Source organism: Escherichia sp. E2562, from assembly GCF_005781075.1.
In the GTDB taxonomy this organism is placed as follows: Bacteria; Pseudomonadota; Gammaproteobacteria; order Enterobacterales; family Enterobacteriaceae; genus Escherichia.
In genome coordinates, this window is record NZ_VATM01000004.1 from 1 (window position 1) to 57,671 (window position 57,671).

At 51.0% G+C, this 57,671-nt stretch carries 46 protein-coding genes and 1 pseudogene (1 of these 47 running past the window's edge); 15 read left to right on the forward strand and 32 right to left on the reverse strand.

What is annotated here, in order from left to right; all coding sequences use genetic code 11:
• Nucleotides 1–20 precede the first annotated feature (20 nt).
• Nucleotides 21–488: pseudogene (locus FEK43_RS06870) on the reverse strand (TfoX/Sxy family protein); the annotation flags it as partial.
• Nucleotides 489–705: 217 nt separating this feature from the next.
• Here FEK43_RS06870 and sulA point away from each other — a divergent pair.
• Nucleotides 706–1,215: an SOS-induced cell division inhibitor SulA gene (sulA, locus tag FEK43_RS06875; RefSeq protein ID WP_064528402.1), complete on the forward strand. Its 510-nt coding sequence runs from the start codon at nt 706–708 to the stop codon at nt 1,213–1,215.
• 356 nt (nt 1,216–1,571) lie between these two features.
• A complete protein-coding gene (gene ompA / locus FEK43_RS06880) occupies nt 1,572–2,624 on the forward strand; it encodes a porin OmpA (protein ID WP_064528817.1) in 1,053 nt (350 codons plus the stop codon).
• Nucleotides 2,625–2,698: 74 nt separating this feature from the next.
• On the opposite strand, the gene matP is transcribed toward ompA, so the two are convergent.
• Nucleotides 2,699–3,151, reverse strand: a complete 453-nt coding sequence (gene matP, locus FEK43_RS06885; protein ID WP_064528401.1) for a macrodomain Ter protein MatP — start codon at nt 3,149–3,151, stop codon at nt 2,699–2,701.
• A gap of 185 nt (nt 3,152–3,336) precedes the next feature.
• Between matP and FEK43_RS06890 the strand changes: the two genes are divergently transcribed.
• Nucleotides 3,337–5,097, forward strand: coding sequence for a Lon protease family protein (locus tag FEK43_RS06890; protein WP_135406332.1), 1,761 nt, complete (start codon nt 3,337–3,339; stop codon nt 5,095–5,097).
• Between the two features lie 68 nt (nt 5,098–5,165).
• The gene (gene fabA / locus FEK43_RS06895) at nt 5,166–5,684 is read left to right on the forward strand and encodes a bifunctional 3-hydroxydecanoyl-ACP dehydratase/trans-2-decenoyl-ACP isomerase (RefSeq protein WP_000227926.1); all 519 of its coding nucleotides are present in this window, start codon (nt 5,166–5,168) and stop codon (nt 5,682–5,684) included.
• Nucleotides 5,685–5,753: 69 nt separating this feature from the next.
• Here fabA and rmf read toward each other — a convergent pair whose 3' ends face one another.
• The 6 genes from rmf to rlmKL all read right to left on the reverse strand — a co-directional run bounded on the left by rmf (nt 5,754) and on the right by rlmKL (nt 13,867).
• Nucleotides 5,754–5,921 (reverse strand): ribosome modulation factor, encoded by a 168-nt coding sequence (gene rmf, locus FEK43_RS06900; RefSeq protein ID WP_000828648.1) that lies wholly within the window; start codon nt 5,919–5,921, stop codon nt 5,754–5,756.
• Between the two features lie 255 nt (nt 5,922–6,176).
• Complete coding sequence (gene pqiC, locus FEK43_RS06905; protein WP_064528397.1) at nt 6,177–6,740, reverse strand: membrane integrity-associated transporter subunit PqiC; 564 nt, start codon at nt 6,738–6,740, stop codon at nt 6,177–6,179.
• A complete protein-coding gene (gene pqiB / locus FEK43_RS06910; protein ID WP_130205377.1) occupies nt 6,737–8,377 on the reverse strand; it encodes an intermembrane transport protein PqiB in 1,641 nt (546 codons plus the stop codon). Before pqiB ends, pqiC begins: the two co-directional genes overlap by 4 nt.
• Nucleotides 8,378–8,381: 4 nt before the next feature.
• The gene (pqiA, locus tag FEK43_RS06915; RefSeq protein WP_135406331.1) at nt 8,382–9,635 is read right to left on the reverse strand and encodes a membrane integrity-associated transporter subunit PqiA; all 1,254 of its coding nucleotides are present in this window, start codon (nt 9,633–9,635) and stop codon (nt 8,382–8,384) included.
• A gap of 204 nt (nt 9,636–9,839) precedes the next feature.
• Entirely contained in the window at nt 9,840–11,747 is a 1,908-nt protein-coding gene (locus tag FEK43_RS06920; protein ID WP_130222102.1) for an ABC transporter ATP-binding protein, read from the reverse strand.
• Between the two features lie 11 nt (nt 11,748–11,758).
• Nucleotides 11,759–13,867 (reverse strand): bifunctional 23S rRNA (guanine(2069)-N(7))-methyltransferase RlmK/23S rRNA (guanine(2445)-N(2))-methyltransferase RlmL, encoded by a 2,109-nt coding sequence (rlmKL, locus tag FEK43_RS06925; RefSeq protein ID WP_064528388.1) that lies wholly within the window; start codon nt 13,865–13,867, stop codon nt 11,759–11,761.
• A 242-nt stretch (nt 13,868–14,109) separates the two neighbouring features.
• On the opposite strand from rlmKL, the gene ycbX reads away from it, so the two are divergent.
• Entirely contained in the window at nt 14,110–15,219 is a 1,110-nt protein-coding gene (gene ycbX / locus FEK43_RS06930) for a 6-N-hydroxylaminopurine resistance protein YcbX (RefSeq protein ID WP_135406330.1), read from the forward strand.
• On the opposite strand, the gene zapC is transcribed toward ycbX, so the two are convergent.
• Both zapC and pyrD read right to left on the reverse strand, forming a co-directional pair.
• Entirely contained in the window at nt 15,216–15,758 is a 543-nt protein-coding gene (gene zapC / locus FEK43_RS06935) for a cell division protein ZapC (RefSeq protein ID WP_064528385.1), read from the reverse strand. The two genes, ycbX and zapC, sit on opposite strands and share 4 nt — an antisense overlap.
• 173 nt (nt 15,759–15,931) lie before the next feature.
• Complete coding sequence (pyrD, locus tag FEK43_RS06940) at nt 15,932–16,942, reverse strand: quinone-dependent dihydroorotate dehydrogenase (RefSeq protein WP_130205367.1); 1,011 nt, start codon at nt 16,940–16,942, stop codon at nt 15,932–15,934.
• A gap of 236 nt (nt 16,943–17,178) precedes the next feature.
• Between pyrD and ssuE the strand changes: the two genes are divergently transcribed.
• The 5 genes from ssuE to ssuB are packed head-to-tail and all read left to right on the forward strand — an operon-like array spanning nt 17,179 to nt 21,415.
• Entirely contained in the window at nt 17,179–17,754 is a 576-nt protein-coding gene (gene ssuE / locus FEK43_RS06950) for an NADPH-dependent FMN reductase (protein WP_135404486.1), read from the forward strand.
• On the forward strand, nt 17,747–18,706 hold the full coding sequence (ssuA, locus tag FEK43_RS06955) for an aliphatic sulfonate ABC transporter substrate-binding protein SsuA (protein WP_135406329.1): 960 nt from the start codon (nt 17,747–17,749) through the stop codon (nt 18,704–18,706). The genes ssuE and ssuA overlap by 8 nt, the downstream gene beginning before the upstream one ends.
• Nucleotides 18,703–19,848, forward strand: a complete 1,146-nt coding sequence (gene ssuD, locus FEK43_RS06960) for an FMNH2-dependent alkanesulfonate monooxygenase (protein ID WP_130205363.1) — start codon at nt 18,703–18,705, stop codon at nt 19,846–19,848. The genes ssuA and ssuD overlap by 4 nt, the downstream gene beginning before the upstream one ends.
• A gap of 11 nt (nt 19,849–19,859) precedes the next feature.
• A complete protein-coding gene (gene ssuC, locus FEK43_RS06965; RefSeq protein ID WP_135406334.1) occupies nt 19,860–20,651 on the forward strand; it encodes an aliphatic sulfonate ABC transporter permease SsuC in 792 nt (263 codons plus the stop codon).
• Complete coding sequence (gene ssuB, locus FEK43_RS06970; protein WP_130205361.1) at nt 20,648–21,415, forward strand: aliphatic sulfonates ABC transporter ATP-binding protein; 768 nt, start codon at nt 20,648–20,650, stop codon at nt 21,413–21,415. The genes ssuC and ssuB overlap by 4 nt, the downstream gene beginning before the upstream one ends.
• A 197-nt stretch (nt 21,416–21,612) precedes the next feature.
• Here ssuB and pepN read toward each other — a convergent pair whose 3' ends face one another.
• On the reverse strand, nt 21,613–24,225 hold the full coding sequence (gene pepN / locus FEK43_RS06975) for an aminopeptidase N (RefSeq protein WP_135406328.1): 2,613 nt from the start codon (nt 24,223–24,225) through the stop codon (nt 21,613–21,615).
• Nucleotides 24,226–24,490: 265 nt separating this feature from the next.
• Between pepN and pncB the strand changes: the two genes are divergently transcribed.
• From pncB to aspC, 4 genes are all read left to right on the forward strand, one after another.
• Nucleotides 24,491–25,693: a nicotinate phosphoribosyltransferase gene (gene pncB, locus FEK43_RS06980; RefSeq protein ID WP_130205357.1), complete on the forward strand. Its 1,203-nt coding sequence runs from the start codon at nt 24,491–24,493 to the stop codon at nt 25,691–25,693.
• A 167-nt stretch (nt 25,694–25,860) separates the two neighbouring features.
• Complete coding sequence (asnS, locus tag FEK43_RS06985) at nt 25,861–27,261, forward strand: asparagine--tRNA ligase (RefSeq protein ID WP_130205355.1); 1,401 nt, start codon at nt 25,861–25,863, stop codon at nt 27,259–27,261.
• Nucleotides 27,262–27,863: 602 nt separating this feature from the next.
• A complete protein-coding gene (gene ompF / locus FEK43_RS06990; protein WP_135406327.1) occupies nt 27,864–28,934 on the forward strand; it encodes a porin OmpF in 1,071 nt (356 codons plus the stop codon).
• 183 nt (nt 28,935–29,117) lie between these two features.
• Nucleotides 29,118–30,308, forward strand: coding sequence for an aspartate transaminase (aspC, locus tag FEK43_RS06995; protein ID WP_135406326.1), 1,191 nt, complete (start codon nt 29,118–29,120; stop codon nt 30,306–30,308).
• Between the two features lie 221 nt (nt 30,309–30,529).
• Here the strand turns inward: aspC and gloC are convergent, their stop codons facing one another.
• The 7 genes from gloC to cmoM form a co-directional block, all read right to left on the reverse strand.
• Nucleotides 30,530–31,177 (reverse strand): hydroxyacylglutathione hydrolase GloC, encoded by a 648-nt coding sequence (gene gloC, locus FEK43_RS07000; protein WP_130205349.1) that lies wholly within the window; start codon nt 31,175–31,177, stop codon nt 30,530–30,532.
• A 26-nt stretch (nt 31,178–31,203) separates the two neighbouring features.
• Nucleotides 31,204–31,752, reverse strand: coding sequence for a YcbK family protein (locus FEK43_RS07005; protein ID WP_130205347.1), 549 nt, complete (start codon nt 31,750–31,752; stop codon nt 31,204–31,206).
• A gap of 180 nt (nt 31,753–31,932) precedes the next feature.
• Complete coding sequence (ldtD, locus tag FEK43_RS07010) at nt 31,933–33,780, reverse strand: L,D-transpeptidase (protein ID WP_135406325.1); 1,848 nt, start codon at nt 33,778–33,780, stop codon at nt 31,933–31,935.
• 257 nt (nt 33,781–34,037) lie between these two features.
• Complete coding sequence (gene mukB, locus FEK43_RS07015; protein ID WP_135406324.1) at nt 34,038–38,498, reverse strand: chromosome partition protein MukB; 4,461 nt, start codon at nt 38,496–38,498, stop codon at nt 34,038–34,040.
• Nucleotides 38,498–39,202, reverse strand: coding sequence for a chromosome partition protein MukE (gene mukE / locus FEK43_RS07020; RefSeq protein ID WP_010344468.1), 705 nt, complete (start codon nt 39,200–39,202; stop codon nt 38,498–38,500). The genes mukB and mukE overlap by 1 nt, the downstream gene beginning before the upstream one ends.
• Nucleotides 39,183–40,505 (reverse strand): chromosome partition protein MukF, encoded by a 1,323-nt coding sequence (mukF, locus tag FEK43_RS07025; RefSeq protein ID WP_130205341.1) that lies wholly within the window; start codon nt 40,503–40,505, stop codon nt 39,183–39,185. The genes mukE and mukF overlap by 20 nt, the downstream gene beginning before the upstream one ends.
• Nucleotides 40,502–41,287 carry a tRNA uridine 5-oxyacetic acid(34) methyltransferase CmoM gene (gene cmoM / locus FEK43_RS07030; RefSeq protein ID WP_130260779.1) on the reverse strand — a complete coding sequence of 262 codons (786 nt, stop codon included), beginning with the start codon at nt 41,285–41,287 and terminating at the stop codon, nt 40,502–40,504. Before cmoM ends, mukF begins: the two co-directional genes overlap by 4 nt.
• Nucleotides 41,288–41,422: 135 nt before the next feature.
• On the opposite strand from cmoM, the gene elyC reads away from it, so the two are divergent.
• A complete protein-coding gene (gene elyC, locus FEK43_RS07035) occupies nt 41,423–42,202 on the forward strand; it encodes an envelope biogenesis factor ElyC (RefSeq protein ID WP_135406323.1) in 780 nt (259 codons plus the stop codon).
• On the opposite strand, the gene FEK43_RS07040 is transcribed toward elyC, so the two are convergent.
• From FEK43_RS07040 to FEK43_RS07110, 14 genes are all read right to left on the reverse strand, one after another.
• The gene (locus tag FEK43_RS07040) at nt 42,179–43,072 is read right to left on the reverse strand and encodes a YcbJ family phosphotransferase (protein WP_130205335.1); all 894 of its coding nucleotides are present in this window, start codon (nt 43,070–43,072) and stop codon (nt 42,179–42,181) included. The two genes, elyC and FEK43_RS07040, sit on opposite strands and share 24 nt — an antisense overlap.
• A gap of 154 nt (nt 43,073–43,226) precedes the next feature.
• Nucleotides 43,227–43,973, reverse strand: coding sequence for a 3-deoxy-manno-octulosonate cytidylyltransferase (kdsB, locus tag FEK43_RS07045; RefSeq protein ID WP_064528339.1), 747 nt, complete (start codon nt 43,971–43,973; stop codon nt 43,227–43,229).
• Nucleotides 43,970–44,152: a protein YcaR gene (gene ycaR / locus FEK43_RS07050; RefSeq protein WP_000350058.1), complete on the reverse strand. Its 183-nt coding sequence runs from the start codon at nt 44,150–44,152 to the stop codon at nt 43,970–43,972. Before ycaR ends, kdsB begins: the two co-directional genes overlap by 4 nt.
• A gap of 51 nt (nt 44,153–44,203) precedes the next feature.
• Nucleotides 44,204–45,436 (reverse strand): crosslink repair DNA glycosylase YcaQ, encoded by a 1,233-nt coding sequence (gene ycaQ, locus FEK43_RS07055; RefSeq protein ID WP_135406322.1) that lies wholly within the window; start codon nt 45,434–45,436, stop codon nt 44,204–44,206.
• A gap of 36 nt (nt 45,437–45,472) precedes the next feature.
• A complete protein-coding gene (gene lpxK / locus FEK43_RS07060) occupies nt 45,473–46,459 on the reverse strand; it encodes a tetraacyldisaccharide 4'-kinase (RefSeq protein WP_135406321.1) in 987 nt (328 codons plus the stop codon).
• Nucleotides 46,456–48,204, reverse strand: coding sequence for a lipid A ABC transporter ATP-binding protein/permease MsbA (msbA, locus tag FEK43_RS07065; protein WP_130205329.1), 1,749 nt, complete (start codon nt 48,202–48,204; stop codon nt 46,456–46,458). The genes lpxK and msbA overlap by 4 nt, the downstream gene beginning before the upstream one ends.
• A gap of 36 nt (nt 48,205–48,240) precedes the next feature.
• Nucleotides 48,241–50,505 (reverse strand): ComEC family protein, encoded by a 2,265-nt coding sequence (locus FEK43_RS07070; protein WP_135406320.1) that lies wholly within the window; start codon nt 50,503–50,505, stop codon nt 48,241–48,243.
• Nucleotides 50,506–50,710: 205 nt separating this feature from the next.
• Nucleotides 50,711–50,995 carry an integration host factor subunit beta gene (gene ihfB / locus FEK43_RS07075; protein WP_000167336.1) on the reverse strand — a complete coding sequence of 95 codons (285 nt, stop codon included), beginning with the start codon at nt 50,993–50,995 and terminating at the stop codon, nt 50,711–50,713.
• 159 nt (nt 50,996–51,154) lie between these two features.
• The gene (gene rpsA / locus FEK43_RS07080) at nt 51,155–52,828 is read right to left on the reverse strand and encodes a 30S ribosomal protein S1 (protein ID WP_000140327.1); all 1,674 of its coding nucleotides are present in this window, start codon (nt 52,826–52,828) and stop codon (nt 51,155–51,157) included.
• A gap of 110 nt (nt 52,829–52,938) precedes the next feature.
• Nucleotides 52,939–53,622: a (d)CMP kinase gene (gene cmk, locus FEK43_RS07085; RefSeq protein WP_000125014.1), complete on the reverse strand. Its 684-nt coding sequence runs from the start codon at nt 53,620–53,622 to the stop codon at nt 52,939–52,941.
• 172 nt (nt 53,623–53,794) lie between these two features.
• Nucleotides 53,795–54,559, reverse strand: a complete 765-nt coding sequence (ycaL, locus tag FEK43_RS07090; RefSeq protein ID WP_130205325.1) for a metallopeptidase YcaL — start codon at nt 54,557–54,559, stop codon at nt 53,795–53,797.
• 164 nt (nt 54,560–54,723) lie between these two features.
• Nucleotides 54,724–56,007, reverse strand: coding sequence for a 3-phosphoshikimate 1-carboxyvinyltransferase (aroA, locus tag FEK43_RS07100; RefSeq protein ID WP_130258238.1), 1,284 nt, complete (start codon nt 56,005–56,007; stop codon nt 54,724–54,726).
• Between the two features lie 70 nt (nt 56,008–56,077).
• On the reverse strand, nt 56,078–57,166 hold the full coding sequence (gene serC, locus FEK43_RS07105) for a 3-phosphoserine/phosphohydroxythreonine transaminase (RefSeq protein WP_022645462.1): 1,089 nt from the start codon (nt 57,164–57,166) through the stop codon (nt 56,078–56,080).
• 198 nt (nt 57,167–57,364) lie between these two features.
• A protein-coding gene (locus tag FEK43_RS07110) for a DUF421 domain-containing protein (RefSeq protein WP_130205321.1) crosses the window boundary here: on the reverse strand, nt 57,365–57,671 show its end. The gene runs 386 nt beyond the window's last position; only the last 307 of its 693 coding nucleotides appear in the window; the start codon falls outside the window, past its right edge; it ends in the stop codon at nt 57,365–57,367.

Consider the following 57,671-nt stretch of genomic DNA (forward strand, 5'->3'; position numbering starts at 1 on the left):
AATTTACTATGCCACTACAGTAGTCGCAACCAGCACATTTTCGCCCCAAGTATACGTAGCGCCCGAACATCCTTAATCCCCACTTCCCCGAGAATCGCTTCCAGGTGATAAGACATATTGGGCAAATCTTTCAGCCGTTGCTGGGTGTCGCGCGTACTTTTCTCTTTAAGCGCAGCGTCCAGCGAATATTTCGACAACCGCACCAACTTCTGTTGATTCCGCCATAAGCTTTCATCAACCCGGTAGTAATTGAGAGTAACGGGACGGCCACACTTTTTGTATGTCAGCCAGACTGGTGGATGTTTTACACAGTACTGTGCGCTTTGCTCACAAGCCCGAAGATACAACTCACCATCAGAAACCATCGCAAACACTGTATCGTCAACGGTCAGACTGTAACTGCCAAACAACGATCGATATTCAATAGTGCCTAACGTCGACAGGTATTCTTGTGACTTATAGATCCGCTTGTAGGAGAGGCTTTTCATAAAATTCCTTTTAAAATCATAATATAAAAGAATGATTCACATTAACGGATCCGTTAAATACGAAAATAGGCAACTTATTCTCAAGGGGCAAGATTAATTTAAGTTTTCAGGTCACCAACGACAAAAATTGCGAGGCTCTTTCCGAAATTTGTGTTGATCTTTGTTGTCACTGGATGTACTGTATATCCATACAGTAACTCACAGGGCTGGATTGATTATGTACACTTCAGGCTACGCAAATCGTTCTTCGATGTTCTCCTCCACTGCAAGCAAAATTGCGCGTGTCTCTACGGAAAACACTACAGCCGGGCTAATTAGTGAAGTTGTCTATCGCGAAGATCAGCCCATGATGACGCAACTCCTGCTTTTGCCATTATTACAGCAACTCGGCCAACAATCGCGTTGGCAACTTTGGTTAACGCCGCAACAAAAACTAAGTCGTGAATGGGTTCAGGCAGCGGGACTACCCTTAACTAAGGTGATGCAGATAAGCCAGCTTTCCCCTTGTCACACCGTGGAATCAATGGTTCGTGCTTTGCGTACGGGAAATTACAGCGTAGTGATCGGTTGGTTGGCAGACGATCTGACAGAAGAAGAGCATGCTGATCTTGTTGATGCCGCCAATGAAGGTAACGCAATGGGGTTTATTATGCGTCCAGTAAGCACACACTCTCACGCCACGAGACAACTTTCTGGGCTAAAAATTCACTCAAATTTGTATCATTAAGTAAATTTAGGATTAATCCTGGAACTTTTTTTGTTAACCCGTAGACGCTTTCACTTGTCACTAATTTTACTTGTGGAGGCTTGTCTGAAGCGGTTTCCGCGATTTTATCCTGTAAAGTATCGTTAACAAAAAAGGTTAAACGCACCTTATACAAGTCTTTTTTTTCATATGCCTGACGGAGTTCACACTTGTAAGTTTTCAACTACGTTGTAGACTTTACATCGCCAGGGGTGCTCGGCATAAGCCGAATTTATCGGCAGAGTTACAATTGAGCAGATCCCCCGGTGAAGGATTTAACCGTGTTATCTCGTTGGAGATATTCATGGCGTATTTTGGATGATAACGAGGCGCAAAAAATGAAAAAGACAGCTATCGCGATTGCAGTGGCACTGGCTGGTTTCGCTACCGTAGCGCAGGCCGCTCCGAAAGATAACACCTGGTACACCGGTGCTAAACTGGGCTGGTCCCAGTACCATGACACTGGTTTCATTCCTAACAATGGTCCGACCCACGAAAACCAACTGGGTGCAGGTGCTTTTGGTGGTTACCAGGTTAACCCGTATGTTGGCTTTGAAATGGGTTACGACTGGTTAGGTCGTATGCCGTACAAAGGCGACAACATCAACGGCGCATACAAAGCTCAGGGCGTTCAGCTGACCGCTAAACTGGGTTACCCAATCACTGACGATCTGGACATCTACACTCGTCTGGGTGGTATGGTATGGCGCGCAGACACCAAGGCTAACGTACCTGGTGGCCCATCCTTTAAAGACCACGACACCGGCGTTTCTCCGGTATTCGCAGGCGGTGTTGAATACGCGATCACTCCAGAAATCGCTACCCGTCTGGAATATCAGTGGACCAACAACATCGGTGACGCTAACACCATCGGTACTCGTCCGGACAACGGTCTGCTGAGCCTGGGTGTTTCCTACCGTTTCGGTCAGGGCGAAGCAGCTCCAGTAGTTGCTCCGGCTCCAGCTCCGGCACCGGAAGTACAGACCAAGCACTTCACTCTGAAGTCTGACGTTCTGTTCAACTTCAACAAAGCAACCCTGAAACCGGAAGGTCAGGCTGCTCTGGATCAGCTGTACAGCCAGCTGAGCAACCTGGATCCGAAAGACGGTTCCGTAGTTGTTCTGGGTTACACTGACCGCATCGGTTCTGACGCTTACAACCAGGGTCTGTCCGAGCGTCGTGCTCAGTCCGTCGTTGATTACCTGATCTCCAAAGGTATCCCGTCTGACAAGATCTCCGCACGTGGTATGGGCGAATCCAACCCGGTTACTGGCAACACCTGTGACAACGTGAAACAGCGTGCTGCTCTGATCGACTGCCTGGCTCCGGATCGTCGCGTAGAGATCGAAGTTAAAGGCATCAAAGACGTTGTAACTCAGCCGCAGGCTTAAGTTCTCGTCTAATAAAAAACCCCGCTACTGCGGGGTTTTTTTTCATCTGTAGTAAAGTAAATGACCTTCGCCAGTTATTCCTTACCAAGTAATGCCTGCAAATCCTGCTTCAAAGAAGACATTTTATTCGCATACTTCTCTTTATTTTCCGCATCTTCAATCAGCTGGACAATCGTTTCGGATAGCGTTTTACCGCGACGTTGCGCAAGCCCTGCTAACCTTTGCCAGACAATAAATTCCAGATCGATAGATTTCTTGCGCGTATGCTGATGCTCCGCATTAAAGTGCCGTTTTCGTCTGGCCCGAATCGTCTGTTTCATGCGATTAAGCAGCTCTGGATTCATATGTTTTTCAATCCAGCCATTTACGAGTACAGGTTCGTTCTCCAGCGATAGCAACACATCGACGGCTTCCTGGGCGGCACTGGCCTCTATGTAACGGGTGATCAACTCACCTTCACGGTGCTTCTTCACCAGATATTTCCATTTCCAACCACTTTCAAGATTTTCAAGTTGTTGATATTTCATAGCGATCTCAATGTTACCGTGTAACTCTTTACAGAATATCAGCTTTTTACCTGCGTGATGAAAAGAATCTCTGTCCTGTGAGCTTTAACGCGCATGCTGGGACTTTTGTCGGTGCTTTCTACGTGTGCTGCAGTGCCGGTTACGGTATAATCGCGCCTTTGACAACAGACTAAAAAACATCGACTTTGACCATTACGAAACTTGCATGGCGTGACCTGATTCCTGATACCGAAAGCTATCAGGAAGTATTCGCACAGCCACATTTGATTGACGAAAACGATCCTTTATTCAGTGACACTCAACCGCGACTGCAATTTGCGCTTGAGCAGTTGCTGCACGCGCGGGCATCATCCTCTTTTATACTGGCAAAAGCGCCGGAAGAATCCGATTATCTGAATCTTATAGCCGATGCTGCACGCACGCTACAAAGCGATGCAGGCCAACTGATGGGCGCTCACTATGAGATTTCCGGCCACACCATACGCTTACGGAACGCAGTTAGCACTGACGATAATTTTGCGACCTTAACCCAAGTTGTTACTGCTGACTGGGCTGAAGCCGAACAGCTTTTTGGCTGTTTGCGCCAGTTTAATGGCGACATTACCTTGCAGCCAGGACTGGTACATCAGGCCAATGGCGGCATTTTGATTATCTCCTTGCGTACACTGCTGGCCCAGCCATTGCTGTGGATGCGTCTGAAGAACATCGTCAACCGCGAACGCTTCGATTGGATAGCATTTGATGAGTCGCGCCCTCTCCCCGTCTCTGTACCTTCGATGCCATTGAAGCTGAAAGTCATTCTGGTAGGCGAACGCGATTCATTGGCCGATTTCCAGGAGATGGAGCCAGAACTGTCTGAACAAGCGATCTATAGCGAATTTGAAGATACTCTGCAGATAGTCGATGCCGAATCCGTACGCCAGTGGTGTCGCTGGGTGACTTTTATTGCCAGACTTAACCACTTGCCAGCGCCAGATGCCGACGCCTGGCCGGTGCTTATCCGCGAAGCAGTACGCTATACCGGTGAGCAAGAAACGCTGCCCCTTAGTCCGCAGTGGATCCTCCGCCAGTGTAAAGAAGTCGCTTCATTGTGCGAAGGTGATAACTTCTCCGGCGAGCAGCTAAACTTAATGCTACAGCAGCGGGAATGGCGCGAAGGTTTCCTCGCCGAGCGCATGCAGGATGAAATCCTTCAAGAGCAGATCCTGATTGAAACCGAAGGTGAACGCATCGGGCAAATTAACGCCCTTTCGGTCATTGAATTTCCAGGCCATCCACGCGCATTTGGCGAACCTTCTCGCATTAGCTGCGTTGTGCATATTGGCGATGGTGAATTCACCGACATCGAACGAAAAGCGGAGCTTGGCGGCAACATTCACGCTAAAGGGATGATGATCATGCAGGCGTTTTTGATGTCGGAACTTCAGCTTGAGCAACAGATCCCTTTCTCGGCGTCACTGACCTTTGAGCAATCTTACAGTGAAGTGGATGGTGACAGCGCATCAATGGCCGAGCTCTGCGCTCTGATCAGCGCCCTTGCTGATGTCCCGGTGAATCAGAGTATCGCTATTACAGGTTCAGTGGATCAGTTTGGTCGCGCCCAGCCTGTGGGCGGTCTGAATGAGAAAATCGAAGGCTTCTTTGCTATCTGCCAGCAGCGTGGGTTAAGTGGGAAGCAAGGTGTGATTATCCCCAGCGCTAACGTTCGCCATTTAAGTCTCCACAGTGAACTGGTGAAGGCGGTAGAGGAAGGCAAATTCACCATCTGGGCAGTGGACGATGTGACTGATGCACTGCCGTTATTATTAAATCTGGTGTGGGATGGCGAAGGCCAGACGACGCTGATGCAAACTATCCAGGAACGTATCGCGCAAGCATCGCAACAGGAAGGGCGTCACCGTTTTCCGTGGCCACTACGTTGGCTGAACTGGTTTATTCCGAACTGATCGGACTTGTTCAGCGTACACGTGTTAGCTATCCTGCGTGCTTCAATAAAATAAGGCTTACAGAGAACATGGTAGATAAACGCGAATCCTATACAAAAGAAGACCTTCTTGCCTCTGGTCGCGGTGAACTGTTTGGTGCTAAAGGCCCACAATTGCCAGCACCGAACATGCTGATGATGGACCGTGTGGTCAAAATGACTGAAACGGGCGGTAACTTCGACAAAGGGTATGTAGAAGCAGAGCTGGATATTAATCCGGACCTGTGGTTCTTCGGTTGCCACTTCATCGGCGATCCGGTAATGCCGGGCTGCCTGGGCCTGGACGCGATGTGGCAGCTGGTAGGGTTCTACCTCGGCTGGCTGGGCGGCGAAGGTAAAGGCCGCGCCCTGGGCGTTGGCGAAGTGAAATTCACAGGCCAGGTACTGCCGACGGCGAAAAAAGTGACCTATCGTATTCACTTTAAACGCATTGTTAACCGTCGTCTCATTATGGGCCTGGCGGATGGCGAAGTGCTGGTTGATGGTCGTTTGATCTATACCGCCAACGACCTGAAAGTAGGTCTGTTCCAGGATACGTCTGCATTCTGATTTTAATCAGACAGAGTATATGAAGGCGAAACCTCCGCAATGCGGAGGTTTCTTTTTAAAGAGACAGAATCAGGCCATTACTACCCTGTCCGCCATGGCTTCTCGCCAGCCTCCCAGCCATTGTGACCTTTGATTCAGCGTCTGATAGGGACACATTTCTTTTGAGCGTCCGGCGATGCCGGCCTGATAACCACGTTGATGTGCCCGTTCCAGGCGATCTCGTTTTTGTCTCTTCATGCCTCGTTTCCCTCATACTGGTTTCTGGTGGAAAAGAAAACAGTGATTACTAAATGTGCAATCACAGTTAAGCAATACCGCGAATCATAACTGCCGTCAATGCGCAAAATTCACGCCTCTGCCATATTTGTGAGCTACACGGGCATGTCGGTTGTACAAAAAATGTGAAGCGGAACAAGTTTTCCCATGGCTTATAAACAAAAAAACCGCCTCAGGCTACATGCCGGAGACGGTTATATTTACAAATCTTTATAATTAAGGTAGACGCTTTATCTCTTGCGCAATAGTAGCGGCTTCCTGACTCCAGACACTGGCCAGCACTTTGACCATTTCATCGTAGCCATCCTGATTCTGCACCCCTTCCACACGGAACGGACGTTTTATCAGTTGTCCCTGATGGTTTAGTAGCCACTCGCCACTCACTATCACCTTACCATCGTAACGGCCGTTAAACTCTGTCACAGTCACATTAAGCGTGTCCTGGGTACTTCCCAAAGGCTGGGAGGCTACGACCCAACCGGGCAGTTGCGCACTCAGGTTAGCGACCAAAGTATTGCGCAACTGTTGATCCAGCGGGCTGGCCCACAGGTTGTTATTGGCAATCACATACTTCACATCACTGGTCTGGTATACCACGCCATTCCCTGCCAGATAATCAGGTACGGAAACCTGCTCGACCCATAGCAGGCGGTTACCCTGGCTGGCGGTACTTTGCGTACCGCTCTGCACCACAGGCAATTGGTAATAGTTTTTGTTAATTTCACCGGAGCTGCATCCGGCCAGCCACAGTGCCGCTATCGTCACTAGCCACTTTTTCATTGTTTCGCCCTCTTCGGCTCTGGATCTTTTTTATCCTTCGCTTCAAATACCAGCGCGTTGCTCTTCTCGTTGAGCGTTTTCAGAACCGGTTGCAGTTCACGCAATACCTGATCAAGACGCTGCATATCCGCCACCATCTTGTTATAAGCTGCGGAACCCGGCTGGAAGCCCTGCATGCTACGATTCAATTCGCGCAGTGTCGACTGCATATCCGTCGGCAACTGTTGCATCGACTGACTGGCAAGGATCTTGTTCATACTATCCAGCGTAGTCTGCAGGTTTTTCATCGTGCGCTGACTTTCCGACAGCGTACTGGTCGCCTGTTCAATCATCGGGTTCAACGGCAGTTTGTTAATCTTATCCAACGCTTCCATCAGACGTTGCTGGATTTGCGCCAGACCACCGCTAACGGTCGGGATTATTTGATAGCCATTAAACTCACGCACACCGGTAATTGCCGGAGCATTTGGATAGAAGTCCAGATCGACGTACAGCGCTCCCGTGACCAGATTCCCGGTTTTCAGTGAACCGCGTAAACCGCGCTTCAGCAATTCGGCCAGGTGTTCTACCACATCAGCATTTTCACCTAGCTGCATTTTCAGTCGTTCTGGTTCAATACGCACCATGACTGGAATGCGATAATCATCGTTAAAGACCTGACGCATATTCGGCGCAAAGAATGGCACTTTGCTTACCGTACCGAGACGAATACCGCGGAATTCCACTGGCGCGCCAGGTTGCAGACCGCGTACCGAATCTTTAAAGAACATCAGATAATCAATGTGATCTGTGTACAGTGAATCCTGGATACTCTTCTGATCATCATACAAAACGAATGACGTTTTTGGCGCAACCGGCTGTCCCAAGTCCAGTCCTTCAGGCACGTCAAAGCTGACACCACCACTTAGCAACGTCGTCAATGACCCCATCTCTACGCGCATCCCCGCCGAGGTTAGATCCACCGCTATGCCGCTATCTTTCCAGAAGCGAACGTTGCTCGTTACCAGGCGGTCATAAGGCGCATTGATGAACAGTTGATAGCTGATATTACGCTTCTGAGTATCGAAGGTGCTGGTTTCAACCGACCCTACGCGATAACCACGAAACAGCACGGGATCTCCCGCCGTGAGCTGCCCAGCTTTGTTGCTGTCAAGAATGACACGGATCCCTTTGGCATCTGGTGGGGCCAACGGTGGAGAATCAAGCAAATCATATTTTGTTTGCTTGCTGCCTGCAGCCCCCGGTTGCAACTCGATATACACCCCGGAAAGCAACGTACCAAGGCCACTAATGCCTTCACGACCAATTTGTGGTTTCACTACCCAAAAGACCGTATCTTTGTGCAGCAGTTTTTCCATACCGGCGTTGAGACGCGCTTTGATTTCAACATGCGTTAAATCATCAGCCAGCGTGGCGCTTTCGACCACACCGACGTCCACGCTACGACTTTTAATGGTAGTCTTGCCGCCTTCTATTCCTTCCGCATTAGCAGTGATCAGGGTAACTTCCGGCCCTTGATGACTGTAATGATAAAAAAGTACCCAGGCCCCGATGAGTGCCGTAACGATGGGAAATATCCACACAGGGGACCAGTTCTTCACTTTCTGGATTTTGGCTTCCCCACTATTAGATTCCATACTGTCAGGACTCCTCATGCTCTGGTTCAGGTTGACGATCCCACGACAAACGTGGATCAAACGTCATCGCAGAAAACATTGTCATAATGACGACTAAAGCAAACATTAATGCACCCATTGCCGGATAAATACTCATTAAGCCTCCCATACGCACCAGCGCCGAGAGCACCGCTATCACGAAAACGTCAATCATTGACCAGCGGCCTACAAACTCAACAACTTCGTAAATCAAATGCATTCTTTCACTATCACGCTTGCCGTGCCCTTTCGCATCCCAGCACAGCCAGGCTATAGCGATCATCTTTAAAGTTGGCACCATGATACTGGCTAAAAAGATGACGGCGGCAACCGGATAAGAGCCTTCGCTCCATAATAAGATGACCCCGGCGAGAATGGTCGACGGCATCTTAGAGCCTAAAAAATCGGTCACCATAATGGGTAAGATGTTCGCCGGGAGATATAACATGATCGACGTAAAAAGCAGTGCCAATGTCCATTGCAGGCTGTTTTTGCGTCGAACATATCCTTTGGTGCCACAGCGCGGACACACGGGATTATCGGCAGGAAGAATTGCCGTACAGCATGAGCAAGAACGCAGCCCCTGGCGTATTCCCGTTATGCCGGGTTTCAGCGTCTGGTGAAGCTCTGGCATCGGGGCAATATCATCCCATAACCAGCGGCGATCAACGCACTGAAAGACGCGTAATTGCAGCACACAAAATAAACACCAGGGAATGAAACTACTGCCCACGCCAATGCTGCCGTAAGCCATCAGTTTGACAAAACTGACCAACACACCGGCAAGGAAAATCTCCGCCATTCCCCAGGTTTTAAGCTGAAAAAGTACCCGCCCCAGTTGTTCTTTTAAACGAACAGGTATTTCCGCGCGATTAACCAACAGTAAAATAGTAATCAGGCAAAACGCGGGGACCAGTTGCACAAACAACAGGAAAAAAGTACCGAGGCTGGCATAGTCCTCGGAAAACAGTACGCCCGGGATTTCCAGCAACGTAATCTCACTGGTTACCCCCGCAACGTTCATATTGACAAAAGGGAACAGGTTGGACAGCAGCAGCATGAACAGTGCAGCCAACGCATAAGCGGTAGGACGCTGTCGAGGGGCATCCCACGCAACGGTTAACGTTGTGCCACACCGAGGACATGCCGCCTTCTGACCATGCTCAAGGTGGGGTAAAACCACCAGCATGTCACACTGCGAGCACAGGATGTGCTTCGCGGCATGATGATGTTCGCACATTGGTACTCCTTAATGATGCGCTATTCTACAGAATGCTGACATAGCACTCGCTTTTAATGCCGGATGCTGAACTACCGCATTATCCGCTCAGGGAGCTCGTGGAAACGCAATAAATTGACGTTTCCACCCAGGCCAGATAAGCGTAGCGCATCAGGCAATTTGGCCGTTATCAGCAGTCTCTCTTTTCACTTAACTGATTAGCGATCAGCCACCATTTTTTAACGCTTCAAGATACTCCCAACGTTCAAATGCCTGCTCCAGTTCCTGTTCGGCGGCAGTCAGATCAGCGAGCACTTTTTGCGTATGCTCATGTGGCTGGCTGAAGAAAGAGGCATCTGCCACCTGCGCCTGTAAGGCTTCCAGTTTTGCTTCTAAATCTTCAAGCAGTTGCGGTAACTGTTCTAATTCGCGCTGCAATTTATAGCTTAGTTTGCTACTGCTGCGTTTTACAGTTTCTGCTTTCGGCGCAGCTACTTCTTCGTTTTTTTTCACCGCAGGCTGTTTTAACGCCACATACTGTTCTTGCTGTCCGCGCGCGTCGTGATAACCGCCGACATAACGGCCAATTTTGCCGCCACCTTCGAAGATCCAGCACTCTGTTACGGTGTTATCAACAAACTGACGATCGTGACTAACCAGCAATACTGTACCCTGGTAGCTGTCGATCAGCTCTTCAAGCAGTTCCAGCGTTTCAACATCGAGATCGTTGGTCGGTTCGTCGAGGATCAGTAAGTTACTGGGTTTCAGGAACAGACGCGCCAAAAGCAGACGGTTACGTTCCCCGCCAGAAAGCGCGCGCACCGGCGTCATCGCCCGTTTCGGATGGAACAGGAAGTCCTGTAAATAGCCCAGTACATGGCGCGGTTTACCGTTAACCATCACCTCTTGCTTACCTTCAGCAAGGTTATCCATCACCGTTTTGTCGGGATCGAGTTCCGCGCGGTGCTGGTCAAAATAGGCGACTTCCAGTTTAGTGCCGACATGAATGCGTCCGCTGTCCGGCTGAAGTTGACCAAGCATCAGTTTCAGCAGCGTGGTTTTGCCGCACCCATTCGGACCAATCAGGGCAATTTTGTCGCCACGTAGAACCTGGGCAGAAAAATCTTTCACCAGTTGCTTGCCGTCAACCTGGTAGCAAACGTCTTCCATTTCGAAAACGATCTTACCGGAGCGACTGGCCTCTTCTACCTGCATCTTTGCAGTACCCATCACTTCGCGACGTTCGCCACGCTCGCGACGCATTGCTTTCAGCGCACGCACGCGGCCTTCATTACGGGTACGGCGTGCTTTGATCCCCTGGCGGATCCACACTTCTTCCTGTGCCAGTTTGCGATCGAACTCGGCATTTTGTAGTTCTTCCACGCGCAGGGCTTCTTCTTTTTCCAACAAATACTGGTCGTAATTACCCGGATAGGTGACCAATTTGCCGCGATCGAGATCGACAATACGCGTCGCCATATTGCGAATAAATGAACGGTCGTGGGAGATGAAAATAATCGTACCGTTGAACGTTTTCAGGAAACCTTCCAGCCAGTCGATGGTTTCAATATCCAGGTGGTTAGTCGGTTCATCGAGCAGCAACACGCGCGGATTACTCACCAGCGCTCGCCCTAATGCGGCTTTACGCAACCAGCCGCCGGAAAGCGACGACAGCGCGACGTTAGGATCCAGCCCAAGCTGCGCCAGTACTTCGTTGATGCGGTTTTCCAGTTGCCACAGGTTGTGGTGATCCAACTGTTCCTGAACCTTCGCCAGTTCGTTGAGATTCTTCTCGCTCGGGTCGTTCATCACCAGGCGCGAAATATCGTGATAGCGTTTCAGGTATTCCGCTTGTTCTTCAATGCCTTCGGCAACAAAATCATAAACGCTACCCTCAACGTTACGCGGTGGATCCTGCTGCAAACGCGCAACGATCAAATCTTGCTCGTAAATAATGCGACCGTCATCCAGCCCCTGTTCACGGTTAAGGATTTTCATTAACGTCGATTTGCCTGCGCCGTTACGGCCCACCAGACAAACACGTTCGTTATCTTCGATATGCAGTTCTGCGTTATCGAGAAGCGGCGCGTCGCTGAACGACAGCCATGCGCCATGCATACTGATTAATGACATTACTATTCCTTTCAGGCTGCGGTAATCAGCCAGCAGTTGTGGATCTGGCGGTTACGGGCGAAATCCTGGGAGAGCGTTTTTTGCGTAATTTCTTGTGCTTTCAGTCCCAGTTTTGCCAGTCCGTCAAGATCCATACGGAAACCACGTTTGTTGTTCGAGAACATGATCGTCCCACCTGCACGCAGCAGACGTTTCAAATCTTTCATCAGCGCCAGATGATCGCGCTGAACATCAAACGCATCTTCCATTCGTTTCGAGTTAGAGAAGGTTGGTGGATCGATAAATATCAGATCGAACTGTTCATTTGCTTCACGTAACCACGCCAGGCAGTCGGCCTGAATCAGGCGATGCGCACGACCGGTTAAGCCGTTAAGGCGCAGGTTACGTTCTGCCCACTCCAGATAGGTACGCGACATATCCACCGTAGTGGTGCTGCGCGCGCCGCCTAATCCCGCGTGCACAGTGGCGCTACCGGTATAGGAGAACAGGTTGAGGAAATCTTTGCCTTTGCTCATCTGACCGAGCATACGACGGGCGATACGGTGATCGAGGAACAAACCAGTATCAAGATAATCCGTCAGGTTCACCCACAGGTGAGCGTTATATTCGGTAACTTCAAGAAACTCGCCCTTCTCGCCCAGTTTCTGGTACTGATTTTTGCCCTTCTGGCGTTCACGGGTTTTCAGCACCAGTTTGTTTGGCGCAATCCCGAGTACCGAAATGGTCGCCGCGATAATATCGAACAGACGTTGGCGCGCTTTGTGCGCATCAATGGTTTTCGGCGGCGCATACTCCTGCACCACCACCCAGTCGGCATAACGGTCAACGGCAACGTTGTATTCCGGTAGATCGGCGTCGTACAGGCGGTAGCATTCAATGCCTTCCTGACGCGCCCACTTCTCGAATTTTTTGAGGTTCTTACGCAGACGGTTGGCGTAGTCTTCTGCCACCATTGCCGGTTTGCTGTCTGGAGTGCTTTCGGCAACGTGGTAATTTTTCTGCACGCAGTCTAATGGACCGTTTTTCGCTTTGTACTGTTTGTCTGCACGCAGCTGCAGGCAACTTAACAGATCCGGCGAGGCACTGAATAAAGAGAGATTCCAGCCGCCGAACTGGTTTTTCATGATTCGGCCCAGCAGGCTATGCAGCGCAATCAGCGCCGGCTCGCTGTCCAGACGTTCGCCGTAAGGCGGGTTGCTCAACACTGTACCATACGGTCCTTTTGGCAGCGGATTGGTCAATTGCGCGACATCTTTCACTTCAAAAGTGATCAGTTCGCCAATCCCCGCAAGACGGGCGTTGGTGCGCGCACGTTGAATCACCCGCGCATCGCTGTCGGAACCGTAGAAATGAGAGTTGTACTCAGCCAGACCTTTACGGGCGCGGGTTTGCGCTTCCGCTTTTACTTCTTGCCAGATAGCTTCATCATGTTGCGCCCAGCCGCTAAAGCCCCAACGCCCGCGGTGCAAGCCCGGTGCGCGGTCGGTCGCCAGCATCGCCGCTTCAATCAGCAACGTACCAGAACCACACATTGGATCGAGCAGCGGTGTTCCTGGCTGCCAACCGGAACGCATCACAATTGCCGCCGCCAGAGTTTCTTTGATCGGCGCAATACCCGCACGATCGCGATAGCCGCGCAGATGCAAACCATCACCACTTAAATCGAGAGCGATGCTGGCGGTTTCTTTATTTAGCCACACGTTCACGCGGATATCCGGCGCATCGCGATCGACATTCGGACGCGGCAAATTCTTACGGGTGAAAGCATCAACGATCGCATCTTTGACTTTCATCGCGCCGTACTGGCTGTTGCGGATGGTGTCATTCAGACCGCTGAAGTGGACAGCAAAGGTCGCGCCAGGATTAAACATCTCTGTCCAGTTGATCGCCTGAACGCCGAGATAAAGGTCTAAGTCGCTGTAAACCTTGCACTCGCCCAGCGGCAACATAATACGTGAGGCCAGGCGACTCCACATCAGGCTCTGGTAAACAAGCCGCGTGTCGCCCTTGAAATGGACCCCACCCTGAACCACCTGGCATTCAACGGCCCCCAGGTTTTCGAGTTCAGTTTTTAACAGCTCTTCCAGCCCACGGGCCGTACTGGCAAACAGAGAATTCATATCGTCACTTTTACTCTAAGGCCTACCGCAGTAGGCGTAATTGTTGCAGTCAGTTTGGACATGGACAGCATGGAGAAACCGGAACGTACACCAGTACGTGAGGATTTCGAGCACTGCCCAGGGCTAAACTGACAAATAAAATAGCCTAACGGGATAGGCACTAAGAAAATTGTTGCGCATTATAGCTAATAAGCGCGTCATGTCATAAAGTTGAGGGCTTATTTTCATTTGAGGACCGCACCGTGACGACATTAACCCGGCTTTTTATTCATCCTGTTAAATCGATGCGCGGCATCGGTCTGACACATGCTCTGGCTGATGTCAGCGGTCTGGCCTTCGATCGCACCTTTATGGTCACAGAACCTGACGGTACGTTTATTACTGCCCGCCAGTTTCCGCAGATGGTGCGGTTTACCCCTTCGCCCGTGCATGACGGCTTACATCTCACCGCGCCAGATGGCAGCAGCGCATACATCCGTTTTGCTGATTTCGCTATGCAGGACGCGCCAACCGAAGTGTGGGGTAACCATTTTACTGCACGCATTGCGCCAGATGAGATCAACAAATGGTTAAGCGGCTTTTTCTCCCGTGAAGTGCAATTGCGCTGGGTAGGACCGCAGATGACACGGCGCGTAAAACGCCATAACACTGTACCCTTGTCGTTTGCTGATGGCTATCCGTATCTGCTCGCTAATGAAGCCTCACTGCGTGATGTGCAGCAACGCTGCCCGGCAAGTGTAAAAATGGAGCAATTTCGCCCCAATCTGGTGGTTTCCGGCGCGGCAGCCTGGGAAGAAGATACCTGGAAAGTGATTCGCATTGGCGATGTGGTGTTTGACGTGGTAAAGCCCTGCAGCCGCTGCATTTTCACCACTGTCAGCCCGGAAAATGGACAAAAGCATCCGGCAGGCGAACCGTTAAAAACGCTGCAATCCTTCCGTACTGCCCAGGATAATGGCGATGTCGATTTTGGTCAGAATTTAATTGCCCGCAATAGTGGCGTTGTTCGTGTTGGTGATGCAGTGGAAATTCTTGCTACTGCACCGGCGAAAATCTACGGCGCGGCAGCCTCAGACGATACTCTCCCGACAAAGCAGCAAATGGATGCGAATGTAGATATCGACTGGCAAGGACTGGCATTTCGCGGTAATAATCAACAGGTATTGTTAGAACAATTAGAAAATCAAGGGATTCGGATCCCCTATTCTTGTCGCGCGGGCATATGTGGAAGTTGTCGAGTTCAGCTTCTGGAAGGCGAAGTCACCCCGCTGAAAAAATCAGCTATGAGCGACGACGGGACAATTCTTTGCTGTAGTTGTGTACCGAAGACTGCATTGAAACTGAAAGGTTAAACGGCCTGTTCAAGGCTGAAGCTGTCATAACTCATATGAGGTTTCAGCCTGTCATTCATAATTTTGATGGCGTCACCCAGTTGCATGGCGCGACCAGCGATGACAACACAAGGCTGCGCAAGGAGGCACAACGCGGCATTTTCACCAGATTCAACAACCAGAAGGCTGACTTGTTCATTGGTATCGCTTAACCAGACACAGGCTGCATCACCCGGCACTGGCGACCACATTTCACCATGAGAAACAAAATGCCAGCTTTTCGGCATTTGCGGTTTGAGATAACGAACTGCCACCAGCGCATTAAGCACCAGTTCAGCTTTTTGTTCTTTTGATAAGTTAAGGTCGCGGCATTTTTCTTCAAACGAGAAATAGAGCGCGGCGTCATCAACGCAGAATCCCGCAGGAGAAAAGGCGTCTGGTGTCAACATCTTGCGCGCAAAACGTGAGCGAAATAGCATGCCATTGGCTAAATCAAGCATCATTCGATCATGCTCTTCATCATAATACCAACGCCAATTATCGTCTGGTTTAATTCGCATATGCTTCTCCTCTACCCTATAAATCCACTGCAACATATTCCATTGTTGCTTCGCTTAATAACCTCAACAAGAAAAGTACAAAATGTCTAAATAAGTAACAGCAATGAATATAAAACAACCAGGGCTGAAAATAAAGCCCTGATTATCTTATAAAGAGAAAATGAAAGAAATAATTAGATATGGTTAACGATTTCTTTAATCAGCGGCGGACCTTTAAAAATAAAACCGGAATAAATTTGCACCAAAGAAGCCCCCGCAGCTATCTTCTCGCGAGCAGCGATTACCGAGTCAATACCACCAACACCAATAATCGGTAAGCGGCCGTTTAATTCCTGCGACAAGCGACGAATAATTTCCGTACTTTTTAATTGTAAGGGACGACCACTTAAGCCACCGGTTTGATCACAATTTTTCATTCCCTGAACTAAAGAACGATCGAGGGTCGTATTAGTTGCAATGACGCCATCAATATTATGGCGAACTAAACTATCGGCGACCTGGATCAACTCTTCTTCAGAAAGATCCGGCGCGATCTTCACTGCTATTGGTACATATTTGTGGTGGTGCGCTTGCAGATCATTTTGTTTATTTTTAATTGCCGTTAATAAATCATCCAGCGCTTCGCCATATTGCAGAGTGCGTAATCCCGGGGTATTTGGTGATGAAATATTGATGGCAATATATCCTGCATAGGCGTAGATTTTTTCCATACAAATCAGATAGTCATCTTTGCCTTGCTCAACCGGAGTATCTTTATTTTTGCCGATATTGATTCCCAGAACACCGTCGTAATGGGCTTTTTTAACGTTCTCTACGAGGTTATCAACGCCGAGGTTATTAAAACCCATACGGTTTATTAAACCTTCAGCATCTACCAGGCGAAAAAGACGCGGTTTGTCGTTTCCTGGTTGTGGACGCGGGGTGACAGTACCGATCTCGATCGATCCAAATCCCATTGCACCAAGGGCATCAATACACTCCCCGTCTTTATCAAGACCGGCTGCCAGACCAAGCGGGTTTTTAAAGGTCAGTCCCATACAGTTAACCGGCTTCGCTGGAACATTTTGCCGAACAAGCGCTTCAAACGGTGTTCCGGTGATGCGGCGTAATTGCTGAAAAGTAAACTCGTGTGCGCGCTCTGGATCGAGCTGGAAAAGGGCTTTACGAACGAAGGGGTAGTACATGAACTCTCCTGGATTCCCGGTGTGCAAACCGGGGGCGTATTATGTGCGAGTTCGCAGCAAAAGGGAATTGACCTGCGGCAATAAATAGCAAACGTTTTCTTGTTGCGCCTTTTTTATGCTTTTTTTGGCTTTCCTTCTTCAGATAAATCATTTCGACTCACGAACGCCCTCTGTCAGACTGACCGAATTGTTATCAATGTTAACAAAACAAGAACAATTGGTTATAAGGAGAGAGTATGCGTGTCATCACCCTGGCGGGTAGTCCTCGCTTTCCTTCTCGCTCCAGTTCCTTACTGGAATATGCGCGGGAAAAACTGAATGGCCTGGATGTTGAGGTTTATCACTGGAATCTGCAAAACTTCGCCCCGGAAGATCTGCTCTATGCCCGTTTCGATAGTCCGGCACTCAAGACCTTCACCGAACAGCTGCAACAGGCCGATGGGCTGATTGTCGCCACACCTGTGTATAAAGCCGCCTATTCCGGCGCGCTGAAAACCCTGCTCGACCTGCTGCCAGAACGTGCGTTGCAAGGCAAAGTGGTACTGCCACTGGCGACGGGCGGCACGGTGGCTCATCTGCTGGCGGTTGATTACGCACTTAAACCAGTTTTAAGTGCGCTGAAAGCCCAGGAGATCCTGCACGGCGTGTTTGCCGATGACTCGCAGGTGATTGATTACCAACACAAGCCGCTGTTCACGCCAAATCTGCAAACCCGTCTTGATACCGCGCTAGAAACTTTCTGGCAGGCGTTGCACCGCCGCGATGTTCAGGTTCCTGATCTTCATTCTCTGCGAGGTAATGCCCATGCGTAAGATCATTAAACTGGCGCTGGCGGGATTACTTAGCGTCTCTACACTCGCTGTTGCCGCAGAGTCTTCGCCAGAGGCGTTAAGGATTGGCTATCAGAAAAGCAATATCAGTTCGGTACTGGCGAAAAATTACCAAATGCTGGAAAAACGCTATCCGCAAACCAAAATCTCCTGGGTGGAGTTCCCCGCTGGCCCGCAGATGCTGGAGGCGTTAAACGTTGGCAGTATTGATCTCGGCAGTACCGGGGATATTCCACCAATCTTTGCTCAGGCCGCCGGGGCTGATTTGGTGTACGTGGGCGTCGAGCCACCAAAGCCAAAAGCCGAAGTGATTCTGGTGGCAGAAAACAGCCCGATCAAAACCGTGGCCGATCTTAAAGGCCACAAAGTTGCCTTTCAGAAAGGCTCCAGTTCGCACAACCTTTTACTGCGCGCCCTGCAACAGGCCGGGCTTAAATTCACCGATATCCAGCCCACTTACCTGACGCCAGCTGATGCCCGCGCCGCGTTCCAGCAAGGTAACGTCGACGCCTGGGCTATCTGGGATCCCTACTACTCCGCCGCGTTATTACAGGGCGGCGTGCGGGTGTTGAAAGATGGCACCAGTCTCAATCAAACCGGATCGTTTTATCTGGCCGCTCGTCCCTATGCAGAAAAAAACGGCACCTTTATTCAGGGTGTGCTCACAACCTTTAGTGAGGCCGATGCGTTAACCCGCAGCCAGCGCGAGCAAAGCATCGCTTTACTGGCAAAAACAATGGGCTTACCGGCTCCGGTAATTGCCTCTTACTTAGATCATCGCCCTCCTACCACCATCAAACCGGTTAACGCCGAGGTTGCCGCCTTACAGCAGCAAACAGCAGATCTGTTTTATGAAAACCGTCTGGTGCCGAAAAAAGTCGATATTCGCCAGCGCATCTGGCAGCCCACGCAACTGGAAGGAAAACAATTATGAGTCTGAATATGTTCTGGTTTTTACCGACCCACGGTGACGGACATTACCTGGGAACGGAAGAAGGTTCACGCCCGGTTGATCACGGTTATCTGCAACAAATTGCGCAAGCGGCGGAACGTCTTGGCTTTACCGGTGTGCTAATTCCAACGGGGCGATCGTGTGAAGATGCGTGGCTGGTTGCGGCGTCGATGATCCCGGTGACGCAGCGGCTGAAGTTTCTTGTCGCCCTGCGCCCCAGCGTAACCTCACCTACCGTTGCCGCCCGCCAGGCCGCCACGCTTGACCGTCTCTCTAATGGGCGTGCATTGTTTAACCTAGTCACAGGCAGCGATCCACAAGAGCTGGCAGGCGACGGCGTGTTCCTTAATCATAGCGAGCGTTACGAAGCCTCGGCGGAATTTACCCAGGTCTGGCGACGTTTATTGCTGGGCGAAACCGTCGATTTCAACGGAAAACATATTCATGTGCGGGGAGCCAAACTGCTCTTCCCGCCGATTCAACAGCCATATCCTCCGCTTTACTTTGGCGGATCGTCAGACGTCGCCCAGGAGCTGGCGGCAGAACAAGTTGATCTCTACCTCACCTGGGGCGAACCACCAGAACTGGTTAAAGAGAAAATCGAACAAGTGCGGGCGAAAGCTGCCGCGCATGGACGAAAAATTCGTTTCGGTATTCGCCTGCATGTGATTGTCCGCGAAACCAACGACGAAGCGTGGCAGGCCGCCGAGCGGTTAATCTCTCATCTTGATGATGAGACTATCGCCAAAGCACAGGCCGCATTCGCTCGGACGGATTCCGTAGGACAACAGCGAATGGCGGCGCTACATAACGGCAAGCGCGACAATCTGGAGATCAGCCCCAATTTATGGGCGGGCGTTGGCTTAGTCCGCGGCGGTGCCGGGACGGCGCTGGTGGGCGATGGTCCTACGGTCGCCGCGCGAATCAACGAATACGCCGCGCTTGGCATCGACAGTTTTGTGCTTTCGGGCTATCCACATCTGGAAGAAGCGTATCGGGTTGGCGAGTTGCTGTTCCCGCTTCTGGATGTCGCCATCCCGGAAATTCCCCAGCCACAACCGCTGAATCCGCAAGGCGAAGCGGTGGCGAATGATTTTATCCCCCGTAAAGTCGCGCAAAGCTAAGGAACACGATGATGGCAACGCCAGTGAAGAAGTGGTTATTACGCGTTGCCCCCTGGTTTTTACCGGTGGGCATCGTGGCGGTGTGGCAACTGGCCTCCTCAGTTGGCTGGCTGTCGACGCGTATTTTGCCCTCTCCGGAAGGAGTGGTGACGGCGTTCTGGACGCTCTCCGCCAGCGGCGAATTGTGGCAGCATCTGGCGATCAGCTCCTGGCGGGCGCTGATTGGCTTTTCAATTGGCGGATCGCTGGGGTTGATTCTGGGGCTGATTAGCGGACTATCTCGCTGGGGAGAACGGCTGCTGGATACCTCAATTCAGATGTTGCGCAACGTGCCGCATCTGGCACTGATCCCGCTGGTGATTTTGTGGTTTGGCATTGATGAATCCGCGAAAATCTTTCTGGTGGCGCTCGGCACGCTTTTCCCCATTTATATCAATACCTGGCACGGCATCCGTAATATCGATCGCGGGCTGGTGGAAATGGCGCGTAGCTATGGCTTATCCGGATTACCGCTGTTTATCCATGTGATCCTGCCTGGCGCCCTACCCTCAATTATGGTCGGCGTGCGCTTCGCGTTAGGTCTGATGTGGCTAACGCTGATTGTTGCTGAAACCATTTCTGCTAATTCTGGCATTGGTTATCTGGCGATGAATGCGCGGGAGTTTTTGCAAACGGACGTGGTGGTGGTTGCCATTATTCTCTACGCCCTGCTCGGCAAACTTGCTGACGTCAGCGCGCAACTTTTAGAGCGCCTCTGGTTGCGCTGGAACCCGGCTTATCATCTGAAGGAGGCCACTGTATGAATACTGCTCGTCTGAACCAGGGTACGCCGCTACTGCTCAATGCGGTAAGCAAACATTACGCGGAAAATATCGTCCTGAACCAACTGGATTTGCATATTCCGGCAGGTCAGTTTGTGGCGGTGGTGGGCCGCAGCGGCGGCGGTAAAAGTACCCTGCTGCGACTGCTGGCCGGGCTGGAAACGCCAACCGCAGGCGATGTGCTGGCAGGCACAACACCGCTGGCTGAGATTCAGGATGATACGCGAATGATGTTTCAGGATGCGCGTCTGCTGCCATGGAAATCGGTGATTGATAACGTTGGGTTAGGCCTTAAAGGCCAGTGGCGCGATGCCGCTCGTCGGGCGTTGGCTGCGGTAGGGCTGGAGAATCGCGCGGGGGAATGGCCGGCCGCACTTTCTGGCGGGCAGAAACAGCGTGTGGCGCTGGCGCGAGCGTTGATCCATCGACCGGGTTTATTGTTGCTTGATGAACCACTCGGTGCGCTGGACGCTTTAACGCGACTGGAGATGCAGGATTTGATTGTGTCACTCTGGCAGGATCATGGCTTTACTGTTTTGCTGGTGACGCATGATGTGAGCGAAGCGGTAGCGATGGCTGACCGGGTGCTGTTAATTGAAGAAGGAAAAATTGGTCTGGATTTGACGGTGGATATCCCCCGTCCGCGCCGGTTAGGATCAGTACGATTAGCGGAGCTGGAAGCGGAAGTGTTGCAGCGGGTGATGCATCGTGGGCATTCTGAACAACCGATTCGGCGTCATGGTTAATATGCCGGATGCGGCGCACAAAACCAGCAGCTTCAACGGGCTTGTAGGCCTGATAAGACGCGTCAAGCGTCGCATCAGGCAGTTGGACACGGTTGCCGGATGCGGCGTTAACGCCTTATCTGGCCTACAAAACCAGCAGTTTCAACGGGTTTGTAGGCCTGATAAGACGCGTCAGCGTCGCATCAGGCATGTTTGTATCAAGCCAGAGCTTTAGTTATTTTCTCGTACAGATCGCCAGAGAGATTTTCCAGCCCTTTCAACTGTTCCAGCGCCGCGCGCATTTTCTCCTGACGTTTGGCATCGTAACGTTTCAGGCGAATCAACGGCTCAATCAGACGTGAAGCCACCTGCGGGTTACGGCTGTTGAGGTCGGTAAGCATTTCCACCAGGAACTGGTAACCGCTGCCATCTTCGGCATGGAACGCTGCCGGGTTGTTGCCCGCAAACGCGCCAATCAACGAACGAATACGGTTCGGGTTGCTCATGGTAAATGAGCGATGCTGCAACAGACCACGCACCGTCTCCAGCACATTCGCCGCCGGGCTGGTGGCTTGCAGGATAAACCATTTATCCATTACCAGACCGTCCTGATGCCACTTATCGTCGTATTCCTGCATCAACTTGTCACGGCATGGCAACTGCGCAGCAACCGCCGCGGAAAGCGCTGCCAGCGCATCGGTCATATTGTTCGCTTCGTGGAACTGCTTGCTCACCAGCACATCAGCCAGATGCGTTTCACCAAAAGCGAGGAAGCGCAGGCAGGCATTACGCAGCGTCCGTTTCGCAATATCTTCATGCTCAACGCGATACTCGCTCTGGTAATTCGCGTTATAGATTGCCAGCAGCTCATCCGCCAGTTCAGTAGCCAGAGTACGGGTGAGTGCTTCGCGCACTTCGGCAATAGCAATCGGATCAATGATATCGAACAGTTCCGCCATTTCATTGACGGAAGGCAGTGTCAGAATTTCTGCCGCCAGTGCCGGGTCAATCTTCTCATCCAGCAGTACCGCGCGGAAAGCATCGGCAACGTGTGCTGGTAAAGACAATGGTTGACCTTGCTGATGACGGGCGACGTTCAGCTTGATGTAGGTTGCCAGCAAACTTTGCGCCGCATCCCAGCGGGAGAAATCATTACGCGCATGACGCATCAGGAAGGTCAGTTGCTGATCGCTCCACTTATATTCCAGTTTCACTGGCGCAGAGAATTCGCACAGCAGCGCAGGCACCGGCTGGAAGTAGACATTATCAAAGACAAAGGTCTGTTCCGCCTGAGTAACGTTCAGCACGGAATTCACCGGATGACCGCCTTTCTGCAACGGGATCACTTTGCCTTCGTTGTCATACAGTTCGATGGCAAACGGAATATGCAACGGCTGTTTTTCTGCCTGATCAGGCGTAGCAGGCGTGCGCTGGCTGATGGTCAGGGTGTACTGCTCGGTTTCCGGATTGTAGTCGTCTTTGACGGTCACAACCGGCGTGCCGGACTGACTGTACCAACGGCGGAAATGGGAGAGATCGACATTCGACGCGTCTTCCATCGCCTGAACGAAATCGTCGCAGGTCGCTGCACTGCCATCATGACGCTCGAAATAGAGCTGCATCCCTTTCTGGAAGTTTTCTTCGCCCAGCAGGGTGTGGATCATACGGATCACTTCCGCGCCCTTCTCGTAAACGGTCAGGGTGTAGAAGTTGTTCATTTCAATGACCATGTCCGGGCGGATCGGGTGCGCCATCGGGCTGGCGTCTTCCGCAAACTGCAATCCGCGCATGGTGCGCACGTTATTGATGCGGTTAACTGCGCGGGAACCAAGGTCAGAGCTGAATTCCTGATCGCGGAACACCGTTAAACCTTCTTTCAGACTAAGCTGGAACCAGTCGCGGCAGGTCACACGGTTACCGGTCCAGTTATGGAAATATTCATGACCGATAACGCGTTCAATATCAAGGTAATCTTTGTCGGTGGCGGTGTCGGTGCGCGCCAGTACATACTTGGAGTTAAATATATTCAGACCTTTATTCTCCATCGCGCCCATATTGAAGAAATCCACCGCAACGATCATATAGATGTCGAGGTCATACTCCAGGCCGAAGCGTTCTTCATCCCACTTCATGGAATTTTTCAGGGACGTCATTGCCCACGGAGCGCGATCAAGGTTGCCGCGATCGACATACAGCTCCAGCGCTACTTCGCGGCCAGAACGCGTGGTGAAGGTGTCGCGCAGCACGTCGAAGTCGCCTGCCACCAGCGCAAACAGGTAGCACGGTTTCGGGAACGGGTCCTGCCACTGTACCCAGTGACGTCCGTTTTCCAGTTCGCCTTGCGCAACGCGGTTACCGTTGGAAAGCAGGAATGGATATTTGGTTTTATCGGCAATAATTTTGGTGGTAAAACGCGCCAGCACGTCCGGGCGGTCGAGATAATACGTAATATGGCGGAAACCTTCGGCTTCACACTGAGTGCAAAGCGCATCGCCTGACTGATAAAGCCCTTCCAACGCGGTATTCGCTGCCGGACTAATTTCATTAACAATCTTGAGCGTAAAACACTCCGGCAAATTACTGATGACCAGTGCGCCCTCTTCTTCTTTCCAGGCGTTCCACGGCTCATCATTAATATGAATAGAAACCAGTTTAAGATCTTCGCCATCAAGACGAAGCGGTGCATCTGATGCACCATGACGGACAGCCTGGCTGACTGCGGTAACTACCGTCTTTTGCGCGTCCAGGTCAAAGGTCAAGTCAATATCAGTAATCTGGTAATCCGGCGCACGATAATCGTGACGGTATTTGGCTTGTGGCTGTTGAGTCATAAATAACCTTTAGCATCTTTTATAGAGTCTGGTGTTCAGTCTATTCCTGTTGCGTAAATCTCGCTACGCAGAATCTTCATCTTTTCAGGTACAAACGCTTTTATTGCTACATTTGTATAACATACACAGCGCAACGCTATCGACCATAAAGGTGGCATATGGTGTGATCGGGGTTCAATAAATTGCGAAACAAGGTATACTCCAGCAGTTTCCTAAGATGTTTATTGTACTAAACGCTCCCGTAAGAGGACGCTACTGCGCACCTATGACACAATTCGCTTCTCCTGTTCTGCACTCGTTGCTGGATACAGATGCTTATAAGTTGCATATGCAGCAAGCCGTGTTTCATCACTACTATGATGTGCATGTCGCGGCGGAATTTCGTTGCCGTGGTGACGATCTGCTGGGTATTTATGCCGATGCTATTCGTGAACAGGTTCAGGCGATGGAAAACTTGTGCCTGCGGGATGATGAATATCAGTGGCTCTCTGCCCTGCCTTTCTTTAAAGCCGACTATCTCGATTGGCTGCGTGAATTCCGCTTTAATCCGGAACAGGTCACTGTTAGCAACGATAACGGTAAGCTGGATATTCGTTTAAGCGGTCCGTGGCGTGAAGTCATCCTATGGGAAGTCCCGTTGCTGGCGGTGATTAGTGAACTGGTACATCGCTATCGCTCACCGCAGGCCGACGTTGCGCAAGCCCTCGACACTCTGGAAAGCAAATTAGTCAACTTCTCGGCGTTAACCGCCGACCTTGATATGTCGCGCTTCCATCTGATGGATTTCGGCACTCGCCGCCGTTTTTCTCGCGAAGTACAAGAAACCATCGTTAAGCGTCTGCAACAGGAAAAGTGGTTCGTTGGCACCAGTAATTACGATCTGGCGCGTCGCCTTTCCCTTACGCCGATGGGAACCCAGGCACACGAATGGTTCCAGGCACATCAGCAAATCAGCCCGGACCTTGCCAACAGCCAGCGAGCTGCACTTGCTGCCTGGCTGGAAGAGTATCCCGATCAACTGGGGATTGCGTTAACCGACTGTATTACGATGGATGCATTCTTACGTGATTTCGGTGTGGAGTTTGCCAGCCGCTATCAGGGCTTGCGTCATGACTCTGGCGACCCGGTAGAATGGGGCGAAAAAGCGATTGCACATTATGAGAAACTGGGGATTGATCCGCAAAGCAAAATACTGGTTTTCTCCGACAATCTGGATTTACCTAAAGCGGTTGAGCTTTATCGCCACTTCTCTTCTCGCGTGCAATTAAGCTTTGGCATTGGTACACGCCTGACTTGTGATATTCCTCAGGTAAAACCCTTGAATATCGTGATTAAACTGGTGGAGTGTAACGGTAAACCGGTGGCGAAACTTTCTGACAGCCCTGGCAAAACTATCTGCCATGACAAAGCGTTTGTCCGCGCGCTGCGTAAAGCATTCGACCTTCCGCACATTAAAAAAGCCAGTTAATATCATCAGGGAGTCATAACGGCTCCTTTTTTGCCTTTTATTCCGAAATCTTTTGCCCCATCTGCGAATTCTGCTTGTCTGATTGCAGATGCCAGGTAACATAGGTATCCCCCCATTGACGGGTGGACAAGTGTTTATTTTTTCCGACTATTAACAGAGAGAATATTATGAGCGTTGTGCCTGTAGCCGACGTACTCCAAGGCCGCATAGCCGTTGACAGCGAAGTCACCGTGCGCGGATGGGTACGTACCCGCCGAGATTCAAAAGCTGGCATCTCCTTCCTCGCCGTTTATGACGGTTCCTGCTTTGATCCTGTACAGGCTGTCATCAATAATTCTCTGCCCAATTACAATGAAGACGTACTGCGTCTGACCACCGGTTGCTCGGTCATTGTGACGGGTAAAGTCGTGGCATCGCCGGGCCAGGGGCAACAATTTGAAATTCAGGCCAGCAACGTTGAAGTTGCCGGTTGGGTTGAAGATCCAGACACTTACCCGATGGCCGCAAAACGCCACAGCATCGAATATCTGCGTGAAGTCGCTCACCTGCGTCCGCGTACCAACCTGATTGGCGCAGTAGCACGCGTTCGCCACACGCTGGCACAGGCGCTGCATCGCTTCTTTAACGAGCAGGGCTTCTTCTGGGTATCTACGCCGCTGATTACCGCGTCCGATACCGAAGGCGCTGGCGAAATGTTCCGCGTTTCAACGCTGGATCTGGAAAACCTACCACGTAACGATCAGGGCAAAGTCGATTTCGATAAAGACTTCTTTGGTAAAGAGTCTTTCCTGACCGTATCTGGTCAGTTGAACGGCGAAACCTATGCCTGTGCGCTATCGAAAATTTATACCTTCGGCCCGACATTCCGTGCTGAAAACTCCAACACCAGTCGTCACCTGGCGGAATTCTGGATGCTGGAGCCAGAAGTCGCGTTTGCTAATCTGAACGATATCGCCGGTCTGGCTGAAGCCATGCTGAAATATGTCTTCAAAGCAGTTCTCGAAGAACGTGCTGACGACATGAAATTCTTCGCTGAACGCGTGGACAAAGATGCTGTAAGCCGCCTGGAACGTTTCATTGAAGCAGACTTCGCCCAGGTTGATTACACCGAAGCAGTCACCATCCTTGAAAACTGCGGTAAGAAATTTGAAAACCCGGTTTACTGGGGCGTCGATCTCTCTTCTGAGCACGAGCGTTATCTGGCGGAAGAACACTTTAAAGCACCGGTAGTGGTTAAAAACTATCCGAAAGACATTAAAGCGTTCTATATGCGCCTTAACGAAGACGGTAAAACCGTTGCCGCAATGGACGTTCTGGCGCCGGGTATCGGTGAGATCATTGGTGGTTCGCAGCGTGAAGAGCGTCTGGACGTGCTGGACGAGCGCATGCTGGAGATGGGCCTGAACAAAGAAGATTACTGGTGGTATCGCGATCTGCGTCGCTACGGTACTGTTCCACATTCCGGTTTCGGTCTTGGCTTTGAACGCCTGATTGCCTACGTGACCGGCGTACAGAATGTGCGTGACGTGATTCCTTTCCCACGTACTCCGCGTAACGCCAGCTTCTAATTCACTTCCTGAAAGAGCCAGCGCACGCTGGCTCTTTTTTATCCCCTTCTGTCAAGTTATCTGTTTGTTAAGTCAATCAATCTATTTGCAACCCCTCAAGGCCCCTCTTCCTGTTACGGAATATTTCTCTGAAATATTTGCGAACAAAAAATTAACCCACAGTCTTATTGCGGATTAGCAATTTCTTAGCTGATAGCACAATTTTTATACTTATTTTTGGCTTTCTGGACGCCTGAAAGCGTGATTCAGCGAGACTGCGGGGAAAAATGATCAGAAAGAAAATTTTCGTTTAGTTAATTTAAACATAAGGAAATCATATAAATAGATCAAATTCACTGCAAATATCATTAAAGTCCAATGGAAATATGACGGCGTTCACAAAGTCCCTTAAATTTTACTATTGGTTACACATTTTTGCTTTTTGTAACTATATCTTTATCTTTGTAGCACTTTCACGGTAGCGAAACGTTAGTTTGAATGGAAAGATGCCTGCAGATACATAAAACACCAAACTCTCATCAATAGTTCCGTAAAGATTCATTGACAGAGCTTATTGGCGGCAGTGGCAGGTGTTATAAAAAAAACCATGAGGGTAATAAATAATGATGAAGCGCAATATTCTGGCAGTGATTGTCCCTGCTCTGTTAGTAGCAGGTACTACAAACGCTGCAGAAATCTATAACAAAGATGGCAACAAAGTAGATCTGTACGGTAAAGCTGTCGGTCTGCATTATTTTTCCAAGGATAACGGTGAAAACAGTTACGGTGGCAATGGTGACATGACCTATGCCCGCCTTGGTTTTAAAGGGGAAACTCAAATCAATTCCGATCTGACCGGTTACGGTCAGTGGGAATACAACTTCCAGGGTAACAACTCTGAAGGTGCTGACGCTCAAACTGGCAACAAAACCCGTCTGGCATTCGCTGGTCTGAAATACGCTGACGTAGGTTCTTTCGATTACGGTCGTAATTACGGTGTTGTTTATGACGCACTGGGCTACACCGATATGCTGCCAGAGTTCGGTGGCGATACCGCATACAGCGATGACTTCTTCGTTGGTCGTGTAGGCGGCGTTGCTACCTACCGTAACTCCAACTTCTTTGGTCTGGTTGATGGCCTGAACTTCGCTGTTCAGTACCTGGGTAAAAACGAGCGTGATACTGCACGACGTTCTAACGGCGACGGTGTTGGCGGTTCCATCAGCTACGAATTCGAAGGCTTTGGTATCGTTGGTGCTTATGGTGCAGCTGACCGCACCGACCTGCAAGAAGCTCAGCCTCTCGGCCAGGGTAAAAAAGCTGAACAGTGGGCAACTGGTCTGAAGTATGATGCAAATAACATCTACCTGGCTGCAAACTACGGTGAAACCCGTAACGCCACCCCGATCACTGGTGGCTTTGCCAACAAAACGCAAGACGTTCTGTTAGTTGCGCAATACCAGTTTGACTTTGGTCTGCGTCCGTCCATCGCTTACACCAAATCTAAAGCGAAAGACGTAGAAGGCATCGGTGATGTTGATCTGGTGAACTACGTTGAAGTGGGCGCAACCTACTACTTCAACAAAAACATGTCCACCTATGTTGACTACATCATCAACCAGATCGATTCTGACAACAAACTGGGCGTAGGTTCTGATGATACCGTTGCTGTAGGTATCGTTTACCAGTTCTAATAGCAGACCTCTTTGTTAAATGCCGAAAAAACAGGACTTTGGTCCTGTTTTTTTATGCCTTCCAGAGCAATCTCACGTCTTGAAAAAACAGCCTGCGTTTTCATCAGTAATAGTTGGAATTTTGTAAATCTCCCGTTACCCTGATAGCGGACTTCCCTTCTGTAACCATAATGGAACCTCGTCATGTTTGAGAACATTACCGCCGCTCCTGCCGACCCGATTCTGGGCCTGGCCGATCTGTTTCGTGCCGATGAACGTCCCGGCAAAATTAACCTCGGGATTGGTGTCTATAAAGATGAGACGGGCAAAACCCCGGTATTGACCAGCGTTAAAAAGGCTGAACAGTATCTGCTCGAAAATGAAACCACCAAAAACTACCTCGGCATTGACGGTATTCCTGAATTTGGTCGTTGTACTCAGGAACTGCTGTTTGGTAAAGGTAGCGCCTTAATCAATGACAAACGCGCACGTACAGCCCAGACCCCAGGTGGCACCGGTGCATTACGTGTAGCCGCCGATTTCCTGGCAAAAAATACCAGCGTTAAGCGCGTGTGGGTGAGCAACCCAAGCTGGCCAAACCATAAGAGCGTATTTAACTCTGCGGGTCTGGAAGTTCGTGAATACGCTTATTACGATGCAGAAAATCACACTCTGGACTTCGACGCTTTAGTTAACAGTCTGAACGAAGCTCAGGCTGGTGACGTTGTCCTGTTCCACGGCTGCTGCCATAACCCTACCGGCATCGATCCTACACTGGAGCAATGGCAAACACTGGCGCAGCTTTCTGTTGAGAAAGGCTGGCTGCCGCTATTTGACTTCGCTTACCAGGGTTTCGCCCGTGGTCTGGAAGAGGATGCTGAAGGTCTGCGCGCTTTCGCGGCTCTGCATAAAGAGCTGATCGTCGCCAGTTCCTACTCTAAGAACTTTGGCCTGTACAACGAGCGTGTTGGCGCTTGTACTCTGGTTGCCGCAGACAGTGAAACTGTCGATCGTGCATTCAGCCAGATGAAAGCAGTAATTCGCGCAAACTATTCTAACCCACCGGCTCACGGGGCTGCGGTTGTTGCTACGATCCTGAGCAACGAGGCTTTGCGTGCGATCTGGGAACAAGAGCTGACCGATATGCGCCAGCGCATTCAGCGTATGCGTCAGTTATTTGTTAATACACTGCAGGAGAAAGGCGCAAACCGCGACTTTAGCTTTATCATCAAACAGAATGGTATGTTCTCTTTCAGTGGCCTGACAAAAGAACAGGTACTGCGTCTGCGTGAAGAGTTTGGCGTGTACGCTGTTGCTTCTGGTCGCGTAAACGTGGCCGGAATGACGCCAGATAATATGGCGCCGCTGTGCGAAGCGATTGTGGCTGTGCTGTAAGCGTTAAAACCAATGAAGCCCGCTGAAAGCGGGCTGAGACTGATGACAAACGCAACATTGCCTGATGCGCTACGCTTATCAGGCCTACGCGTCCCCTGCAACATTTTGAATTTGCACGATTTTGTAAGCTGGATAAGGTGCTCGCGCCGCATCCGGCATAAACAAAGCGCACTTTGTCAGAAATCCAGGCCCGCATTAAAAGCGGGCTTTTTTATGCGCTTTTACCAGACGGGCATTTCGTCTTGCAGGAAGGGGTTATGCAGGCGCTCATAACCAAGAGTGGATAATGGTCCGTGACCCGGAATAAATGTCACGTCATCCCCCAATGGCAGCAATTTATCTTTGATTGAAGAAATCAGTTGATTGTGATCGCCTCGTGGGAAGTCACTGCGCCCTACTCCGCCTTTGAAAAGGACGTCGCCAGAAATCAACAGTTTTGCCTGATTATCAAAGAAAACCACATGGCCTGGCGTATGCCCTGGGCAATGTAACACCTGTAAAGTCACATTCCCTATGCTGATAGTGTCGCCTTCATTCAGCCAGCGATCTGGTGTTAATGGCTGACACTCTTCCAGGCCAAACATGCGACTCTGCGCAGGCAAGCCTTGCAGCCAGAACTCATCTTCTTTTTCCGGGCCAAGCACTGGCACGCCGTAGTGTTGTGCCAGTTCCGCCGCTGCGCCAACGTGGTCCAGATGACCATGCGTCAGCAGGATCTGCATTAGCGTCAGGCCGCTGGCGTCAACTTCCTGTTTGATTTTTTCCGCATCGCCACCCGGATCGACCAGTGCGGCCAGGCGAGTTTGCTCACACCAGATCAATGAACAGTTCTGGGAAAATGCGGTGACCGGAATAATACGATAATTCATACTGCCCCTGTTTCGTTAAGCGATTGTTACCAGTGCCGCGCTGGCCCGGTATCAATATGCACAAAGTTACTGCGTGGGTAATATCCTACACCACCTGCGCGCATAGATAACGCTGCTTTGCGTATATTGCTTAACGCAATACCTTCAATATGGAAGTCCATCGCCTGCCCTTTAGTGTGATAGCTTTTCTTTGCTACTCCACGGCTGTGGGCGCGTAATTCATTATTGGTGTCAATCGAACGGTAGCCAGATATGAGCTGTACTGGCTTGCGAGTGCCTAACAACCCTTGCAGGCGATATAACTGGTCGAATAATCCTGGGTCGATGGACCTTATTTTGTTCGCGCGGAAATCGCGGAAAAAATGGTTTAGTTTTGCCAATTCTTCCTGAATATAGCCTCTGCCATCGAAAAACTCCGCCTTAATTGACTCTCCGGTATGGAGATTGTTAAGTGTCAAAATGCGCGGACGTGGGGTAGAGAGTGTCGCAAATGAAGGCGTCGGCAGGATGGCGGCACCAAGTGCAACACCACCAAGCGCCAGTAGTTTGCGGCGATTAGCGTCGAATTTGTCCATGATAATCAAGTCTACAGGTCAATGTTATCGTTTATATGCACTTCTGGCGCACAAGAGGCACCTTAACCGCCCATAAAGCTGACGTCAAGATGACTCACCCCCAGCAGCGACGGGGGCTACAGAGAATAGCCCCCGAAAATGCTAATTATTACGACAACAGATTTTCCCGAACTACTTCATTTACCTGATTAATTGTTCCGCTTTTGAGACAATTTGCGAGCTGGATCGTGCAGGCAGATCATAATTGTAAATATCTGTACGATATTGGGTACGACCATCTGCACCAACAAAAGCGGTCAGATAGTAAAGATTAACCGGTATCGATTGACGAATATTAACGTAACGGGTATCACCCCGCTTTAGAGCATCGGAGATACGCTTGTCATTCCAGCCAGCATCCTGCAGCAGCATATTTGCCAGATCCGACGCCTTATTCACCCGCACACAGCCAGAACTCAACGCGCGCGTTTCACGTTTGAAAAGATTGTGATTCGGCGTGTCATGCAAATAGATAGCGTCTGAACTCGGCATATTAAATTTATACCGTCCTAGCGAATTTCGCGGGCCAGGAGCTTGCTGGAAGCGGAACGGCAAATTCGATGCGGTTATCGTCGACCAGTCAATCTGCCACGGGTCAAGCGCATCTTTGCTGTTCCAGCCGCGCATAACCGTATAGCCATGGCTTTCAAGATAACCGGGATCGTTACGCACCTTTGGCAGAATATCTTTGCGTGCCAGCGTCGGTGGTACGTTCCACGGCGGGTTTACCACCACATTGTTTAAGGCACTGCTCATCATCGGCGTTTTGCGATCGGGACGACCGACAATGACCCTTGAATCCAGCACTTGATTGCCGTTCTGATAATAGACCAGCGAATAGGCCGGAATGTTAACCATGATGCCAGTAGAAAGCTCGGATGGCAGCAAGCGCAATCGCTGGATATTGAGCGCCAGCACGCCCGCTCGCTGTGCAGGCGTGACGTTTAACCAGTCTCGCGTTGCCGGGCCAATAGAGCCATCTGCTCCTAAGCCTTGCCATGCCTGAAAACGTTTCACGGCTTCCACCAGCTCATTATCATAGGCAGCTCGGACGGCTGGCGCAGGTTTACTGCGAGCTGTAGTTTGCTTACCCATCGGCTTAGTTTCGGCTGTTTCAATTGCAGCGGCAGACGGACTAACTACCGCGCCTGTCGATGTTTCATCGCCCGGCAGTGCTATTTTCGGCCCACCTTCGAGCATACCTGTACGCTGCAAAATCTCGCGCAGCGCCGGGACGTCGTTACTCCATTGACCAGGGCGTAGCGTTGCTTTACCGGTCAGTTGCGGCCACGGTTTGGAATCACTCAATAAGTTCAGCAAAGATTCATGCATTGCTGAATATTGCGGATGCTGTGGTGCCAACCCTGAGACAAACGTGGTCAATTGACCGTTATCCAGCGCCACCTGCCAATGGTTAATGACCGAGAGCGGCGGTGTTGAGAGCGCATAAGGTTTACTGCTGTACAGCCAGCGGGTACCTTTGACCGGAATGTTTGCGACGAAATGGAGATACCCCATCATTGCATCCGATAGCACCACATCACGTGCCATACCGTTAACGCCAGGGTCAGTCAGTAACTCCACCCATTTGTTAAACTGCGGTTGAAAACCGGCAATCGCCACTTCTGCCAACTGCTGCTGGAAAGCTTTAACTGCATCACGATTTTCCCACATCGGCTGCATATCGCGTGCTGCATACAAGAGTTGAAGCTGGTTAAGATAAACCGGCTTATAACCTGCAGGTAATTGTGATTCAATTTGCGTGCGGGCCTTTTCTGCCGCACCTTCAGGTAGCGGTTGGATCCCCGCCATTATTGCCGTGGCTTGCGCCTGCGGCAGTACATCTCCCTGTTCACTTACAGCCACCGGGCTGTCACCAGGGATAACCTCAGGCTCATCAGCCTGCACACTGAACAGTGGAGCGAATGTTACGGCCAGGCACAAACTGATTGCCGAAAGCCGACGACCACACATCATGTTAAGCAACATCCCTTGCCCCCTGTTTTTATCATACTCTGAATAGCCAGGCTGTTTTATCTTAACTGCCTTTACAACGCCAATACTCATGAAAGTATGACGAGCAAGCCTGTTACTTATCAAGCTTACCTTCAGTATATAAACGTCGGTACGTTTTTACACAACCTAATGTAAAGAAGTTTAAAGAAAAGCGCGCCATAATGCGGCATTTTTTTAGTGCAGAAACGGAGTTTTTCGAAAAAAAAGGCGGCATCGCTGCCGCCTTGAACTTAACTTGCCTGAGAAGGCGCTTCATCCGTACCTGGAAGCGTTTCAGGGAGTTGCGGCGCAAATCCTCGCAGGCCGACTACGTGAACGTGTTCGGTATTCTGGAAGACTTTACGCACCAGTTTATAGGTGGTGCCTTTCTCCGGGCTGATATTTTCAGGTGCCGCGATGATGAGCTGCATTTGCAAACGCTCACACAATTCAAACAGCGTGGCGATGGAACGGGCATCCAGTCGCGCAGCTTCATCGAGGAATAGCAGACGGCAAGGAGAGATATCTTTACCGCGCAGGCGGCGAGATTCATCTTCCCAGCTCTGTACCACCATCACCAGAATCGACATACCCGTACCGATAGCCTCACCGGTCGACAGTGCGCCAGACTCCGCGCGCAACCAGCCATCGGAACCACGGTTAACCTCAACTTCCATCTCCAGGTAGTTACGGTAATCCAGAAGTTCTTCACCAATGGTTTGCGGCGTGCGCTGACCCATATCAATTTGTGGATTAAGTCGCTGATACAGTTTTGCCAGAGCTTCCGAGAAGGTTAGACGGTTGCTCTTGAACAGATCCTGATGTTGCTCATGCTGTTCTGAAAGCACGTCAAGCAGCATGGCGTGGGTTTCACGCACGTTCACGTTCAGACGCACACTGTTCACCTGACCGAACGATACGCTCTGCAAGCCCTGGTTGAGCATGCGGATACGGTTCTGTTCGCGCTGAATGGTTTTGCGAATGATGTTCGCCACACTGCGGGAGCTGATCGCCAGTTTCTGTTCGCGAGAAGTTAACTCTTCGGTCAGACGGCTAAGTTCGATTTCCATCTGCTCGATAGCTTCCACCGGATCATCGGTACGAATAATATCCTGGCGAATACGTTCGCGCAGATGCTGATAAACCGCCACGAAGAACTGGATTTTGCGCTCAGGTCGTTTTGGATCTTCCGACATGCGCAGCACGTCGCGCAGATGTTCGTTATCCGCCACCGCCAGACGCAGCGCACCTAACGCCTTATCCGACATGGAACGCAAATCATCGGCGGAGAGATAGGCCAGCTCACGACGGTGTAAGCGGCGTTCAACGCCATTATCTTTCACCATGCGCATGACTGCACACCAGCCCGCTTTCGCGGTCACTACCTGCTCGCGCATCTCAAAGTAATCACGTTCCAGCTTGCGCAGTTTGCGGGTCAGGTTGTCCATCTCCGCTTCGCAGAAGGTCAGCGCTTTTTCCAGTTGATTGCGGCGTGAACGGTTATTGCTCAGTTGCGCGTGCAGCTCGTCACGGCGAATACGCGCCCGCTCTTCTGCCCCGCTATCGGCACGCACGCCGATATCCTGCAGTTCTCGTTGTAGATCGTTAAGCAGCTCTTTTTTGGTGTCGTAAGAACTTTTCAGCGAAGCCAGTACCTGGTTGTACTGACTCAACTGCGCAGCGTGGCCGCGCAACGCTTCACGAGCACGAGTACGTTCCGCTTCCGCCTGCTCCAGACGTTCGCGCAGTTTTTCGTTGAGATCGCTGTTACCGCTGAGCATTTCTACCGAATCAGAGTAGCTAAAGTGCGCACGACGCTGTACCACTTCAGTCAGGGCAAATGCCTGTTGACGGGCATCGCGCTGCATCTGCTGAGAATACGCGTAATCTTCTTTTAACTGTTCGAACTGTTCCGGGTCGCTCTGCAACACAGAAACGATCGGCTCCAGTTTTGCCAGTTGATTGCCAAACTGCTGAACAAAACGCGCGGCTTCCTGAGCTTCATCAAGACGTTCGCGGATTTCATCGACACGATCCGCCAGTGAGTCATCCGCTAACAGGTTGAGACGCGGCAGGATACGGTTCAGTGCCGCAACGCCCTCTTTCGCCTGCTCAAACTGAATTCGCTGCTGCTGGTTATCATTTTCATGATTACTCAACGCCCGCTCCAGTTCGACACGACGGCTGTTCAGTTGGCGAATTTCGGCTTCTGGATCGGACTCAAACGCCACTGCCAGATGGCTGCCAATAAAGCGGCTGAATGCCTGATGCAGTCGCTGGGTTTTCTGAACATCAAAGGAGAGCGTAGCAAAGCGTTCAGAGAGCAATTCGCGCTCGGCGTGCAAGCTTTCGATCCGGCTTTCACGCGCCGCGCGACCAAACAGCGGCACTTCCGGGAAGCGCGAGTAACGCCACTGACGCTCGGCGGTTTTCACCACCACCGCTTTTTCCAGCTCATCGACGTTGAACACGCTATCATCGAACGACTGCGGATCTCCCTCGATCAAGTAGAGATCTTCCGGACAATCGGTTAAGCCTTCCAGCTGTTCGGCCACCTGAGACAGATCCGGCACCACAATGGCGTGGCGAGACGGGCCATACAGCGCCGAGAAGTACGGCGCATCTTCCAGGCTAACGTCGTCATAAATTTCTGACAGCAGCACGCCGCCAAAACGCTCGGCCAGCGCATTCAGACGCTGGTCTTCGGAGCCGCCTGGCTGGCTTAAACGTTCGATCTCTTCATCGACAGCGTTTTTGCGCGCGCCCACTTCATCACGTTCAACAATCGCTTCGCGCTCACGCTCCAGCAGTTGTTGCAGATATTCGGTGACATCCTGGCTGCAGGTGAACTCTTCACCGCACTGCTCGCTCAACTGATTGAGGCTGTTTTGCGCTGCCAGCCAAACCGGCGCACGCTGCATCAGGCTCTGAATACGAGATTGCAGCTGTTCCTGTTCCTGACGCAGTGCCATACGCTCTTCACGGGCGTTGGAAACGCTGTCAGAAAGAGAGGCAATACGCGCTTCCAGTTCCTGATGCAGGGCTTCCAGTTCGTCGATATCAAAATTCTTGCCCTGACGTTTGCAGAAATCTGCCAGCAGACGTTCAGCTTCTTGCTGCTCGCGCAGACGCTGTTCCAGTTCGCTTAAGCGCATCCGCAGTGGCTGAACCTGCTCTGCCAGGTGACGCTGATCGACCCCTTCGCGCAGCAGTTCGCGGGCGACATCCCACGCCTCGTTACGCGCCAGCGGGCCGTTGATTGCAACCACCAGCTGATAAGCCTGCTCAAACTGGCTGTGCGCAGTTTGCGCCATGCTCATTTTCTGCTCGAGAGAGAGCATTTTTTCGGTCGCTTCCAGCTCTTTCGCCTGGAAGGTTTCCAGCCATTCGGCGGCGCTGTCGGCGGTTAAGTCCGGCAGATGGCACAGTTCTTTGGCGCGATTAAGCGCTGCAATCGCCTGGTTGTACTGGATCGCACGCGTTTGCTGGACGTCCAGCGCCTGCTGGTAGTCAGCAAGCTGACTTTTCAGCTCGTCCACTTCCAGTTCGGCGGCTTCCGCGCGCGCTTCGTTATCTTCCTGGCGCTCGATGGCTTCTGCCACCACTTCATTTTGCTCTTCGAGACGGATCTGCAGTTCATCGAGGTCCGCTTCGTAGCGTTCGATTTTCTCCTGCTGACGCAAAGCGGTTTGCACCAGGTTCAGGTGATCGCTGGCCGCCTGATAATCCGCTTCCAGATCGCCCTCGGCACCGTTGTGCTCTGCCAGTTCACGCGCCATATCGACATGTTTGTACTGCTCCGCCGCCAGTTGCTGACGCGAAGTATGTAGCTCGCGACGAAACTCCAGCGCTTTATCGAGATGGACACGGCGCTCGTTGGCGTGACGCATGTAGTCCGCCGCCACGTAGTTGGTGGCTTCGCTGATCAGATGTTTAAACAGGTCGCGGTCCGACTGGGTGACGCGAATCGCTTCCAGCGTCATACGGTTTTCACGCAGCGCCGCTTCCATGTCCTGGAACGCTTTACGCACGCCGCTGTTTTCCGGCAGCAGGTAGTCGCGCAGAGAACGGGTAATGGCACTGGAGATCCCGCCGTACAGCGAAGCTTCGATCAGACGATAGAATTTACTACGATCAGACGCTGAGCGCAGACGACGCGCGATGATGCCCAGATCGAACATCAGCGAGTGGTAATCGGTAATGGAGTTGAACTGTTTAAACTGCACGCCTTCCATCGCCTCGAGCTTGTCTTTGAGCTCGTTAAGCGGCAGCACGCGCGCCTGACGTTCGTTCAGGGATTCGGTCACCAGCTGTGTCGGCTGCACCGACATCGGCAGTCCCTGAATGGCAAACGGCTTGATATCCACTTTACGATCGCGTCCGGCAACCTGTTGCAGACGCACACCGACCACCACGCGCTGGTGGCGCGAGTTAATGGTGTCGAGCATCGAATAACAGACACCCGCTTTCAGCTTACCGTGCAGACCTTTATCACGCGAACCACTGGTAGCCCCGGCTTCCGTGGTGTTACGGAAATGCAGCAGGGTCAAGTCGGGAATGAGCGCCGTAACAAACGCCGCCATCGTGGTGGATTTACCCGCACCGTTACCGCCGGAAAGCGTCGTGACCAACTCATCCAGGTCAAAGGTGCGAGCAAAAAAGCCGTTCCAGTTAATCAGCGTCAGTGAGCGAAATTTACCGCGTTCAATCATTATTCTTCCTCTCCGCTATCTGGCTGATTCTCTTCAGTTTCGTCATTGAGTTGCAGGTGATTTTCCAGCGACATTGCTTCACCATCGCGAATCAGACGACGTTGTGCTTCACGCGGATCGTCGCCCGCACGCACATCGGCACCAAAGCGGAACACCGATTCGGTAATGCGGAACTTGCTGCTGTCGTGACCCATAAACCACACCATGCCTAAGCGACGCAGACGGTTGAGCGAAGAGCGTACTTTTTCCTGCAACTTCTGGCGGTCAACGTCTGAACCGGTAGAACGATTGTTCACCAGTTTCAGCAATTTTGCTTCATCGGCCAGGGTGAGCAGTTCGTCATACAGTTCCTGCTGGGTAAAGATCCCCTCGTTCGCCAGCCGTTCCGGGCTGAGATAGAGATAACAGAGGATTTTCCCGACCATCATGTCCAGTTCCGACAACACAGAACGTGGGATGATGGTGGTGGAACGTGGACGTAAATAGAAGAAACCTTCCGGCGCGCGGATTAGCTCCACGTTATAACGCGCGTAAAATTCTTCCAGATATTCCTGAAAATCCATCAGGAAAGCATGATTATCCAGTTCGTCGAGGCCAATATGGCGGCCTGAACGTAAGGCGCTATCCAGCGCCGGAAATAACGGATTCGCCAGCGCCTGCGCCAGCTTAACCGGCATCACTTGTTCAATATTTGTCGATGACATGCGCCTGTACCTTGGCTCCGTAATCATTAATCGGCTGCCATTTCGCTGGCAGTCCGGTGAAGTCTGCTTGCGCTACGCCGAGGCGTACCGCCTGATCAATAACAATACGCGCGACGTCAAAGTGACGCGCACGCGGATACTGCGCCAGATATTCGCGTACCACCAGACCAAGATCCAGTGGCACTTGTCTGGTTTTATAGACGGCGAGCTGCTCTTCGATAATCGCTGCGAGTTGTTCGCGGATCTCGTTAAACTCTTCGTACTCTAAATCTGGCGGAAGTTCCCCGGTCACTTCTTCATCGCGCAGTGCCATCTCTTCGTCACGCATATCCAGCAGACGATCGGCATTGGCGTAAGTCAGCGCCCACGGCTCATCAAAATAGGTTTGTACCGACTGGCGTAAACGCTGGGCAAAGACGCGGTTTTTATCCATATCGATAGCGGTACGAATAAATTTGTGTACGTGGCGATCGTAGCCAATCCACAAGTCGATGGATTGCTGGCCCCAACTGATAATACGGTCGAGTTTGCTCTGCAGATCGAACACCAGGCGATCGACAAAATGCAGATCGTCATGGGTCATCGTCGCATCCTGAATGCGCAACAGATTGGCCTGGAGTTTGTCGCCTGCCGCTTCCAGCGTATCCTGCAATTCACGCAGCGTTCCGGAAGTTTCCGAAAGCAACAATTCACAGCTGGAGATCGCCGCCCGCCAGTCTTTATTCAGCAACTGAGCGATATCGTCCTTCACCTGCTGCTGCTGTTCGTCCATCAGACGTTGCGTCAGGTCGATGCTGTCGAAAATTTCCGCTACCGAATATTTCAGCGGCGCATAGACGTTGCGGTGCCAGTGAAATTCATCACCGCCCTCTTCGGCGGCATCGGCTGCACGTTTTAACTCACCCGCCACAATCGACAACTGCATAGAAAGGCGCAACGTAGAAAACTCGCGCTGACGGATGTAGTAGTCAGTAATGCCGATGCCGAGCGGCGTCAGGCGATAAATAGCATTCCCTTCCGCCTGCTCGCTGGTAAAGCGGTTCAGCAGACGTTGACGCACCATATCGTTGATCGCGTTGTTGGCGCGCACGCCGATGGTTTCGCTGGTTTGCTCAAACGCATCACTCACATGGCGGAACGCATCCACCAGCTCGCCCTCACTCATCTCACCATCAAGACGCTCGCCATTCAGCGTGGCAACAGCCAGCAGAAAAGAGAGTCGGTCTACCGGCAGCGAGATGGAGAAGTCATTTTTTCTGGCCCAGGCAACCAGTTCGGGGACTGTCTGGGATAATTCACTCATACTTTATCCTTGCTCTGCGGTTTGTGCGCGGTGACATGAATATAACGCCCCAGGTTAATATACGGTTCCTGACGGCAATAACGCGTTTCTAATTCAAGTAATGCTTCATAGCTGTCGCGCTGTTGGTGCTTTTCACGCAGATAATCATGAAACACGCGAACGCCTGTCTTACCCATAATTTGCCAACCAGCTTCTTCCAGCCACAGATAAACCTGCGCCGGGTCGCGTGGATAATCTGGCGAAAGCGTCCGTTTTTTCTTTTTCGGCATTCCCGCCTGCACGTAATCAAAATTCCCGGCGACCATGTTATGCATCAGCAAGCCGTGCGCATTGTAGAACATTAATGACAACACGCCGCCTGGACGCAACACGGACCACAGGGTCTGCAATACGCTGCGGGGATCGGCCACCCACTCCAGTACCGCATGGAACAATATCAGATCAACGGGCGTTTCCAAATGTGAAGCAACATCCTGAGCGGCGCAATGTATAAATTGCATGTTGTCGCTCACACCTTTTGCTTCTGCCGCCTGTTTTGCGCGGTCGATCATCTGCGCAGAGAGATCGCATAAAATGACCTGATGCCCGCGCTCGGCCATTTTGATTGCGGTCTGCCCTTCACCGCCACCGGCATCCAGCACACGCAGTTTTTGCGCGCCCATTTCCGCCAGCACGCGATCGAGATCTTGCCACAGAATAGCCTGTCGAAGCTGCCCTTTGGTGGTGCCGTAAATGTTACGGGAAAACTTTTCCGCAATATCATCAAAATTGCGATCCTGCATTGCTTTCTCCACCGGTTGGCTAAGACGTTTTCTGATAAAGACGCTATTTTGTCACAGCCACGGCGAGAATGAACCCGTCTGGTGTAATATCGCTGGCGATCCCTTGCTATATGGTCAAAAAAGGAACCAGAAAGGATGCTTTTTACACTGAAAAAAGTGATTGGCGGCATGCTGCTGCCACTTCCGCTGATGTTGTTGATTATTGGTGCTGGCCTGGCGCTGCTGTGGTTTAGCCGTTTTCAAAAAACCGGGAAGATTTTGATTAGCATTGGGTGGCTGGCGCTCTTGTTATTGAGTTTGCAACCGGTAGCCGACCGCCTGCTGCGTCCCATCGAAAGCACCTATCCGACATGGAATAATTCGCAAAAAGTGGACTATATCGTGGTGCTCGGAGGTGGTTATACCTGGAACCCGCAGTGGGCACCGAGCTCTAATTTAATCAATAACAGTTTGCCGCGCCTGAATGAAGGTATTCGCTTATGGCGCGAAAATCCGGGATCAAAGCTGATCTTCACGGGAGGCGTAGCAAAAACCAATACGGTGAGTACAGCGGAAGTAGGTGCCAGAGTGGCGCAATCGCTGGGTGTCCCACGCGAGCAAATTATCACACTGGATTTACCAAAAGATACCGAAGAAGAAGCTGCCGCAGTGAAACAGGCGATTGGCGATGCCCCTTTCCTGCTGGTGACATCTGCGTCTCATTTGCCGCGCGCGATGATCTTTTTTCAGCAGGAAGGGCTAAATCCGCTGCCAGCCCCGGCGAACCAGTTGGCAATCGACTCGCCGCTTAATCCGTGGGAACGGGCAATCCCCTCTCCGGTCTGGTTAATGCATAGCGACCGCGTTGGCTATGAAACGCTTGGCCGCATCTGGCAGTGGCTAAAAGGTACGTCAGGCGAGCCACGGCAGGAGTGATTTAGTCGCCAGATCAAAGTTGCTACGGTTAAACCGCCCGGTATTGACCAGTTGCGCAACTTCATCCCATAACACATACAGCCAACGCCGCCAGATGAAAGACTCCGCCACTGGCGCGCGTTGCAGGTAACTCCAGAGCAAATCTTCCGCCAGGGTGTTATCCATCAACCGGAATAATTCATACTCACGCGGTGCCCAGAGCATTAACCCCGGTCCGACCATCGCCAGGAGCTGATCGCTACGGGAATCTTTCAGCATGCTACGCAAACAGAAATTGCCGTGAATCAGCACACAATTATCGTTAAAACCTTCAAACAACACCGGCAGACATTCACGAGTGCGAAACAGAATCCGCTTATCCTGCATGGTTAAACCTGTGTTATTGAACTGATTGAGCGTCGCCCACAGCATTTCAACGTGCTGACGATACCAGGAAGGCCAGAAATTTTCCTGAGTATTGTCAACCGCGCCAACACATCCGCGGCTGTCCTGACGGTGCCAGGCCAGCAACGCTTCAACAATTTGATCTTTCAGATGTTCCCAGCGCTCTGGCGTTCTTGCGGGGGCTTCCACAGAAACACCGCGCATCCGCTCCAGCAACAAGACATCGGGACCGGGATGTTCTTCATGCGTCATCACGCCATAGATAGTCGGCATGCGAACAGTCCCGCTCCGAGCCAGCATGGTGGTTTTCCATGCCAGCTGTCTGGCCTGCCCCGGGGTAGAAAAACTTCGCGCCATGAGCGGCATCGGGTTTCCCTGGCTGTCATACAACGCCCACAGAGTTGTGTCTGCTTTTTCATTCACACACTCTATACGACTCAATCTTTCGCCCAGTAAATGGCTTAGTTCGGCACGCAGCTGTTCCATTCAGATTACCCTCATAAAAGCTACTGCTTTCATAATGAGCGCCAATGTAAAAGATGTCACCTGAATGAGATCAATTGTTGAAGGGAAAAAATGAAGAGAATCGTAACGCTACGACACTCCTCCCAAAATTGAGATGGAGTGTCGTGGGGAAAAATTAAGCCATTTCAGCGCGAACACGCTCAAGATCTTCGGGAGTATCTACACCGGTGCCAGGAACCTCCTGGGCGACAGCAACATGGATTTTTTCTCCATACCACAGCACACGAAGCTGTTCTAACATTTCGATATGTTCTAACGGGCTTGGCTGCCAGTTAACATAGCGGCGGATAAAACCTGCACGATAGCCATAAATGCCGAGATGGCGCAGGAAGTTATCTCCTACGGTTTCCAGACCTTTCGCAAAACGGTCACGATCCCACGGGATAGTGGCACGCGAGAAGTAGAGCGCATAACCTTCGGCGTCGAGAACAACTTTAACCGCATTCGGGTTAAAGGCTTCTTCCGCACTGTGGATAGGCACAGCCAAGGTCGCCATTCCAACCTGACGCTGGGCAAGGTTATCGGCAACCTGACGAATGATTGTCGCGGGGATCATCGGTTCATCACCCTGCACATTCACAATCACCGTGTCGTCGCTGAACGCGCATTTTTCGACAACCTCCGCCAGGCGTTCTGTACCTGACTGGTGATCTGCACGCGTCATGCATACTTCACCGCCAGCAGCTTCAACAGCGCGGGCGACATCCTCATGATCGGTTGCGACGATGATGCGCTCGGCACCTGATTCGCGCGCGCGTTCGAGTACATGAACAATCATAGGTTTGCCGTTAATATCGACCAGCGGCTTACCTGGCAGACGCGTGGAAGCGTAGCGCGCGGGAATAATGACCACAAAACTCATGATTTACTCTCATCAGCAGTCAGCACGCGGGCTTCCGTTTCCAGCAGCACTGGAATGCCATCGCGCAGCGGAAAAGCCAGGTTGTCCAGTTTGCAAATAAGTTCTTGTTTTTCCTGGTTATACCAAAGTTTGCCGTTGCAAACCGGGCAGGCAATGATTTCAAGCAGACGATGATCCATAGTTCCTCCAGATGGATCGGGTTATGAATGCATAAATCTTATCATAATCATTTATGCGTCGGGGTCTATTTCCCAGCCAGTGCGGTAATCGGTAAAGAAACCGTGCGGGCAGCGCCCTATTGTTACTCGCGTTGCCTGCTGCCAGTGAGCAAAATCCGTAATCGCCTGACGCAGCCCTTTTTGAAGGGTCACTGTTGGTTTTACCCCATCCTGTAGCCAGAGAGAGAGCACTTCAAAGATGCCAGTCTGGCGATGCATCTTAGAATCCATTCGCCCAACTAATTGCCCACGATGCAATAACGGTAGAACGAAATAACCATACTGGCGTTTGGGCGCTGGCGTGTAGCACTCCAGCCGGTAGCTAAAATCAAAAAGTTGCTCTGCCCGTTTACGATCCCAGACAACAGGATCAAAAGGCGAAAGTACCGCGCTGTGCGTTGCAGTGAGCTTTCCGGCGAGCGCACGTTCGAGTAGCGGCAGCAAATCAGCATGCAGCCAAAGATTACCCAATTTTTCAACATTCACAGCAATGATTTGCTGCTGTTCAGCCCTCGCTTCGCGCCACGCCGCCAGCGCCGGACGTTTCAGCCGGTAGTAATCCGCCAGCCACTGTTCGCGAAATATTCCCAGGCTGCGCGCACTGTTATCCAGCATGATGATTTCTGCTTCTGTTTGCGAAACGAGATCGCGCTCATCATCCCAGTCAGGCATGACACGGTGGGTTAAATCATAAACGCGCTGGAAGTTGCGCCGTTCAATCACCATCACCTTTCCGGCGGTAAAGAGCCCTTCCAGATGCCGTTTATGCGGCTTCCACTCCCACCAGCCGCTCGCCCCTTTACGAGGATGCTCAAAATCGGCTGAACGTACCGGCCCCTTATCATGAATATGCTGAATTAACTGTGCAATTTCCGCCGCATGTTCCTGCATCCAGGCATCTTTGTATTTCCAGCCCATTTTTTCAGGTGCCAGCATGCGGTGGCGAATAAGACGAAAATCGCTACGCGGCATAAAGCAGGCTTCATGCGCCCAGTATTCCATTAATTCGCCACACGCCAGAGACTCATCCAGCCACTGCGCAGGATAATTTCCCAGACGACTGAAAAGCACCAGATATGGACTACGGGCAACAATATTGATGGTATCGATTTGCAGCAAGGACATGCGAGAAATGGTAGCCAGAATATCTTCCGGCGACGCGCGACGACGGGGCTTGTTTAACAGCCCTTGCGCGGTGAGATGAAGATTTCGTGCATCGGTGAGGGAGAGATAAGGCAGCGTCATTCATTGCTCCGTCAATTAAACGCTGCCGCGGCTGAATTAGTTGCCAGAAGCCAGCGAGGAAAGTTGTGCGAGCAGTTTCTCTGGTTCATCGCCCGTAAGCTGTGCGTCAACGGGCAAATACCACCAGTTTTCTTCTGCAAAAGCCCGACATTTCACCGCATCTTTTTCAGTCATGACCAGTGTTTGCCCGGCGCTTAATAGTGCGCTGACATCCGCATGATTCAAAGATTGATGATCTGCCAGCGGCACACATTTTTCCGGTTGTATACCGCACATCTTTAGTGTGGCAAAAAATCGCGGCGGGTGACCAATACCTGCCATCGCCACCACATGTTTAAGTTGTGTAACGTCACAACGCGCGCCGGTAAGTAAATTCACTGCCTGACCCGGTATTAAGTTCATCGGGATTTCACCGTGACGCGGTACGCCGCCATTGACGATTACCGCATCAACCGATTTTAAGCGCCCCGCGCGCTCGCGCATTGGCCCCGCCGGCAACCACCAGCCATTGCCAAAGCGACGCACGCCATCGATGACGACGATTTCCACATCACGCGCCAGACGATAGTGCTGTAAACCGTCATCAGTCACGATAATCTGCACATCGGGATATTGCGCCAGAATGGCTTTTACCGCATCTGAACGGACAGGAGAAACTGCAACAGGTGCACCCGTACGCTGATAAATCAGCACCGGTTCATCGCCCGCCTGTGCGGTGGTGGTATCTGCCGACAATAACAGCGGATACGACTCAGCTTTACCGCCATAGCCCCGTGACACTACGCCAACACGAATACCGCGCTTTTGTAGTTGTTCCACCAGCCAGACAACCACCGGAGTTTTTCCGTTGCCGCCTGCGGTGAGATTACCAACCACGACAACCGGTACGGGGGCTCGCCAGGCGCGCTTCAGTTTTAGTTTATAGCAAAGACGGATAGCGCCACTCACCAGGCCATACAACCAGGAGAGTGGCAGCAATAACCGCCACAAAGGGGATTCACCAGACCAGATTTTTTCGATCATTGGCCAAACTGCATTTTATGAAGTTGCGCGTAGACTCCACGGTGCTCAAGCAAATCGTTATGCGTACCGCGTTCCACAATGATCCCGTCCTCGACGACCACAATTTCGTCTGCCTTTTCAATGGTAGACAAGCGGTGGGCAATCACCAGTGAGGTACGGTTTTTCTGCAACTCGTCCAGCGCCGCCTGAATCGCGCGTTCGGATTCGGTGTCCAGCGCCGAAGTGGCTTCATCCAGAATCAGAATTGGGCTATCACGCAGCAAGGCACGGGCAATAGCAATACGCTGGCGCTGGCCGCCAGAAAGCAACACGCCGTTTTCACCAATCACCGTATCAAGACCGTTATCCATCTTATTGATAAAGTCCATGGCATAGGCCATGCGTGCCGCTTCTTCAATCTGCTCACGGCTGTACTGTTCAGTACGGGCGTAAGCAATGTTGTTGGCAACCGTGTCATTAAACAGATGGACATTCTGCGACACCAGAGCAACCTGGTTACGTAAAGACGCCAGGGTATACTCGCGCAGATCGTGACCATCCATCAGGATCTCGCCTTCATCGATATCATAAAAACGGGTGATCAGGCTGGCAATGGTCGATTTACCCGACCCAGAACGCCCTACCAAAGCCACTGTTTTCCCTGCCGGGATCTTCAGGTTGATATTACGCAGCGCAGGGACTTCACGCCCCGGATAGGTAAAAGTGACATTGCGGAATTCAACGTCACCAGTAGCACGCTCAATCTCGCGTTTACCTTCGTCTTTCTCCTGTTCACTATCCAGAATGGTAAACAGCGTCTGACATGCCGCCATCCCGCGTTGGAACTGGGCGTTAACGTTGGTCAGCGATTTCAACGGACGCATCAGTGCAATCATCGAAGAGAAGACGACAGTAATCGTACCGGCAGTCAGGCTATCCATCACGCTTGGGAAGCTCGCAGCGTAGAGAACAAATGCCAGCGCCAGAGAGGCGATCAGCTGAATGATCGGGTCAGAGATGGAAGAAGCAGAAACCATCTTCATCCCCTGCAAACGCATCTTGTTGCTGACCTTATCAAAACGCTTTGTTTCTACTTCCTGGCCGCCAAAAATCAATACTTCTTTGTGGCCTTTCAGCATCTGTTCAGCACTGGTGGTCACCTGCCCCATGGTGTTCTGCATGTTTTTACTGATGCTGCGAAAACGCTTCGATACGATACGAATCGCAATCGAGACAATCGGCGCCAACACAATCAAAATGATCGACAGCTGCCAGCTGTAATAGAACATCATGGCGAACAGACCGATAATGGAAGCACCTTCACGCACCACCGTAATCAGCGCGCCGGAAGATGACGAAGCAACCTGTTCAGAATCGTAAGTAATACGTGAAAGCAGTGTCCCGGTTGATTGTTTGTCAAAAAATGACACTGGCATTCCCATCATGTGGCCGAACAGACGTCGACGCATGGTCATAACCACTTTTCCTGAAACCCAGGAGATACAGTAGCTGGAGATATAACTGGTGATACCACGTAAAATCATCAGGCCGATAACCACCAGCGGCATCCACATCAGCACGGAGCGATCTGTTTTACCAAAGCCATCATCGAGAAGCGGCTTAAGGAGCGATAACATGAAGGTATCGCTGGCTGCGTTGAGAATTAACGCTATGCCCGCCACGATCAGACCCGCTTTAAAAGGCGCAATGGTTGGCCACAGTCGGCGGAATGTCTGCCACGTAGAGAGATCTTTGTCGTTATGCATTCAAAAAACCAGCATTTGTTGAAATAGCCGCATATTCTACCCGTTATCCACTGGCACGCCAAACCACTGATGATACCAACGAGGTAAAATTTGCTCCCTTAGGCTGCTCACCCGCCAACCTTGCGCTGAAAAATTGACCGTTATTTGCCCCTGATGCGGGGTGTCAACCCATTGATATCCTTGTAGTTGATAGCGAAGTTTAACTTTACTGGAGGGCAGTCGCCATGCGTTATAGCGCGATGCCGATGCCAGTGCCATTTTTCCATTTACCCGCTGAATTAATGGCACAGATGACGAGGTATTACTGCCGTGATGGGGTACCTGAATCAAGGTTGCCTGAACCTGTTGCCAGTAATGACTTAGCATTTTTTGTTCAGCGGGGGCTTCAATATCGCCAGTCAAAAGAATGCTATGTGTTCCATCATCAACCTTAATCACACAGGAATGGTTATTTCCCTTTTCGTTACTCCCTTGCAAAGGCCAGTGCACGCTAAACTGCAATCCTTGCCACTGCCACGCTTCGCCACGCACGCAGGGCTGATGATGTTCCCAGTTTAAGGGGCTTCTTACCCATAACGTCGGCCAGGCATGTAATATCGAGTCCAGTCCCCCCCGGTGATCAAGATGTTCATGACTAAGAATAACGCCTTCCGGTTCAAGGTCATGCCAGCGGAGCCAGGGAATAATCAGTTGTTGCCCACTGTCCTCCTCCGGCCAGGCGAGCCCTGTATCATAGAGAACCGCTTTACCGTTTCGAGCGATCACCATTGCCAGCCCTTGCCCGACATCAAGCATATAAACCTGCCACTCATCAGACCGTGGTTTTTGCCACAGTGGCCAACACATTATAATTCCTCCAGCCATACACACCGCAGGCAACGTTTGCCATGCGTTTAGTCGCCATATCACCAGTAATAACCAGGGCGAAAATGATAGCCATTGCCAACGTTCAGCAATGCTTATCCACCCTTCAGGCAAACGCTTTAACCCCCAAAAAAGTAAAGCTAAGGACCGATCGGCAAGAAACCATAACCCTTGTTCCAGGATTAATGGCCCGCTTAAATGCACAACCATCGCGGCGAGGATCAACGGAACCGAAATAAATGTCACTAAGGGAATAGCGAACAAATTTGCCATAAATGAAGTCAGACTAACGCCATGAAATATGACTATTTGCACCGGCATTAGCAGGAGTGTGATACCAAGTTGCAGATGGATGAGTGAAACAATAGATTGCAATACAGGCGGCAATGGCCAGACTGGGCAGGGAAACCACTGATACCAAAATATCAGCGCGGCCACCGCTGCGGCAGAGAGCCACAAACTTTGCGAGAGGATAGCGACAGGATCCATCAGCAGAATTGCTGCCAGGCAGCATATCCACACATCCCAACCACTCCATTGCCGGCCGCTCAATTTGAGCGCTCCCCAGGTCGCAAGCGCCACCACGGTACGCAATGCAGGCGGCTGCATACCGGTAAGCCAGGCATAAAAAGCAGCGCAGCAAACTCCACCGATTAATGGCATCTGCCAGTAAATCCAACGCCCGGGGAGGAAAATTTGCCCGCCACGAATTAGCCCCGCAGCCAGTAATGCTGCAAAAGCAATGTGTAAACCCGATATCGCCATTAAATGTGCCGTACCGGTATCGCGCATTATATTTTTAATTTCTTTAGATACCGATAACCGTTCACCCATTCCTAAGCCGAGCATCACCGTCTGCCATGAATACGGCTGCAGCGTCGTTTGCAGGGATGCCAGATATTGCGCACGTAGGCTACAACCTGGTTCAATGACGCTTGCTTGCAGAAAACGTCCGGTAAGTGGCTGATGCTGGGCAATGGCATAACGCTGGCTGTCAAAGCCGCCATCATTAAGTTGACCATGAACAGCACGCACTTTGAGTTTCATCGACCATCGTTGCCCGGCGCATACCGATTGTGGCAAATATTCGCCATATAGCGCGATGCCTGGCGCGGGGAATAACCGCCGCCCTTGTAGATGAGTAATTTTCCCGTAATGCGTGGTCATGCCGTCAGTGGCGGTAATCTCGACGACTGCATCCTGCGTCGCGCCAGTTAAGTTTTCTCCTGCCCACAGAATTTGCTTCGCCGCCAACACGCCCCAAAGAAAAAACAGCAATGTCAGCGTGAAATAACGGACGACTTTAACAGGAATAAATGCCAGTACGCAGACGAATACAGTCAGACTCGCAAGAGTTAATGTCCCAGGCAACTGCGGCAAAATCAGCAGCGGAAAAATCCCGCAAATTATGCACAGGCTAACTGTCGTTATTTTCATGCACTCCTCCCTGTTTTTGGAAAGTGTGCAACTTTGTTGAGTGGTTGTCTGGCGGGAGTTTTGCGTTGCCCGAGGCACGTTCAGAAGAATTTAGCAGGATGATGAAAACTGTACACAACTCTGCGAGACAGCTTCCAGAACCATATTGCAGAAATGAAAAAAGCACCCGACAGGTGCTTTTTCCGCGTTCAAGTTTTACTAAAACTTAACCGTAAATATTGGCGCGATCGCGCAGTTCTTTACCTGGTTTAAAGTGAGGAACGTATTTTCCTTCCAGCTCTACTTTATCGCCAGTCTTCGGATTACGTCCGGTACGCGGTGCGCGGTAGTGCAAAGAGAAACTGCCGAAACCGCGGATTTCAATACGCTCGCCCTGCGCAAGAGTCGAGGCCATATGCTCCAGCATCTCTTTTACTGCATCTTCAACCGTCTTGGCGGGAATGTGCGATTGCTGGGTGGCAAGTCTTTCTATCAATTCTGACTTGGTCATGATTCCTCCGGTTCCTTAAAGGCAAATTTAACGGCTGCTGTTGCTGCATTGATTAAGGGCGGCCGTAGCCGCCCTTAATGCTTGATTACAGGACGAAACCTGCAATCTGTCAAGTAAACTCAGCAAACTTCGGAATAAAAATCCCGAAGAGTCAGAGAATTACTCGCCTTTAGCTGCTTTGAAAGCTTCAGCCATTGCGTTGTTGGAGAAGTTTGCATCTTCCTGTTTGTTAACAGTTGCGATTGCATCTTTCTCGTCAGCTTCGTCTTTCGCACGAACAGACAGGCTGATAGCGCGGTTTTTACGATCAACGCCAGTGAATTTAGCTTCAACTTCGTCGCCAACGCTCAGAACCAGGGTAGCGTCTTCAACGCGGTCACGGGATGCTTCAGAAGCACGCAGGTAACCTTCAACGCCGTCAGCCAGTTCTACGGTTGCGCCTTTAGCGTCAACTGCAGTTACTTTACCGGTTACGATAGCGCCTTTCTTGTTCAGAGCAACCCAGTTGTTGAACGGATCTTCTGCGAGCTGTTTAACGCCCAGGGAGATACGTTCACGTTCTGCGTCAACCTGCAGAACAACTGCAGCGATTTCGTCGCCTTTTTTGTATTCACGAACTGCTTCTTCGCCTGCAACGTTCCAGGAGATGTCAGACAGGTGAACCAGGCCGTCGATGCCGCCGTCCAGGCCGATGAAGATACCAAAGTCAGTGATAGACTTGATTTTACCTTCAACACGGTCGCCCTTGTTGTGGGTTTCCGCGAACTGCTGCCACGGGTTAGCTTTGCACTGTTTCAGACCCAGGGAGATACGACGACGTTCTTCGTCGATATCCAGAACCATAACTTCCACTACATCGCCAACGTTAACAACTTTGGACGGGTGGATGTTTTTGTTGGTCCAATCCATTTCGGAAACGTGTACCAGGCCTTCAACGCCTTCTTCGATTTCAACGAAGCAGCCGTAGTCGGTCAGGTTGGTCACGCGACCAGTCAGTTTGGTACCTTCCGGATAACGTTTAGCGATAGCTACCCACGGATCTTCGCCCAGCTGTTTCAGGCCCAGGGATACACGGGTACGTTCGCGGTCGAACTTCAGCACTTTAACAGTGATTTCGTCGCCCACGTTGACGATTTCGCTCGGATGCTTAACGCGTTTCCAGGCCATGTCAGTGATGTGCAGCAGGCCGTCAACGCCGCCCAGATCAACGAATGCACCGTAGTCAGTGAGGTTCTTAACGATACCTTTAACTTCCATGCCTTCCTGCAGGTTTTCCAGCAGCTGATCGCGCTCTGCGCTGTTTTCGGATTCGATAACGGCACGACGAGAAACAACAACGTTGTTGCGCTTCTGATCCAGCTTGATTACTTTGAATTCAAGCTCTTTGCCTTCCAGGTGCAGAGTGTCACGCACCGGACGAACGTCTACCAGAGAACCTGGCAGGAACGCACGAATACCGTTCAGCTCAACAGTGAAGCCGCCCTTAACTTTGCCGTTGATAACACCGGTAACAGTTTCAGCATCTTCGTAAGCTTTTTCCAGCGTGATCCAGGCTTCGTGACGTTTAGCTTTCTCACGGGACAGCAGAGTTTCACCGAAGCCGTCTTCTACTGCGTCCAGAGCAACGTCAACTTCGTCACCTACCTGGATTTCCAGTTCGCCCTGGGCGTTTTTGAACTGCTCAGCCGGGATGGCAGACTCAGATTTCAGACCAGCGTCAACCAGTACTACATCTTTGTCGATAGCAACAACAACGCCACGAACGATAGAACCCGGGCGGGTTTCGATTTCTTTTAAGGACTCTTCAAAGAGTTGAGCAAAAGATTCAGTCATGTTTAATCTTCAGGTTTATATTTAACGTCCACCTGGCTCCGTGCCGGATGGGGTTGTTTAACATACCCGCTGTCATTCCATTGCAACGGGGGTACTGCAAATTCGGTCGCTTATGCGAGAGCCAATTTTTGGCGCGCGTAGTGTAACGCTTTTTCAATCACTTGCTCAATGCTTAAGGTGGTGGAATCCAAAACTAAAGCATCGGCTGCCGGAACCAAGGGCGCTACCGCGCGATTACGATCGCGGTCGTCGCGTTCTTTGATCTCGGCCAAAAGGCGCTCAAAGTTAACACTAAAGCCCTTCTCCTGCAACTGTAGCATGCGGCGATGCGCACGTTCTTCCGAGGAGGCGTCAAGGAAAATTTTTACTGGCGCATCAGGGAATACCACTGTCCCCATATCGCGACCATCGGCGATCAAACCGGGTAACTCCCGGAATGCGCGTTGGCGACGCAATAATGCTTCACGAACGCGTGGGAATGCAGCGACTTGTGAAGCAGCATTCGCCACTTCCTGAGTACGAATTTCGCCGCTGACATCTTCCCCTTCGAGGATCACTTCCAGATTGCCATTGGTCGACACAAAACGTACATCCAGATGGGATGCCAGCGGCACCAGCGCATCTTCCGACGCAACATCAACATGGTGATGTAATGCCGCCAGTGCCAGTACGCGATAAATTGCACCCGAGTCCAGCAGATGCCATTGCAACGCTTCCGCCATAGCCTTACACAAGGTGCCTTTCCCTGCACCGCTTGGGCCATCAATGGTAATAACCGGGGCAATTGCCGTCATCTTTATCTCCTTAAAACAGGCGTACCGTTAACATAACCGCGCGCATTATACGCGTCGGCGCCACAAATCGTTAACGTTGTGTGCAAAAACCAGTTTTGTCTGTATTCAGATGGGGATTTATTGCGCAATTATAGCGGGCTGGCGTAAGACCAGCCCGAAAGATGACAATGATTTACTTACCGGAGGCAATACGATCGCGGATGTGCTGTGCACGCTCTGCTGATGGTGGATGAGAGTCAAACATAGACTGAGTACGACCGCCATCCAGGCTGGCCAGTTTTTCAAAGCTACCGACCAGTCCCTGGGTGTTAATGCCACGTTTCTTCAGCAGATCAAAGGAGAAATCATCTGCTTCAGACTCTTTATCGCGGGAGTACTTAGCATTGATAGCGCCTTCTGCGATATCGCCCAGTTGCGAGCGAGAAAGCTGGGAAGCAACACCGCTGGTGGCGGAAATTGCATCACGTGCGGCAACGATCGCATAAGAGGCTTTCATTTCAGCCAGTGAGTGACCCAATGCAACGTGTCCCAGTTCATGACCCAGAACGCCTTCAATTTCGTTGTCGTTCATCATGTCCATCAGGCCACTGTAGACACGGACACAGCCGTTTGCCATCGCCCATGCGTTAACGTCGCTGGTCATATAAACCTTATAGTTGACCGGCGTACCGTTAATGTTGTTACCCAATGCTTTGGCGATTTTTGCCAGACGTTTACCGTACTTGCTGGATTTGCTTGCAACTTGATTGCCGCTGTCCATTTCGGTACAGCCCTGATTGGCAATGGCTTTTGCATCGGCGTCGCTTAACGTTGCAGCTTTATAGGCATTTAAACCGGAGCTGATAGCCATATTGGTATCAATACCGTGCGTATTTTGACACCCTGTCAGTAGTGCTGCAGAAGTCGCAATCGCCAGCAGTAATTTAGTATTCTTCATGTGAATCATCCGTTGATTAATCATATATAAATATTATGTATCAATAAGTTACATTGATAATCGACGTTACCACTGTTCAAAATGACTCACAAGGTCCGAAAAAAAACGCCGGCAATGTGCCGACGCTTTTAGAAAGAAATATTTGTCTATTTATCGCCCGTTATTCAAGCTGGTTGGCTTATCCGCGCCAGTTGTTCGAAGTAATCCGGGAAGGTTTTAGCCGTACATTTGGGGTCAAGAATCGTCACTGGCGTATCTGACAATGCCACCAGCGAGAAACACATCGCCATCCGGTGATCATTGTATGTCGCGATCTCGGCAAAGTTCAGTTTTTCCGGTGGAGTTATGCGAATGAAATCGTGCCCCTCTTCAACTTCCGCACCGACTTTACGTAGCTCTGTTGCCATCGCGAACAGGCGATCCGTTTCTTTTACGCGCCAGTTATAAATATTGCGCAGCGTGGTTGTGCCTTTTGCAAATAACGCCGTCGTGGCAATGGTCATCGCCGCATCGGGAATATGGTTCATATCCATATCGATGGCGTTCAGTTCGCCACACGTGCAGGCAATATAATCATCGCCCCAGCTAATGGTCGCCCCCATTTTTTCCAGTACATCAGCAAATCGAATATCGCCCTGCATACTGTTGCGTCCAATGCCGGTCACTTTTACCGTGCCGCCTTTGATTGCTGCTGCTGCCAAGAAGTAAGAAGCTGAAGATGCATCTCCTTCGACCAAATAAGTACCCGGAGACTGATAAGACTGCCCCCCTTTTACGACAAATTGTTGATAGTGCTGATTTTCAATCTCAACACCAAACGTTTTCATCAGGTTGAGCGTGATATCGATATAAGGTTTAGAAACCAGATCACCTTTAATACGAATAACTGTATCTTTCGGCGCAAGAGGCGCAGTCATTAACAGTGCGGTGAGGAACTGGCTGGAAACGGAGCCATCAACGTCAACGTTGCCGCCAGTAAAACCGCCCTGTAAACGCAACGGTGGATAATTATCTTGTTCCAGGTAAGTGATTTTCGCTCCGCCCTGGCGCAACGCATCCACCAGGTGACCAATCGGGCGTTCTTTCATACGCGGCTCACCAGTCAGGACAATATCATTGTTTCCCAGACAAAGTGCCGCCGCCAGCGGACGCATAGCCGTTCCGGCGTTTCCAAGAAACAACTCCAGGGCACTTTCTGCGTGTAATGGACCGCCGTTACCGATGATTTCGCAACGCGTACGATCGGCTGAAAGCGTGTAACTTACCCCTAACGCCGTTAATGCATTCAGCATATGGCGCACGTCATCGCTATCAAGCAGATTAGTTAATACTGTTTTGCCGTGTGCTAATGCCGCCAGCAATAAAGCGCGGTTAGAAACGCTTTTGGAACCGGGCAGATTAATAGTGCCATCGACACGGGCGATGGGGTGCAACGTCAGGGATTCCATGAACTCAACTCTCTACAACAGAAATAAAAACCCCACAGTCTGGCTGTGGGGATTACGCAAAATGTCGGCATTAGCCGTGACGACGTTCGAACTCAACCATGAAGTCTGTCAGTGCTTTAACGCCTTCCAGCGGCATGGCGTTATAAATAGAAGCACGCATTCCGCCGACCACACGGTGACCTTTCAGCGCATGTAAGCCCGCAGCGAAAGACTCTTCGAGGAACAATTTATCAAGCGCGCTATCCGCCAACTGGAACGGCACGTTCATCCGCGAACGGTTAGCTTTCGCCACATCATTGCGGTAGAAATCGCTGTTATCAATCACCCCATACAGCAGTTCTGCTTTTTGCTGATTGATCTTATCCATTGCAACCACACCGCCGTTCGCTTTCAGCCATTTGAAGACCAGACCAGACAGATACCAGGCAAACGTTGGCGGCGTGTTAAACATGGAGTCGTTATCGTTGAGGATGGAATAATCCAGAATCGACGGACAAGCGATATTCGCTTTGCCCAGCAAATCTTCACGAACGATGACGATTGTCAGGCCAGCCGGGCCGATATTTTTCTGCGCACCAGCGTAAATTACGCCATAACGGCTGACATCAATCGGACGGGAAAGAATGGTTGAAGAGAAGTCGGCTGCGACCACCACATCTTTGCCGAAGTCTGGCGTTTCGTCGATGGCGATACCATCAATGGTTTCATTCGGGCAGTAATGCATATAAGCAGCATTATCAGAGAGCTGCCATTCACGCATTGGCTTAACCGCGCGCAGACCATCAACAGTCACTTTGGCGTCAAAGACATTAGGCGTGCAGTATTTTTTCGCTTCTTTAATGGCACTTGCCGCCCAGTAACCGGCATCAACATAATCTGCGGTGGTTTTATCACCAAGAATATTCAGCGGTACAGCAGCAAACTGACCGCGACCGCCGCCGTGGCAGAACAATACTTTGTAGTTGGAGGGGATATTAAGAAGATCACGAAAATCCTTCTCGGCTTCCTCTGCAACCTGAATGAACTCTTTGCCACGGTGACTCACTTCCATCACCGACGTACCAAGACCGTTCCAGTCGCGCAGTTCCTGTTGAGCCTGTTTAAGCACCTCTGCCGGTAGCATTGCCGGACCAGAACTAAAATTGAAGATTTGAGCCATTTCCCCTCACCACGTTGCGTTGCTATTAACCCGCGGTCAATCGATTGCGACCACAGGTAATACATTATTCCTGTGGCTATCGGTTTTATCATTCAGTGACACACATCGCAATGAGTAAAACCGTTGAGGGCAAAAATGTGGCTTGCATCACACAAAAGAATCTCTCGGATTATTAGCCAAAAGCCGATGTTTTTACTGTCAAGTCACCCGTTTTGCCCGACTTGCCTTCGTCCATTCTGGATTTGCACAGCGCGGACATAATTGTTTTTCCCCCGCATTCATATGAATGATTTCACTGCAACGGATGCATGCATAGTCCGCCGACTCCGGCACCACTTTGTAACGCTGAGTACAGTCACTGGGTAAAATAAGTAATCCCGGTTTTACTTTGTCATTCTCAAAGAAATAGACGCTAATTTGCCCGTTGGTTTCGAGAATAGCCAAACGTACCTGCCCCAGTTGTTCCACGCCACGCAACCGTAGTTCCATAAAGAACTCAAATTCC

Excerpts from the sequence above, each read along its gene's own strand:
- sulA (WP_064528402.1), top strand. The coding sequence starts at position 706 with ATGTACACTTCAGGCTACGCAAATCGTTCTTCGATGTTCTCCTCCACT.
- ompA (WP_064528817.1), top strand. The coding sequence starts at position 1,572 with ATGAAAAAGACAGCTATCGCGATTGCAGTGGCACTGGCTGGTTTCGCT.
- matP (WP_064528401.1), bottom strand. The coding sequence starts at position 3,151 with ATGAAATATCAACAACTTGAAAATCTTGAAAGTGGTTGGAAATGGAAA.
- fabA (WP_000227926.1), top strand. The coding sequence starts at position 5,166 with ATGGTAGATAAACGCGAATCCTATACAAAAGAAGACCTTCTTGCCTCT.
- rmf (WP_000828648.1), bottom strand. The coding sequence starts at position 5,921 with ATGAAGAGACAAAAACGAGATCGCCTGGAACGGGCACATCAACGTGGT.
- pqiC (WP_064528397.1), bottom strand. The coding sequence starts at position 6,740 with ATGAAAAAGTGGCTAGTGACGATAGCGGCACTGTGGCTGGCCGGATGC.
- pqiB (WP_130205377.1), bottom strand. The coding sequence starts at position 8,377 with ATGGAATCTAATAGTGGGGAAGCCAAAATCCAGAAAGTGAAGAACTGG.
- pqiA (WP_135406331.1), bottom strand. The coding sequence starts at position 9,635 with ATGTGCGAACATCATCATGCCGCGAAGCACATCCTGTGCTCGCAGTGT.
- FEK43_RS06920 (WP_130222102.1), bottom strand. The coding sequence starts at position 11,747 with ATGTCATTAATCAGTATGCATGGCGCATGGCTGTCGTTCAGCGACGCG.
- rlmKL (WP_064528388.1), bottom strand. The coding sequence starts at position 13,867 with ATGAATTCTCTGTTTGCCAGTACGGCCCGTGGGCTGGAAGAGCTGTTA.
- zapC (WP_064528385.1), bottom strand. The coding sequence starts at position 15,758 with ATGCGAATTAAACCAGACGATAATTGGCGTTGGTATTATGATGAAGAG.
- pyrD (WP_130205367.1), bottom strand. The coding sequence starts at position 16,942 with ATGTACTACCCCTTCGTTCGTAAAGCCCTTTTCCAGCTCGATCCAGAG.
- ssuE (WP_135404486.1), top strand. The coding sequence starts at position 17,179 with ATGCGTGTCATCACCCTGGCGGGTAGTCCTCGCTTTCCTTCTCGCTCC.
- ssuA (WP_135406329.1), top strand. The coding sequence starts at position 17,747 with ATGCGTAAGATCATTAAACTGGCGCTGGCGGGATTACTTAGCGTCTCT.
- ssuD (WP_130205363.1), top strand. The coding sequence starts at position 18,703 with ATGAGTCTGAATATGTTCTGGTTTTTACCGACCCACGGTGACGGACAT.
- ssuC (WP_135406334.1), top strand. The coding sequence starts at position 19,860 with ATGGCAACGCCAGTGAAGAAGTGGTTATTACGCGTTGCCCCCTGGTTT.
- ssuB (WP_130205361.1), top strand. The coding sequence starts at position 20,648 with ATGAATACTGCTCGTCTGAACCAGGGTACGCCGCTACTGCTCAATGCG.
- pepN (WP_135406328.1), bottom strand. The coding sequence starts at position 24,225 with ATGACTCAACAGCCACAAGCCAAATACCGTCACGATTATCGTGCGCCG.
- pncB (WP_130205357.1), top strand. The coding sequence starts at position 24,491 with ATGACACAATTCGCTTCTCCTGTTCTGCACTCGTTGCTGGATACAGAT.
- asnS (WP_130205355.1), top strand. The coding sequence starts at position 25,861 with ATGAGCGTTGTGCCTGTAGCCGACGTACTCCAAGGCCGCATAGCCGTT.
- ompF (WP_135406327.1), top strand. The coding sequence starts at position 27,864 with ATGATGAAGCGCAATATTCTGGCAGTGATTGTCCCTGCTCTGTTAGTA.
- aspC (WP_135406326.1), top strand. The coding sequence starts at position 29,118 with ATGTTTGAGAACATTACCGCCGCTCCTGCCGACCCGATTCTGGGCCTG.
- gloC (WP_130205349.1), bottom strand. The coding sequence starts at position 31,177 with ATGAATTATCGTATTATTCCGGTCACCGCATTTTCCCAGAACTGTTCA.
- FEK43_RS07005 (WP_130205347.1), bottom strand. The coding sequence starts at position 31,752 with ATGGACAAATTCGACGCTAATCGCCGCAAACTACTGGCGCTTGGTGGT.
- ldtD (WP_135406325.1), bottom strand. The coding sequence starts at position 33,780 with ATGTTGCTTAACATGATGTGTGGTCGTCGGCTTTCGGCAATCAGTTTG.
- mukB (WP_135406324.1), bottom strand. The coding sequence starts at position 38,498 with ATGATTGAACGCGGTAAATTTCGCTCACTGACGCTGATTAACTGGAAC.
- mukE (WP_010344468.1), bottom strand. The coding sequence starts at position 39,202 with ATGTCATCGACAAATATTGAACAAGTGATGCCGGTTAAGCTGGCGCAG.
- mukF (WP_130205341.1), bottom strand. The coding sequence starts at position 40,505 with ATGAGTGAATTATCCCAGACAGTCCCCGAACTGGTTGCCTGGGCCAGA.
- cmoM (WP_130260779.1), bottom strand. The coding sequence starts at position 41,287 with ATGCAGGATCGCAATTTTGATGATATTGCGGAAAAGTTTTCCCGTAAC.
- elyC (WP_135406323.1), top strand. The coding sequence starts at position 41,423 with ATGCTTTTTACACTGAAAAAAGTGATTGGCGGCATGCTGCTGCCACTT.
- FEK43_RS07040 (WP_130205335.1), bottom strand. The coding sequence starts at position 43,072 with ATGGAACAGCTGCGTGCCGAACTAAGCCATTTACTGGGCGAAAGATTG.
- kdsB (WP_064528339.1), bottom strand. The coding sequence starts at position 43,973 with ATGAGTTTTGTGGTCATTATTCCCGCGCGCTACGCTTCCACGCGTCTG.
- ycaR (WP_000350058.1), bottom strand. The coding sequence starts at position 44,152 with ATGGATCATCGTCTGCTTGAAATCATTGCCTGCCCGGTTTGCAACGGC.
- ycaQ (WP_135406322.1), bottom strand. The coding sequence starts at position 45,436 with ATGACGCTGCCTTATCTCTCCCTCACCGATGCACGAAATCTTCATCTC.
- lpxK (WP_135406321.1), bottom strand. The coding sequence starts at position 46,459 with ATGATCGAAAAAATCTGGTCTGGTGAATCCCCTTTGTGGCGGTTATTG.
- msbA (WP_130205329.1), bottom strand. The coding sequence starts at position 48,204 with ATGCATAACGACAAAGATCTCTCTACGTGGCAGACATTCCGCCGACTG.
- FEK43_RS07070 (WP_135406320.1), bottom strand. The coding sequence starts at position 50,505 with ATGAAAATAACGACAGTTAGCCTGTGCATAATTTGCGGGATTTTTCCG.
- ihfB (WP_000167336.1), bottom strand. The coding sequence starts at position 50,995 with ATGACCAAGTCAGAATTGATAGAAAGACTTGCCACCCAGCAATCGCAC.
- rpsA (WP_000140327.1), bottom strand. The coding sequence starts at position 52,828 with ATGACTGAATCTTTTGCTCAACTCTTTGAAGAGTCCTTAAAAGAAATC.
- cmk (WP_000125014.1), bottom strand. The coding sequence starts at position 53,622 with ATGACGGCAATTGCCCCGGTTATTACCATTGATGGCCCAAGCGGTGCA.
- ycaL (WP_130205325.1), bottom strand. The coding sequence starts at position 54,559 with ATGAAGAATACTAAATTACTGCTGGCGATTGCGACTTCTGCAGCACTA.
- aroA (WP_130258238.1), bottom strand. The coding sequence starts at position 56,007 with ATGGAATCCCTGACGTTGCACCCCATCGCCCGTGTCGATGGCACTATT.
- serC (WP_022645462.1), bottom strand. The coding sequence starts at position 57,166 with ATGGCTCAAATCTTCAATTTTAGTTCTGGTCCGGCAATGCTACCGGCA.